Below are 57671 nucleotides of genomic sequence, written 5' to 3'. Positions count from 1 at the left end.
GGCCGGCGGCACTCATCAACGCATTGCCGTGATGGCTGCCCTCCAGTTCGCCAGGTTCGGCACAGCAGGCTGTGCCGCGAGCGAGCAGGGCCGCCAGCGGCACACCACCGCCCAGCCCCTTGCCGAGGGTGATGATGTCGGCGCGCACACCGTAGGTCTGTTCTGCCAGCAATGCCCCACAGCGGCCGATACCCGTCTGCACTTCGTCGAGAATCAGCAGGATGCCCAGTTCGCGGCAGAGCTTTTCCACACCCTGCAGGTACTCGCGCGTAGCCGGAATCACGCCTGCCTGGCCCTGGATTGGCTCGAGCATGATCGCCACGGTGCGCGAATCGACCTCGGCATGCAGCGCCGCCAGGTCGTTGAACGGCACCTTGCTGAACCCCGGCAGGCCCGGTTCGCAGCGGTTGCACGGCAGCGGGTCGGAGGCCGACAGCGCGCCCAGGCTACGGCCATGGCAAGCCTGGCTGGCGGTGATGATGTGGTACGCGCCATTACGGTTCAGCTGGCCCCACTTGCGCGCCAGCTTGATCGCCCCTTCACAGGCCTCGGCACCGCTGTTGAGCAGGTAGGCCTGGTCGCTGCCAGTGCTCTGGCACAGGCGGTTGACCAGCGCCAGCAGGCCACGGCTGTGATAGCCCGCACCCGGGTTGATCAGCGCCTGGGTCTGGTTGCCCAGCGCCTTGACCAGCGCCGTCGGGCTGTGCCCGAGGCTGTTGACCGCGCCGCCCTGGGTGAAATCCAGGTAGGCATGCCCTTCGTTGTCCCACAACCAGGAGCCTTGGCCACGCACAAACACTTGCGCCGCACGCTCGGCGCTCGGCATCAGACGTTCACGCGACAACTGCGGCGCATCCGCCACGATCACCGGTGCACGCTTGGGCTCGGCAACCGCGGCAGGGGCCGAACGGCGCAGGTTGAACAGGTTCATCGGGGCTCCAACCAATCACGGTAAAGGGCGGCCAGGGGTCCGGTCTTGCTGCCGGCGCTGGATGATTTTGCCTTGCCTATCAAAAGTGTTTTTCAAACGCGGTAACAATGAGCTGATTGATCGCTGTAACCCGTTGGAATACGGCGATAGACTAGGCTTCGGCAGCGTTCGCGGCCATTTCGTTTTCCCAGCTTTTTCGATAAGTATTACTTATGGATTTTCGCCAACTGCGTTATTTCGTCGCGGTGTATGAAGAAGGCCATGTTGGCCGCGCCGCCGAACGCCTGTCGCTGTCGCAACCGGCACTGTCACAGCAGATTCGCCAACTTGAACACAGCCTCGACCTCAGCCTGTTCGAGCGCAGCAACAAGCGCCTGCTGCCGACCCTGGCTGCACACACCCTGTACAACCATGCCCTGCCGCTGCTGGATGGCCTGCAGCGAGCCCATGAGGCCATGCGCAACTTCAAGGGCCAGTCATTGCGCACCCTGGCCATCGGCGTGCTGCAGACCGTGCGGCCAAGCCTGGTGCCACAGTTGCTGGAGCGTGTGCGCAAGGCCCAGCCGCATCTGGTGGTGCAAATCTATGAACTGTCGGGGCTGGAAATCGAACGGCGCCTGCTCAATGGCAACCTGGACATCGGCATCAGCTACCTGCCACCACGCCAGCCAGGGCTGCATGGCTCGCTGCTGTACGAAGACGAGTTGCAGGTTGTCATCCCGGCTACCCACCCCCTGAAGGACTTCAAGAAAGTCTCCATCAAGCAGGCCGCCGAATTACCCATGCTGATGCTGGGTGAGGAATTCCAGATCCGCCAGATCTGGAAGGAGCAACTGGCCGCACAGGGCCGCCGCCCGCAGGTGCAAGCCGAAATGAACAACATGGCGGGGATTCTCGACAGCCTGGCACACACCTCGTTGGCGACCATCCTGCCAGGGCGGGCCAAGGATGCCGCCGAAGATGACCAGGGTTTGCTGTGGAAACCACTGAGTGAGCCGCGTGTGCCGCTCAAGGTCGGCCTGGTGTTCCGTGATGCCCAGCGCCAGCAGGCGTCGGTGGAGCTGCTGCGCACGCTGCTGGAAGAAGAGACTGACGCCCGGCAGTTGGGCACCACGCCGCTGGATGTGCTTGGCTGAAAAACACGCAGACGAAGAAAACCCCGCCGAAGCGGGGTTCTCTAGACTGTTTCCCTATGACATCCCTATCGCCCCGCCATCCTGGCAGGAAATCCTTCGTGTCCCTGTTCTGTCCTTTGCGCTTCCTGCGCAACGTCCATGTAGAAAGATTAACCGTGGATCCAATCTGACACCAGTGGCGAAAAGTCACCACGTCATGTAGGAAAAGGCTTACAAGACGTAGTCATTGGCAAACATTTCACACAATCAGAATTGCTCGGCATCAAGCAAGTACAACGACTCGCTGCCCGCCTTCACCGAAGCCACCAGCGAGCTCACCCGCGGCAACAGCCGTGCGAAGTAGAACCGTGCCGTGCCCAGCTTGGCCGAATAGAACGCCTCGTCGCCCTCGCCCGACTTCGCCGCACGCGCCATCAATGCCCACATGTAGGCATAGGCGACGTAGCCAAAGGCATGCAGGTACTCGACCGACGCGGCACCGATTTCATTCTGGTTGCCCTTCGCCTGCTCCAGCACCCATTCGGTGAGCCCGTCGAGCTGATCCAGGTAGGCGCCCAGCGGCTTGGTGAACTCGTCCAGCTGGCCATCAGTACTGGCAATGAACTGGCGAATCTCGTCAGAGAACAGCTTGTAGTACGCCCCGCCGCTGGCCACCACCTTGCGCCCCATGAGGTCCAGCGCCTGGATACCGTTGGTGCCTTCGTAGATCTGGGTAATACGCACATCGCGCACCAGCTGCTCCTGGCCCCACTCGCGAATGTAGCCGTGGCCACCGAATACCTGCTGGCCGTGCACCGTGCACTCCAGGCCAAGGTCGGTGAGGAACGCCTTGGCCACCGGGGTCAGCAGCGCCACCAGCTCTTCGCTGCGCTTGCGCGTGGCCGGGTCTTCGCTGTACTTGGCGCTGTCGAGCTGCATCGCCACATAGGTGGAGAAGGCACGACCACCCTCGATCAGCGCCTTCATGGTCAGCAGCATGCGCCGCACATCAGGGTGGACGATGATCGGGTCGGCGGCCTTGTCCTTGGCTTGCGGCCCTGTCGGGGCGCGGCTTTGCAGGCGATCACGGGCGTATTCCACAGCGTTCTGGTAGGAGCGCTCGGCCGACGCCAGGCCCTGGATGCCCACGCCCAGGCGTTCGTAGTTCATCATGGTGAACATGGCCGCCAGGCCCTTGTTCGGCTCGCCGACGATGTAGCCGACTGCCTCGTCGAAGTTCATCACGCAGGTAGCCGAAGCCTGGATGCCCATCTTGTGCTCGATCGAGCCACAGGTGGCCGGGTTGCGCGCACCGAGGCTACCGTCTTCGTTGACCAGGAACTTCGGCACCAGGAACAGCGAGATGCCTTTGGGCCCCGCCGGTGCATCCGGCAGCTTGGCCAGCACCAGGTGAATGATGTTCTCGGTCAGGTCATGCTCGCCGCCGGTGATGAAAATCTTGGTGCCGCTGACCTTGTAGCTGCCATCGGCCTGGGGCTCGGCCTTGGTGCGGATGATGCCCAGGTCGGTACCGGCGTGCGGTTCGGTCAGGCACATGGAGCCGGCCCAGACGCCGGCATACATGTTCGGCAGGTACTTTTCCTTCAACGCGTCACTGGCATGGGCGTTGATCGACAGGCAGGCGCCAGCGGTCAGCATCGGATACAAGCCGAAGGACAGGCTTGAGGCGTTGACCATTTCCTCGACCTGGGCCGAGATCGCCTTGGGCATGCCCATACCACCGAATTGCGGGTCACCGCCCACGCCCACCCAACCGCCTTCGGCGTAGGTGTTGTAGGCCTCGATGAAGCCGGCGGGGGTGCGCACGGCACCGTTGTCCCAGTGGCAGCCTTCTTCGTCGGCGGCGCGGCTGAGCGGGGCGATGCGCTTGCTGGTGACCTTGCCGGCTTCTTCCAGCACCGCCATGGCGGTGTCCGCGTCGACCGCCTCGGCCAGTTCGGGCAGCTGCGCCCACAACTCGGCCACATTGAAGACTTCATTCAGTACGAAGCGCATGTCGCGCAGGGGCGCTTTATAGTCAGCCATGACAACCTCTCGCTGGTCGGGTCGGGGCGGCCACACGGACCGCGGCACGGGGTTCGTAAAAAAAACAACCCGGGGTTGAATCCAGTGTAACCGAACAACTTTTGCGAGACATAGGGTCATCACGCGACCATACAGTCTACTTTGGTCACGCCATACGCACGGCCCCGCGCTGGGATTGTTGACCATAGACCATGACACAGTTGCGCCCCGCCCCCTTGGCACTGTAAAGCGCCTGGTCGGCGGACTTGAGCACTTCTTCCGGGTTGCGATGGTCGACCTGGCGCTCGGCCACGCCGATGCTGATGGTCACCGATACCGTACCGCTGGCGCCGCCACTGCGGCGCTGACGCCCGGCTGAATCGTCCTGCGGGCGGCTGTTCTGGTCACGCAGGTGCATGGTGTAGTTGGCGATCATCTCGCGCACTGCTTCCACATGCGGCACGCACTCTTCGGCGGTCTTGCCGGCGAACACCAGGGCGAATTCCTCACCACCGTAGCGATAGGCGCGGCCACCACCGGTAACCTTGGACAACCGGCTGGCGACCAGCCGCAGCACCTGGTCACCGACATCGTGGCCATGGGTGTCGTTGAATTTCTTGAAGTGATCGACGTCAGTCATGGCAATCACGTAGTTGCGGCCCAGGCGCTGCATGCGCTCGTTCAACGCACGGCGCCCCGGCAATCCGGTGAGTTCGTCACGGAAGGCCATCTGGTAGGCCTCGTGCGATACCGCAGCAGCAATCATCAGCATCACCTGGCTGCACATGATGTTCAAGGTGAAGGGCAGGATGAAGGTCTTGGGCAGCATCCAGAAGATGCCGACCAGGCCGATCAGCTGCGCCGCATGCAAAGGCCGGGGCTCACGCAGGTATTGCACGACCAGCAGAACAAACACCACGAAGAACACCGGGTAGACCATCTGGATCAGGCTCATCCACTGGCCATGCAGCGACGGCCAGCGGATCTCCGCCAACCAGGTCAGCAGCGCCTGCGGGAAGCTCTGCTCCAGGGCCACGGCCACGCTGCCGACAGCGAACAGTACGGCGAAGCGGGCCAGCAGATCCTGGGCCAGGTGGGTACGCTCCTGCCAGGCGCCGAACAGCCCGTACAACGCGGGCAGCAGCAGGCACACCAGATGGAAGATCACCGCCGCATCCTCGCGCACGCGGCCGTTGTCACGATAGAAATCGGTCTGCGTGTCGAGCAGGAAATAGGCGATGTACACCGTGACCATCAGGAACAGCTCACGCTGGCGGCGATACACGGCGCAGTAGGCGCCGCCCAGCAGCAGGACCAGGGTGGGGAGGACGTTGAACAGTGATGTGAAGAAGACGCTGAGGTCTCTTACATAAGCCGCCGCAAGCCCGGCCAGCAGCAAAAAAAGCGAAGGCAGGAAATGGCTCGCGCGAACAGCGTTTAGACGAAACAAGGGTAATCTCCGACCCGGCAGATCAATAATAGCATTGTGCCTCTACTTCATCGGCAGCACACGTGAATAGATGAGTACACCGGTGTGTGTTAACGGCAGTGGGAGTGGAGGGCTTGAGCTTTTCTTGTAACGGCATCTTTGCGGGTTACTGAAAAAGAGCGTCACTGGCATCCATCAGACGCCAGTGACGCAAAGGGCAAGAGCGCTACAAGTCGTTGTTGTAGGGCAGCAGTGGCCCCTGCGCAGTGGAGCGACCTGAGGCACCCACGGCATTGAGCTGGAACTCGGCGTCCAGCGCTTGCCGAGAGGTGATCTGTGCGCTGGCCGGTTTTTGCCCGACCGAGTTTTCATCGCCCTTCTCACCCTGTGGCAGCACCAGCGACGGGTGATCGAACGGTGCCCGTTCCCAGGCGACGCGTGGATCGGTCAGGCCGACTTCCATGAACTTGACCAGTGCATCCACTTCATCCGGCGTCAGGTTCAGCGGGGTCATGTCCGGATCGAGGTTGGAGCCGTTGTGCTGGTTGACTGCCGGGTGCTCGAAGCCACTGGTGTTGCTGGCGTCCTCGCCACGCCGGTCACCGCCGCGGTTGTAGAACTCCATCACCTGCTGCAGCGTTGCCCGGCTGCCGTTGTGGAAGTACGGCCCGGTCAAGGCGATGTTGCGCAGGGTCGGGGTCTTGAAGGCGCCATCGACCGAGTCGCGGAAGCCGACACTGGGCTTGAGTGTCGGGTCGCAGGGGATCGCTGCGCTCAGCGGCACTTCGAAGGTGCACACATCGACATCCAATGGGTCAGGGATATTCCCGCCTTGCAGCTGGGTGTTGTATTCGCGGGTGAAGGACAGTGGGTTGCCCCAGGCGTCCGAGCCTCCCAGCGCCAGGTCCTCGAAGGTCGGGCGCACACCGGTGTTGTAGAACCCGTTGTCGTAGAGCGTGGTCAGGCCGTCGGCCATGACCATGCGCTCGATGCGCTCACGAGGCTGGAACAGCAGCCTGCTGCCGGCGTTGGTCAACTCCGCGCCACCATGGCAGCTGACACATTTGCCCTTGCCCAGGAACAGCTCCATGCCTTGCACCTGCTGGGCGCTCATGGCGGTGTGATCGCCCTGCAGATAGGCATCCAGCGGTGCCTGGTCGGAGATCAGCGTCGACTCGTACATCTGGATCGCCAGCCCGAAGAACAACGGGAAGTTTGCCTCCATCTGGCTGTAGGGCTCGCTGCCCAGCAAGACCTGTTGGGTGGCATTCCACAGGCGGGGCTGGAAGGCGTTCTTGATCAGTTCGCGATAGGTCGGCCGGCGGGCACTGGAGACTGGCCCAAGCACCGAGTCGGTAGGCGAAATCTTCTGCCCCTTGAGCATCATGGTGTCGAGCATGCGCCGGCCAATGTCGGCGAAGGTGCGCCCGCCACAGGACATTTCCACCGCGCTGCCGGGAGGCCCGACGGCTTGCGAGGCAGCCGAGGCATCCTTGAGGGCCAGGCGCACCTTGACCGCCACGCCACTGGCATCCTTGGTCACGAAGATCCCTGCATCCGGGTCGCGGTTACCGAACGGCGAGAGGCCGTTGAATATGTTGTTGGCCCGACCATCCCAGAAGTTGCGCACGTTGAATGCCGCGTTGATCACCGACGGCGCATTGCGCCCGGTGGCGCGGCGCACGTTGATGCCGCCCACCTGGAAAATACCATCCGGTTGCTGGGTACATTTGTCGAAGCGCGACTGACGGGGTTTGACGAAGTTGGCGTCGAACACACCTTGCGAGCCGATGACGTCATCGCTCGAATAGACGATCGCCGAGTTGCGATCCAGAGGGTTGGCCAGCACGTGAGTCGGGAAGTCGCCTTTTTTCAACGTGTAGTTCGGGCCGCCCTTGCCACCGGAGCGTGTGGCGTAGCTCGGCACGTCGCCGGGGATGTCGGCGGCCGTGAACGGCTTGTTGAAGATCGACGCTACGTTGGCATTGGTATTGGCCTGGCCTGGGTTGATCTGGTTGGTGACCCGGTGATCGACACCCGCGTGATAATGGCACGACGCGCAGGCGGTGGCGCCGTCACTGCCGATCGCCATGTCCCAGAACAGGGCCTTGCCCAGGAGCACCACCGCCCCGCGATTGATCACGTAATCGGACATCAGGTCGACCTTGCGGCCACCTTCGGTACCTGAAGGGTCCGGCGGCGTCATGCCTCGCAGTGAGTGCAGGCTGGGGACATCCGGCACGACCGGTACGGTCCCGGCCGGGTCCGCGGCCCGAACGCTGGTCAAAGGAAGGCCGGCGGCGAGTGTCATCGCTATCGCACAGGCCAGGCGGGGGATTCGCAAGTTACTCAGATAGTCGACCATGATGGACTTCCCGACGGCTCAGGTTTTTCAGGCTGATCGTTCACGCAAGCAAGTGCGCTTAATGCCACCATAGCTGTAACAAAGTATTTCAGCATGAAACATCTAATTATTTTTTATACCGGTTTATTTAGGCACTCATATCAATAACTGCTGACACCCAAACTGCCTCAGTTCCGGTGTAATTTCGCCCCCACAAGTGGGGAGCATCCCCCAAAACTTCCCACACGAAGCGTTCACAAACCCAACGAAAGGCCCGGCCTAGAAGCATCCAGCACGACAACTGCGAGCAGGCAAAACCTGGCAATGTATTTGCAATATCAGACTGAACGGGAGAGCAATAGTTAGCGAAACCTGAAATCCCGACAAAGCCAACGCCCACAAATAATGGCACCTGCGCGCACCCGAAAGTTGCGCTGCGCCAGCTATGCTTAATTGAAGATACGGAAGCAGAAAGATTAATTAAAACAGGTGAAGTTAAAAATCAAAGCAAAATAAACGCCGCTCACTAGGAGCGGCGTTTTCTTCGGTACCTCACCAGGGCTTAGTAACCCAGAGAGAAGTCTTCTTCCTTCATGTCCATCAGGTTGTTGGCGCCCGACAGCATGGTGGCCACGTGAGTGCGGGTACGCGGCAGGATGCGCTGGAAGTAGAAGCGCGCGGTTTGCAGCTTGGCAGTGTAGAAAGCCTCTTCGCTGGTGCCGGCTGCCAGTTTTTCAGCCGCCAGGCGGGCGATGTCAGCCCAGAAGTAGGCCAGGCACGCATAACCGGAATACATCAGGTAATCCACCGAGGCGGCGCCGACTTCCTCGCGGTCCTTCATCGCGGCCATGCCCACTTTCATGGTCAGCTCGCCCCACTCCTTGTTCAGCGCAGCCAATGGCTCGACGAACTCCTTGACCGCGTCATTGCCTTCCTGCGCCTGGCAGAACTTGTGCACGATCTTGGTGAAGCCCTTGAGCGCTTCGCCCTGGGTCATCAGCACCTTGCGGCCCAGCAGGTCGAGGGCCTGGATGCCGGTGGTGCCTTCGTACAGCATGGAGATGCGGCTGTCGCGCACGTTCTGCTCCATGCCCCACTCGGCGATGAAGCCGTGGCCGCCGTAGATCTGCACGCCATGGTTGGCGGCCTCGAAGCCGACCTCGGTCATGAACGCCTTGGCGATCGGGGTCAGGAAGGCCAGCAGGGCGTCGGCCTTCTTGCGCTCTTCCTCGTCCTGGCTGTACTTGACGATGTCCACCTGCTTGGCGGTGAAGTACACCATCGCACGGTTGCCTTCAGCGAAGGCCTTCATGGTCAGCAGCATGCGACGCACGTCCGGGTGGACGATGATCGGGTCAGCGGCCTTGTCGGGTGCTTTCGGGCCGGTCAGCGAGCGCATCTGCAGGCGCTCACGGGCGTATTTCAGGCCGCCCTGGAACGCCACTTCGGCGTGGGCCAGGCCTTGCAGCGCGGTACCCAGACGTGCGGTGTTCATGAAGGTGAACATGCAGTTCAGGCCTTTGTTGGCCGGGCCGATCAGGTAGCCGGTGGCACCGTCGAAGTTCATCACGCAGGTGGCGTTGCCGTGGATGCCCATCTTGTGCTCGATCGAGCCACAGCTCACGCCGTTGCGCTCACCCACGCCGCCGTCGGCGTTGGGCAGGAACTTCGGCACGATGAACAGGGAAATACCCTTGGTGCCCGCTGGGGCATCCGGCAGACGCGCCAGCACGATGTGGACGATGTTGTCGGCCATGTCGTGTTCGCCGGCCGAGATGAAGATCTTGGTGCCGGACACTTTGTAGCTGCCGTCGGCCTGGGGCTCGGCCTTGGTGCGCAGCATGCCCAGGTCGGTACCGCAGTGGGGCTCGGTCAGGCACATGGTGCCGGTCCATTCGCCAGACACCAGCTTGGTCAGGTAGGTGTGCTGTTGCTCGGCAGTGCCGTGGGCGGAGATGGTGTTCATCGCGCCGTGGGACAGGCCTGGGTACATGCCCCACGACCAGTTCGAACCACCGACCATTTCGCTCAGGGCCAGGCCCAGCGACTCCGGCAGGCCCTGGCCGCCGTGCTCGACGTCATGCGCCAGGCTAGGCCAGCCACCTTCGACGAACTGCTGGTAGGCCTCCTTGAAACCGGTCGGGGTCTTCACGCCCGACTCGCTCCAGGTGCAGCCTTCCTGGTCACCGACGCGGTTCAGCGGCGACAGCACCTGCTCACAGAACTTCGCGCCTTCTTCCAGGATCGCGTCGACCATGTCGGGTGTGGCGTCCTGGCAACCCGGCAGGCTCTGATAGTGCGCCTCGTAGCCGAGCAGCTCGTCGCGGACGAAACGAATATCACGCAAGGGGGCTTTGTAATCAGGCATTGCGATGAACCTCTGTGATGAGTTCGGTAGGGGACCGCTGATACCGACCAGCTCTTGTCGGCTTTCGGTCAAACAGTTGTTTGAAACTTACGTTTAGGACCGCCCGATGTCAAGGAGGGACTATGGTGCCATTTACGCCGCGAAAGATGGCGTTTGTGCCATTGCATGAAATCGCAGGCAGAAACGACTGTGGGAGCGGGTTTACCCGCGAAAGGGCCAGCCCAGACACCAGAGATGTCTGAGCTGACGCATTCGCGGGTAAACCCGCTCCCACAGGGCTCGCCAGGGAGGCTGGAATCAGGCGTAGGTGTCGATGAACCGCCCGAGCATTTCGTCGGAAGCCTTGGCCACCTTTGCAACCAGTTCGACCTCGGTCTTGCCCAGGGCCAATTGCACGGTGCTGGTTGCCAGGTCCATCTGCTGGCTGCGGTCGACCCCGCGCAGGCGCTCGGCCTGGAAGTCGCTGGACTGGCTGGTGGCGGCGCGCTCGACCGAAGCATTGGCGATCTGGCCGGCGGCCTGATCGACGCGGTTCTGGCCGTTGTAGATGGCGTTGAGGCCCGCGTAGTACGCGGTGCTGCCGGTGATTTCCATGTCAGAACTCCAATGACGCTGGATGTGAACAAGGGCAATTAAAGCAGGCCGAAGGCGAAAAGGCCCGTTTAAATCCCTAATGGCTCAGTGCCACTTGATAGGCCACGGGCATATCTGCCCACGCTCAATCCAGCAAGTCGAGTTGCAAATGCTCCGCCACCGCATCCGCCGTTGCCTGCTTGAGCTTCGGCACCCGCCCCAGGCACGGCGCAGGTAAACGCTCCGCCAGGCTGGCCAGGTTTTCCTCCAGCCGCGAAGTCCGCGGTTCGATGATATTCGCCACCCAGCCCGCCAGTTGCAGGCCGTCGCGGGCAATCGCCTCGGCACTGAGCAGCGCATGGTTGATGCAACCCAGGCGTACCCCGACCACCAGAATCACCGGCAGCTTGAGGGCAATCGCCAGGTCCGACAGGTTGGCATGGTTGGACAATGGCACGCGCCAACCCCCCGCGCCTTCGACCAGGGTGAAGTCTGCCCGCTGGTCCAGCACATGGCGCATGGCCTTTGACAACACAGCGACTTCCAGGGCAACACCCGCTTCCCGGGCAGCCACATGCGGCGCTATAGCCGGCTCGAAGGCAAACGGGTTGACCTCCTCGTAGGCGAGCTTGATCGAACTTTCGTCGATCAACGCCTGGGCGTCGCTGTTGCGCAGGCCCTTGGAGGTCATCGTGCAACCCGAAGCCACCGGCTTCGCACCCAAGGTGCTCAGCCCCTGCAACCGTGCCGCATGCAGCAGCCCGGCAGCGATGGTGGTCTTGCCGACATCGGTGTCGGTCCCGGCAATGAAATAGGCCTGGCTCATGTCGCTCCTCTCATGCCTGTGGCTTGCGCAGCACACCATAGACCACCTGATAGGTGGCGGGCAGCCCCTGGGGCTGGCGAAACGCTTCGTAGGCCTGCAACAGGCCTTGCATACGCGCGCGACCGGTCAGGCCGGCAGGCCGCCCGGGGTTGAGATTGTGAGCACCGAGCGCCTTGAGTTCATGGGTCAGGCTACGCACATCGGGGTAGTGCAGCACATGGGCCTGGCGCTGCACGCTGACCTGGGCGAGGCCACTGGCAGCACACAGGCGCTGGTAGTCTTCGAACCTGCGGAAGCGATTGACATGCACCATGCCATCAACCGCCTGCCAGCTGGCGCGCAACTCATCGAGCGTACCGACGCACAGGCTGCTGAAGGCCAGCACCCCGCCCGGGCGCAATACTCGCCGAGCCTCCTCCAGCACGCTGGCGAACTGACCACACCACTGCACCGCGAGGCTGGTGAACACCAGGTCGACACAGCCATCACGCAGCGGCAGGCGCTCGGCATCGCCGGCCACGTGATACTGCGCCCCACCCTGTTCGCCACGCGCGTGGCACAGCATGCCTTCGGCAATATCCACGGCAACGCCGGTGGCCTGGGCAAAGCGCTCGCCCAGCACTCGGCTGAAATGCCCTGTGCCACTGCCAAGGTCCAGCCAGCGCGTCGGTGCCACATCATCCGGCAACTGCTCCAGCAGGCTCACGCCCACCGCACGCTGCAAGGCCGCAACACTGTCGTAGCTGGCTGCCGCACGGGAGAACGAGGCGGCCACCTGGCGCTTGTCCGGTAGCGCGCCGGGCAGGGTTGGACGGGAAAGGTCAGTCATCGCCACTCTCATGCAGAAAACTCTTGATGCCCGCCGCCAGCTCCTGTGGATACTCCAGCAGGAAGGCGTGGGAACTGTCTTCGACCAGGCCGACTTCCACGTCAGGCAGCAGCTCGCTCAGCGCTTTGGCCGCCTCTGCCGGCACCAGCGCATCGCTGCCGGCGAACAGGTGCAACTGCGGGCCGCCATAGGCCTGCAGGGCCTCACGGGTGTCGAGCCTGGCCAGCACTTCAAGGCCGGTGGCCAGGTACAGCGGGTCGGTATTTGGCACGCCGACACCCAGTTGCCGCAGCAGCGTGCGAGGTTGCAGGGCACCGTCGCTGCACAGGGTACGGAAGCGCTTGAGGGTCACCGAGGTGTGGCTGCGGCAACCATCGAGAAACGTGCCGAAGGTATCCTCGGCCATGCCATGGGGCCAATCGGCGCGAGCCACAAAGCTGGGGTTGCTGCCCAACGTCAGCAGGCCGCAACAGTGGTCGCCACGCTTGCGCGCCAGTTCGCTGGCGAGCATGCCGCCGAGCGACCAGCCGCCCAGCCAGGCATCACTGGGCAATTTGCGATCAAGGTAGTCCACCCAGGCTTGCACGTCGGCATCGGCCAGTTCCGGCAGGGGCATCAGTTCGACCTGCAGGCGTGCGTCCTGCGCCCGCAGGCTGGCGGCGAGCGGTTCGAGGGCGGCGGTGCCCAACCCCCAACCGGGAAGAAGGATCAAACGGTTACGCATCGGCGGCCTCCAGCTGTGGATAACACTCGGCCAATGCATTCAACAATAGCTGCACCTGCGCCTCGCTGTGCGCCGCGCTCAGGGTGACCCGCAGGCGGGCGCTGCCGGCAGGTACGGTTGGTGGGCGGATTGCGGTCACCAGCAGGCCACGGTCACGCAGCATGCGCGACAGCTTGAGGGCCTGGGCACTGTCGCCGATCAGGATCGGCTGAATTGGCGTCGGGCTGTCCATCAACTGCAGGCCGATTTGCGAGGCGCCCTGGCGGAACTGGCGGATCAGCGCAGCCAGGTGCTCGCGGCGCCAGGTTTCACGGCGCAGCAGTTCCAGGCTCTTGAGCGTGGCGCAGGCCAGCGCTGGCGGCTGACTGGTGGTGTAGATGTAGGGCCGGGCGAACTGCACCAACGCTTCGATCAGCTCTTCGCTGCCGGCGACGAAAGCGCCAGCAGTGCCACAGGCTTTGCCCAGGGTGCCGATCAGCACCGGCACGTCGTCGATACCCAGGCCGAAATGCTCGACGATGCCGCCGCCTTGCGTACCCAAGGTGCCCAGGCCATGGGCGTCGTCAACCATCAACCAGGCACCGCGGGCGCGGGCCACAGCGGCCAGAGCCGGCAGATCGGCGAGGTCGCCGTCCATGCTGAAAACACCGTCAGTGACCACCAAGGTGTTGCCAGTTGCCTTGTCCAAACGGCTGGCCAGGCTGGCAGCGTCGTTGTGCAGGTAGCGGTTGAAACGGGCACCACTGAGCAATCCACCGTCGAGCAGCGAGGCGTGGTTGAGGCGGTCCTGCAGCACGGTGTCGCCCTGCCCCACCAGCGCGGTGATGGCGCCAAGGTTGGCCATGTAGCCAGTGGAAAACAGCAGCGCGCGCGGGCGACCGGTCAGGTCGGCCAGCGCCTCTTCGACGGCATGGTGCGGCGAGCTGTGGCCGATCACCAGGTGCGAGGCGCCGCCACCGACACCCCAGCGCTCGGCACCGGCCTGCCAGGCGGCAATCACTTCAGGGTGGTTGGCCAGCCCCAGGTAGTCATTGCTGCAGAAGGCCAGCAGGCGCTGGCCGTCGACCACGACTTCAGGCCCTTGCGGGCTTTCCAGCAATGGCCGCTGCCGATACAGGTCTGCGGCGCGCCGTTCGGCCAGGCGCGCCGCCAGGTCGAAGGCCATCTCAGGCAGACGCGGCGTCGTAGAACAGCTCGCTGCTGCGTTGCTCGACCAAGGCCTGCTCGATGGCCGCCTGGTGCACTTCGTCGGCATGCTCTTCACGCGCTTCGGGCTTGATGCCCAGGCGGGCGAACAGCTGCATGTCCTTGTCGGCCTGCGGGTTGGCGGTGGTCAGCAGTTTCTCGCCGTAGAAGATCGAGTTGGCGCCAGCCATGAAGGCCAGGGCCTGCATCTGCTCGTTCATCTGCTCACGGCCGGCGGACAGGCGCACGTGCGACTTGGGCATGAGGATACGGGCGACTGCCAGCATGCGGATGAAGTCGAACGGGTCGACGTCCTCTTCCTCGGCCAGCGGGGTACCGGCGACCTTGACCAGCATGTTGATCGGCACCGATTCCGGGTGCTCGGGCAGGTTGGCCAGCTGGATCAAGAGGCCTGCGCGGTCGTCCAGCGACTCGCCCATGCCAAGGATGCCGCCAGAGCAGATCTTCATCCCGGCGTCGCGCACGTAGGCCAGGGTCTGCAGGCGCTCGCCGTAGGTACGGGTGGTGATGATGCTGCCGTAGAACTCAGGCGAGGTGTCAAGGTTGTGGTTGTAGTAGTCCAGGCCGGCCTGGGCCAGCGCCACGGTCTGATCCTGGTCGAGCTTGCCGAGGGTCATGCAGGTTTCCAGGCCCATGGCCTTCACGCCTTTGACCATTTCCAGCACATAGGGCATGTCCTTGGCCGACGGGTGTTTCCAGGCTGCGCCCATGCAGAAGCGGGTGGAGCCGATGGCTTTGGCGCGCGCGGCCTCCTCAAGCACCTTCTGCACTTCCATCAGTTTCTGTTTTTCCAGCCCGGTGTTGTAGTGGCCGGACTGCGGACAATATTTGCAATCTTCCGGGCAGGCGCCGGTCTTGATCGACAGCAGTGTCGAAACCTGTACGCGGTTCGGGTCGAAATGCGCGCGATGCACGGTCTGCGCCTGGAACAGCAGGTCATTGAAGGGCTGCTGGAACAGTGCCTTGACTTCAGGCAGGGACCAGTCGTGACGTGTTGTTGCAGTTGTGCTGGCGCTCATCGGCGTTTCCTTGTTTAGGCTGTAACTGGCGCCGAGGCACAAGTGCCCGCCAGCGCATCACGGATAGCTCGCATAGTCATGGAAGGCCTATGAACTGTCAACCTTGGTTAAAAGCACTGGTTTACAACTGTACAAATATTAATCATTCATGCTTGTTATGCAGTGAACTCGCTGAACAGCGCTACCCGCTGTGTGTCGCCTGCGAGCAAGAACTGCCCTGGCTCGATGAGTATTGCCTGCGCTGCGCCCTGCCCTTGCCAATGGCCGGCCTGATCTGCGCCCAGTGCAGCCGCCGCCCGCCCTCCTACGATCAGGTCATAGCGCCCTGGCACTATGGGTATCCACTGGACACCCTGATCAGCCGCTTCAAGCACAACAGCCAATGGCCGCTGGGTCGCTTGATGGCCGAATTGCTGTGCCTCAACGTGCACCATCGCTATCAGGAGGGCCTGCCCAGGCCAGACCTGCTGTTGCCGGTGCCGCTGGCCCGGCGTCGGCTGCGCGAGCGAGGCTTCAACCAGGCCGGCATGCTCGGGCGCTGGCTGTCGAAGGCACTGGTTATCGAATGCGATGAACGGTTGTTGCTGCGCACGCGTGAAACACCGGCACAACAGAGCCTGGATGCCCGGACACGCCGGCGCAATCTGCGCCAGGCGTTCGCGCTGGCCAGCGAGGCATCGCTCAAGGGCAGCCACATTGCCGTGGTCGATGATGTGCTGACCACCGGGGCCACCGCGCAGGCCATCGCGCAGCTGCTGCGTCAGGCCGGCGCACGCAGGATCGATGTGTATTGCCTGGCACGCACGGCAAAACCGGGGCAAGCTTGACGGGTCAGTTCCAGATAGGCACCACCATGTCCCTGCCCGCCCTCCTCACCCAGCACATCGCCCGCCGCCCGCAGCGCATCGCCCTGCTCCAGCACATCGCCGAGCAAGGCTCGATCACCCGCGCCGCCAAAGCAGCCGGCATTAGCTACAAGGCGGCCTGGGATGCGATCGACGAACTCAACAACCTCGCCAGCAAGGCCTTGGTCGAGCGCAACACGGGTGGGCGTGGCGGTGGCGGCGCAAAGCTTTCGGTTGAGGGTGAGCGGGTGCTGCGCCTGTACCAGAAAGTGCAGGCACTGCAGGCACAGATTCTCGAAGCGGCGGAAGAGTCCAGCGACCTCGACCTGCTCGGTCGGCTGATGTTGCGCACCAGTGCGCGCAACCAGCTACAGGGGCAGGTCAGCGGTTTGCGACGGGAGGGCCGGCATGATCGGGTCAGCCTGGCGCTGGGCGGCGGGCTGGAGATCGATGCATTGATTACCCACGACAGTACGGCGCGGCTGGAGCTGACATTGGGGACCACGGTGATGGCGCTGCTCAAGGCCGGGTGGGTACAGTTGCGCACGGCGGAGGATGAGGCCGAGGCTGGCTGCAATGAGCTTAACGCTACCGTCGAAGAGGTGCAGGCGGATGCACAGGGCGACTGCGAGGTGCGCTTGGCGCTGGGCAATGGGCAGACGCTGTGTGCGTTTGCCGAGGCATCTTGGTTGGCCGAGCAGTCGGTGAAGGAAGGAAGCAAGGTGAAGGTGCAGTTCCATCCTTCCTATGTTTTGCTCGGGGTTCCTGTGTAGCGATCGCCGGCAAGCCAGCTCCGGCCCGTGCCGACCTTGAGGCATTGGAATGCGCTACCATGCCGACCTGTTGCCCACCCCCGGAGCCCTCATGTCCCACCCCTTCGACACCCTCACCCCCGACCTGGTCCTGGACGCCGTGGAAAGCCTGGGCTTTCTCAGCGATGCCCGGGTCCTGGCGCTGAACAGCTATGAGAACCGCGTCTATCAGGTGGGCATCGAAGATTCGCAACCGTTGATCGCCAAGTTTTACCGTCCGGGCCGCTGGAGCGATGCGGCGATTCTCGAAGAGCACCAGTTCACCGCTGAACTCGCCGACTGCGAAGTGCCCGTGGTCGCGCCGTTGCAACACGACGGCCAGACCCTGTTCGAGCACAAGGGCTTTCGTTTCACCCTGTTTCCGCGCCGAGGCGGCCATGCACCAGAACCCGGCAACCTCGACCAGCTCTACCGCCTCGGCCAGCTGCTCGGCCGCCTGCACGCCGTCGGCGCTGCGCGCCCATTCGAACACCGCGAAGCGCTGGCTGTGGACAACTTCGGCCACGCCTCGCTGAACACCCTGCTCGACGGCGGTTTCGTTCCCAACGACCTGCTGCCGGCTTTCGAGTCCGTGGCCCGCGACCTGCTCAAGCGGGTCGAGGATGCCTACGCCCGTACCCCGCATCAGCTCATCCGCCTGCATGGCGACCTGCACCCCGGCAACCTGATGCACCGCGACGACGTGTATCACGTGGTCGACCTTGATGACTGCCGCATGGGCCCTGCCGTGCAGGACCTGTGGATGATGCTCGCCGGCAGCCGCGAGGAGCGCATGGGGCAACTGGCCGAGCTGGTGGACGGCTACAACGAATTCCACGATTTCGACCCGCGCGAACTGGCCCTGATCGAACCATTGCGCGCCCTGCGCCAGCTGCATTACAGCGCCTGGCTGGCGCGGCGCTGGGACGACCCGGCGTTCCCGCCGAGCTTCCCGTGGTTCGGCCAGCCGCGTTACTGGGGTGACCAGATCCTCGCCTTGCGCGAGCAAATGGCAGCGCTGGATGAACAACCGCTGAAATTGTTCTAGAAGCAAGCGCGCCGCTGTCTACAATAAGCGTCGCTTTACTGAGCAAGGACACTCCATGCACGCTGCAAACCCGCGCCGCGGGTACCTCCTGGGCCTTGGTGCCTACATCATCTGGGGCCTGTTTCCGCTGTACTTCAAAGCTATCCAGAGCGTTCCGGCGGTGGAGATCATCGTCCACCGGGTGCTCTGGTCGGCCCTGTTCGGTTCACTGTTGCTGCTGGTGTGGAAGCACCCCGGCTGGTGGCGCGAGCTGCGCGAAAACCCGCGCCGGCTGGCAATCCTGGCACTGAGCGGTGCGTTGATCGCTGGCAACTGGCTGACCTATGTCTGGTCGGTGAACAACGGCCGCATGCTCGAAGCCAGCCTGGGCTACTACATCAACCCCTTGATCAATGTGCTGCTGGGCATGCTGCTGCTCGGCGAGCGCCTGCGTCGCCTGCAATGGCTGGCGGTGGCCATGGCGGCGGTGGGCGTTGCGCAGCAGGTGTGGCAAGTGGGCAGCCTGCCCTGGGTGTCGCTGGCGCTGGCGCTGAGCTTTGGCTTCTACGGCCTGATTCGCAAACAGGCACCGGTGGCGGCGCTGCCCGGGCTGGTAGTGGAAACCTGGATGCTGGTACCGCTGGCCCTGGGCTGGTTGCTGCTGCATCCGACGGCGATGAGCGCACAAGCTGGCTTCTACGGCAGCAGCGAGGCGCTGTGGCTGATCGCTGCCGGGCCGGTGACGCTGGTGCCGCTGGTATGCTTCAACGCCGCGGCGCGGCACCTGCCCTACACCACCCTGGGCTTCCTGCAGTACCTGGCGCCGACCCTGGTGCTGCTGCAGGCAGTGCTGCTGTTCGATGAGCAGCTGTCGTCGAGTAGCTTGGTAGCGTTCATCTTCATCTGGGCGGGGTTGGCGGTTTACAGCGTCGATGCCTGGCTGAATCTGCGCAAGCGCGCCTGATCAAAAAACGATCAAAATCGTGCAGGCCACGTCGTTCGTGGCCTGCAGCAACATCTCCAAAGGTTATCCACACCCTCATCCCCGCGCTTTGTGCACAAGCGACTGATTCCTGTACGTTTTTTGCTCAAACCTCGGGAAGGCTTGCCGTGCCTGGGCTGGCGAGGTGCGCCCCCAGCTTATCCACAGGGCCGTCCCCGTGAAATCGGGATAACCCGATTCAGTCCTCAGGCCGCAACTTCAACTCCACCATCAAGTCGTCCGCCAGGCTTTCCAGCTTCTGCTGCAGATCATCCAGCGACAAGGTCAACGGCAGCGCCAGCAGCGCATCAGCATGGAACAGCGGCTCACTGCTCATCGGCGCCGGCCGCACTTCGGTGGTAAAGCGCTCCAGGTTCACCCCCTGATCCGCCAGCAGTCGGGTGATGTCGCGCACGATGCCCGGGCGGTCATTGCCCACCAGCTCCATGGCAATCGGCTTCCACGTGCAGGACGGTTCGATGCCGCTCTCGGCAATGAGCACGCGAATATCGTATTGCCCCAGCGCCTGCAGCGACTTCACCAGCTCGTCGTAGTTTTCCGCTGGCACCGCCACCCGCAGAATCCCGGCAAACTGCCCGGCCATCCGCGACATGCGGCTCTCCAGCCAGTTGCCGTTATGATCGGCAATGCACTGGGCAATGCGCTCGACCTGGCCGGCCTTGTCCGGGGCAATCACGGTGAGTACAAGATGATCCACAGGCCCTTCCTCTGCGTCGGGCCGCCCAAGGCGGCGAAAAATCGGGGGATCGACTCAGTATAGGCAAGGCGCGGCAACCTGCCGCAGGGCAATCCGCACAAACAATCGTGTACTGTTTCAAGATTTATCTGGAACAATCCACCCGTTTTTTGCGAACATACGTTCTCCCAGCGTGACCCTACGCGACCAACCGGTCGCATAACGGCGCTTTTAGTCTGATTTTGCCTCGCCTACTGCTTCATGTAGTATCCCGTGGCGCGGACTACAAAACGTCGTTTGGATGTCTGCCAAGGCGCCTGTGAAAATACGCACACTGTCTGCCAGACCGTCTGGCAGGCCGCACCCAGCCGCGCTCGTGCCATCCGACGAGGGCAAGCACTGGAACGTGTTTAGAGAAGCGCTACAGGCTTAATACAGAAGAGCGAAATAGCTGAGCAGAGTGAGGCAAGCAATGACTGGATACGTTCAAGTCGGTGGCCTTCAGGTCGCCAAGGTCCTGTATGACTTCGTCAACAACGAAGCCATTCCGGGGACCGGCATCGTCGCCGAGCAGTTCTGGGCCGGTGCAGAGAAGATCATCAATGACCTCGCTCCAAAGAACAAAGCCCTGCTCGCCAAGCGCGACGAGCTGCAAGCCAAGATCGACGCCTGGCACCAGGCACGCAAAGGCCAGGCACACGACGCCGTAGCCTACAAAGCATTCCTCCAGGAAATCGGCTACCTGCTGCCACAAGCCGACGATTTCCAGGCCACCACCCAGAACGTGGACGAAGAAATCGCCCACATGGCCGGCCCGCAGCTGGTCGTTCCGGTGATGAACGCCCGCTTCGCCCTGAACGCCGCCAACGCCCGTTGGGGTTCGCTGTACGACGCACTGTACGGCACTGACGCCATCAGCGATGAAGGCGGCGCCGAGAAAGGCCAGGGTTACAACAAGCTGCGCGGCGACAAGGTCATCGCCTTCGCCCGTGCCTTCCTCGACGAAGCCGCGCCACTGGCCGCAGGCTCCCACGTCGACTCCACCGGCTACCGCATCGAAGGCGGCAAGCTGGTCGTCACCCTGAAAGGCGGCAGCAACAGCGGCCTGCGTGATGACGCCCAGCTGATCGGCTTCCATGGCGACGCCAAGGCACCGACCGCCGTACTGCTCAAGCACAACGGCCTGCACTTCGAAATCCAGGTCGACGCCAGCACCCCGGTCGGCAGCACCGATGCCGCCGGCGTCAAAGACATCCTGATGGAATCGGCACTGACCACCATCATGGACTGCGAAGACTCGGTTGCCGCCGTCGATGCCGATGACAAGGTCATCGTCTACCGCAACTGGCTGGGCCTGATGAAAGGCGACCTGGCCGAGAGCGTAAACAAAGGTGGCAAGACCTTCACCCGCACCATGAACCCGGACCGCGAATACGCCGCGCCCAACGGCGGCAGCGTAACCCTGCACGGCCGTTCGCTGCTGTTCGTGCGCAACGTCGGTCACCTGATGACCAACCCGGCGATCCTCGATGGCCAGGGTAACGAAATCCCCGAAGGTATCCAGGACGGCCTGTTCACCAACCTGATCGCCCTGCACAACCTCAACGGCAACACCAGCCGCAAGAACACCCGCAGCGGCAGCGTGTACATCGTCAAGCCGAAGATGCACGGCCCGGAAGAAGTCGCCTTCGCCGCCGAAATCTTCAGCCGCGTCGAAGACCTGCTGGGCATGAAGCGCAACACCGTCAAGGTCGGCATCATGGACGAGGAGCGCCGTACCACGGTCAACCTGAAGTCCTGCATCAAGGCGGCCGCCGAGCGCGTGGTGTTCATCAACACCGGCTTCCTCGACCGCACCGGTGACGAAATCCACACCTCGATGGAAGCCGGCGCCGTGGTGCGCAAGGGTGCCATGAAGAACGAGAAGTGGATCGGCGCCTACGAGAACAACAACGTCGACGTCGGCCTGGCCACCGGCCTGCAAGGCCGTGCGCAAATCGGCAAGGGCATGTGGGCCATGCCTGACCTGATGGCTGCCATGCTCGAGCAGAAGATCGCTCACCCGCTGGCCGGCGCCAACACCGCCTGGGTACCGTCGCCAACCGCCGCCACCCTGCACGCCCTGCACTACCACAAGGTCGACGTGCAGGCGCGTCAGCGCGAGCTGGCTGCGCGCACCCCGGCTTCGGTCGACGACATCCTGACCATCCCGCTGGCGGCCGACACCAACTGGTCGGCTGAAGAAATCCGCAACGAGCTGGACAACAACGCCCAGGGCATCCTCGGCTATGTCGTGCGCTGGATCGACCAGGGCGTGGGGTGCTCGAAGGTACCGGACATCAATAACGTCGGCCTGATGGAAGACCGTGCCACCCTGCGCATCTCGGCCCAGCTGCTGGCCAACTGGCTGCGCCATGGCGTGGTCACCCAGGAGCAGGTACTGGAGAGCCTCAAGCGCATGGCCGCGGTGGTCGACCAGCAGAACGCCGGTGACGCCCAGTACCGCCCGATGGCGCCGAACTTCGACGACAACGTCGCGTTCCAGGCGGCGATCGAGCTGGTGATCGAAGGTGCCAAGCAGCCGAACGGCTACACCGAGCCAGTGCTGCACCGCCGTCGTCGCGAGTTCAAGGCGCGTAACGGGCTGTAAGCAACATCAGTGAAAGGGGCCGCTTTGCGGCCCCGATCCTGTGTCACTCGATCTTCAGTTCCTTCTTCACCAACGCCAGCAGTTTCCCCAGGTCCACCGGCTTCAGCAGAAAATCCACCACCCCCAGGTGCATCACGTCCACCGCCTCCTTCACATCGGTGTCGCCCGACACCACGATGATCGACAACGCCGCCCGCTCCGACTCACGAATCCGCCGGATCAACTCCAGGCCATCGTTGGGCTGCATGCGCAGGTCGGTGATCATCAAGGCAATGCGCGGTTCGTAATGCAGCTTGAGCATCGCCTCCTGGGCGCCGTCAGCGGTCATGCTCTCGATGCCCCTGCTCTTCAGGTACAGCTTGAGCGCTTCACTGTTCACCGGGTTGTCATCGACAACCAGTACTACCGGGCTGGGCGCAACAGGCGCACTCACCACGGCCAGGGCTTCGCGTTCGGCGTCACTCAGAATCTCGTCATGCTCAGCCATGGTCATCTCGTCAAAAAAATCCCGCTCAACGGTTAGGACCGCAAAACCCGCGCACCCCGGTTCGCCTTTCGTCGGGTCTTTGACAGTGCGTCCCATAGACTTACGTCCAATGGGCACCACCCCGCTGCCAGCCGACCATGGGGACCGAGAACAACAAGGCCGCTCCTATATATAGATATATATAGTTCGGCGTAGCGATACGGTCAGTGTCATGAGCAAAAAGGACGCCTACAGTCAGGCGGGCAGAACGGCAGTACTGCAAAACATTCAGGGCACCTTGCAGTTCCTGCAGCGCTTCCCGCCGTTCAACCAGATGGAGCAGAGCCACCTGGCCTTCCTGGTGGAACAATGCCAGCTGCGCTTCTATGCCAGCGGCGAAAGCATCATCAAACCCACGGATGGGCCGGTCGAGCACTTCTACATCGTCAAGCAGGGCCGTGTGGTCGGCGAGCGCCAGCACCTGGTCAAGCCCGGGGTGGAAACCACCTTCGAGATCACCGGCGGCGAGTGTTTCCCGCTGGCGGCGCTGCTCGGCGAGCGGGCGACGCGCACCGAACACCTGGCTGGTGAAGACACCTTCTGCCTGCAGCTGAACAAAGCCGCGTTCATCCGCGTATTCTCGATGTCGGAAGTGTTTCGAGATTTTGCACTGCGCGGGGTCAGCAGCCTGCTCGACCAGGTCAACCAGCAGGTACGCCAACGTGCGGTGGAAACCCTCGGCACCCAGTACTCGCTGAATACCCCGCTGGGCGAACTGGCCATGCGTCACCCGGTGGTCTGCGCGCCGGCTACACCGCTACGCGAGGCGGTGCGGCTGATGCATGAACAGCAGGTCGGCAGCATCGTCGTGGTCGACCCGCAGCGCTACCCGGTGGGCATCTTCACCCTGCGCGACCTGCGCCAGGTGGTGGCCGCCACCGATGCCGACCTCGGTGCGCCGATCGAACAGCACATGACCGCCAGCCCGTTCTACCTCAACCCCCAGGCCAGCGCCTTCGATGCGGCCATGGCGATGACCGAACGGCATATCGCCCACGTTTGCCTGGTGGACAACCAGCGCCTGTGTGGCGTGGTGTCCGAGCGCGACCTGTTTTCCCTGCAGCGGGTCGACCTGGTGCACCTGGCGCGTACCATCCGCCATGCGCCACGCCTCGATTCGCTGGTGCAGCTGCGCGGCGAGATCGGCCAGCTGGTCGAGCGCATGCTCGCCCACGGCGCCTCTTCGACACAGATCACCCAGATCATCACCCTGCTCAACGACCACACGGTGTGCCGGGTGATCGAGCTGGCCATTGCCGAACGTGGCGACCCCGGCGTGCCGTTCAGCTGGCTGTGCTTCGGCAGCGAAGGGCGCCGCGAGCAGACCCTGCACACCGACCAGGATAACGGCATCCTCTTCGAAGCCGCCGACGACGCCGAAGCCGAGGCCATTCGCGCTCGCCTGCTGCCCCTGGCGCAGTACATCAACCAGTGCCTGGCCCAGTGCGGTTTCACCCTGTGCAAGGGCAACGTCATGGCCGGCAACCCCGAGCTGTGCCTGTCCCGTGCGCAGTGGGCACGGCGCTTTGCCGGTTTCGTGCGCGAGGCCAGCCCGGAGAACCTGCTGGGTTCGAGCATCTACTTCGACCTGCGCGTGGTCTGGGGCGATGAACAGGGCTGTGAGCAACTGCGCCGGCAACTGCTGGAGCAGGTGGCGGACAATCGCATCTTCCAGCGCATGCTGGCCGATAACGCCCTGCGCCAGCGCCCGCCGGTGGGCCGCCTGCGCGAGTTCGTGCTGACCCGCCAAGGCAACGACAAGGCCGCCACCCTCGACCTCAAGGTCCAGGGCCTGACCCCCTTCGTCGATGGCGCCCGCCTGCTGGCCCTGGCCAATGGCATCGCTGCCTGCAACACCTTGGAGCGCCTGCGCCAGCTGGTCGACAAAGGGGTCATCGAAGCGCTCGATGGCGCTGCTTACGAAGAGGCCTACCACTTCATCCAGCAAACCCGCATGCAGCAGCACCAGCGCCAGACCCGCGACAACCTGCCGTACTCCAACCGCCTCGATCCGGACAGCCTCAACCATCTGGACCGGCGCATCCTGCGCGAATCCCTGCGCCAGGCCCAGCGCCTGCAGAGCAGCCTGGCCCTGCGGTATCAGTTATGAGCCTGTTCGCCTGGCTGCGCCCCACTGCCCCACTGCTCGACGCGGCCTTGCGCCAACGCCTGGCGCGGCTGCCCAAGGCCAGGCCGCTGGGGGTGTGCTCGTTGCGCGAGCAGCGCTGGGTCGTGCTCGACCTGGAAACCAGCGGCCTGAACCCCAATCGCGACCAGGTATTGTCGATTGGCGCGGTGGCCATCGCGGATGGCGCCATCGATTTCGCCCAGCAGTTCGAACGCACCCTGCACCGCCCTGAGCAAAAAACCAACGCCAGCGTGCTCATCCACGGCCTCGGGCCGAGTGCCCTGGCGGCTGGCTGCGACCCGGCCGAGGCCTTGCTCGACTTGCTCGAATTCATCGGCGACAGCCCGGTGCTGGCGTTCCATGCGCCGTTCGACCAGCGCATGCTTGCCCGCGCCTTGAAAGAGAGCCTGGGCCATCGCTTGCAATTGCCCTTCCTCGATGTGGCGGAACTGGCGCCGATGCTCAACCCCGACACCGTGTTGCGCGAAGCCGGGCTGGACGATTGGGTGGCACGCTTCGGCCTGCAGGTGGACGAGCGTCACCATGCCAGCGCCGATGCGCAGGTCACGGCGGAACTGGCGCTGATCCTGTTCAGCCAGGCCCGGCGCCAGCAGCTCGACAGCCCGTTGCAGCTCGAGCAGCGGCTGAGGGGATGGCGGCGGCGCAAGGTACAGAGTCAAGGATTCTAGAAATTCAGGACTTGAGTGGTCTCACAGCCCCCATACCCCCAATGATGGCCATCCGATAAGCGCCCATTGCACCCACCCTTCCCCTCTGTAACAATCGCGAATAATTATCGTTAGTTAATGCATTCGTTCCGGGGGGACGCTGCGTGTCTTCTGCCCACAGCCCACACGCCGAACTGGTCGGCTCGCTGTACCGCGACCATCGCGGCTGGCTGCTCGCCTGGCTGCAACGCAGCATGGCCTGCCGCCAGCGTGCCGAAGACCTGAGCCAGGACACCTTCGTGCGCCTGCTGGGCCGCAGCCAGCTGGATACCCCGCGCGAACCGCGCGCCTTCCTCGCCGCCGTGGCCAAGGGCCTGATGTTCGACCACTTCCGCCGCGCGGCGCTGGAGCAGGCCTACCTGGCCGAGCTGGCGCTGGTCCCCGAAGCCGAACACCCTTCCCCGGAAACCCAGCACCTGATCCTCGAAGACCTCAAAGCCATCGACCGCCTGCTCGGCAAGCTGTCGAGCAAAGCCCGTGCAGCCTTCCTGCACAACCGCCTGGATGGCATGGGCCACGCCGAAATCGCCGAACGCCTGGGCGTTTCGGTGTCGCGCGTACGCCAGTACATCGCCCAAGGCATGCGCCAGTGCTACGTGGCCCTGTACGGGGAACCGACGTGAACAACACACCGGTTTCGTCGCGGGTGCTGGAAGCTGCCATTGCCTGGAAAATGAGCCTGGACGATGGCAGCGGCACACCTGACGAGCGCAACGAATTCATCCGCTGGCATGCCGCCAGCGAGGAACATGCCCGCGCCTGGCGCCAGCTCGGCGCCCTCGATCAACGCGTCAGCGCCGCTGCCGGCCCGGCTCGCCAGGCCCTGCTGCAATCGCGCGTCAGCCTGCGACGGCGGATAGGCAAGGCCGGCAGCGGGCTTGCCGGCCTGTTCCTGCTTGGCGCTCTGCTGACCGGCGTCGGCACACCGTCACTGGCCCCCAGCTACTGGCTCGCTGATCAGCGCACCGCCACCGGTGAACTGCGTACCCTGCGGCTGACCGACGGCACGCTGCTGAGCCTCAATACCCACACCGCCGTGGATATCGACTACGACGGCGAGCAGCGCGTGCTGGTACTGCATCAAGGCGAAATTTCCGTGGAAACCGGCCACGACGACCCACGGCCATTACTGGTGCGTACCGACGATGGCCGCCTGCGCCCGCTGGGCACGCGCTTCCTGGTGCGCCGCGAAGACAACGGCACGCGCCTTGAGGTCTTGCAGTCGTCAGTAGGCGCCATGCCAAACAACAGCGGTGACGAACAGGTCGTGCACGAAGGCCAGCAAGTGCTGATGAACAGTAACGGCCTCGGCCAGATAAGCCCGGTGCAAGCCGGGGCCGATGCCTGGACCCGCGGCATGCTGGTGGTTGACAACGTGCGCCTGGCAGACCTGCTGAAACAGCTGGGCCACTACCGCAGCGGTCACCTGGGCGTGGCCGATGATGTGGCCGACCTGCGCGTGACCGGCAGCTTCCCGCTGACCGATACCGACCTGGCCCTGGCTTCGCTGGTGCCGGCGCTGCCGGTGAAGATCGAGCGGCATACGCCGTGGTGGGTGACCGTAGTTCCCAAATAGATTGATTTCGCTCCCATCGTAGCCTTGCCCGCAAAGGGGACGGCGCAGGCGAAAACCAGATTCAAATAATTCTCACTTTTTTTCCGATTTCCCCTGTCACTTTTGAATTCTCGCTCGGCAAGGAAGCAGTTAGCACTTATCCGTCGAGGAACCGCTGCATGTCCCGTGCCGTTGATCGTATCCTGCGTCCCAGCCTGATGGCCCTGGCTATCGCCGTGGCCGCGCCATTGTCCAGCACCGCCCTGTTCGCCGCCGAGCAGGCTGCGCCACGCGCCTACAACCTGCCCGCCGCACCGCTGGCCTCTACGCTGAACCAGATCGCCAGCCAGTCGGGCATCGCCCTGGCCATCGACCCAGCGCTGGTCAGCGGCCGTACCTCGGCCCCGGTCACCGGCCAGTACAATGGCCTCGGTGCCCTGCAGGCAGCCCTGCTTGGCACCGGCCTGCAACTGCAGCAGAGCAGCGTGGGCAGCTACAGCCTGGTCGCCGTGCCGGAGGGTGCCCTGGCCCTGCCGGAAACCACCGTGAATGCCGCCAGCGCGTCGGAAAGCGCCTGGGGCCCGGTCGACGGTTACCTGGCCAAGCGCACTGCCGCGGGCACCAAGACCGACACCGCGCTGGTCGAAGTACCGCGTTCGATCTCCGTGGCAACCCGCCAGCAGATGAGCGACCGCGGTGTGCACAGCCTCGACGACGCCGTGAAATATATGCCGGGCATCGTCTCCGCCAGCTTCGGCAGCGACACCCGTTACGACTGGATGCGCGTGCGCGGCTTCAAGCCGACCCAGTTCCTCGACGGCCTGCCGCTGCCACGCGGCGTGTACGCCAACCCGAAAGCCGAAACCTGGAACCTCGACCGCCTGGCCCTGCTGCGCGGCCCGGCCTCCTCTGTCTACGGCCAGACACCGCCTGGCGGCTTGCTGGACATGGTCAGCCGCCGCCCGCAGGCAGAAAGCGCTCACGAAATCGAACTGCAATACGGCAGCGACAACCACCGCCAGATCAACTTTGCCAGCACCGGCAAGATTGATGACGAAGGCCGTTTTCTATACGGCGTCAGTGGTGTGATTCGCGATGGCGGCACGCAGATCGACCATATCGATGACAAGCGCTACAACATCGCGCCAAGCCTGACCTGGAACATCGACGAGGATACCTCGCTGACCCTGCTGACCCAGTTCACCCGCGACGATACCGGCGTCACCAGCCAGTTCCGGCCAATACAGGGCACCAAAATCGACATGCCGTTCGGCAAGATCTCCCACCACAAAAACCTGGGCGACCCGGACTACGAGTTCTACGACCGGACCTACTACGCACTGGGCTACGCCTTCGAGCACCGCATCAACGATGTCTGGCAGTTCCGCCAAAACCTTCGCTACACCAAGTCGGACCTGTCGTTCCAGACCATCACCGTAAACAGCTACTTCCCCGAGTACGGGATGGTAGTGGATAACGACGGCAATGTTGGCCGGAGTACTACAAACGTTGATGAGGACATCAGCCAATTTGCCGTCGACAACAATTTCGAGGGCAACTTCAACACCGGCGACATCAGCCACACCTTGCTGATTGGCCTGGACCACCAGCGCACCAACAACAACTTCCTGACGATCTACGGCACTGCACCCAGCATCAACGTGAACAATCCCGTTTACGGTTTGCCGATCACTCGCCCGAATCGCTCCACTGCCTACTACGACTACGACCAGAAAACCCGCCAGACAGGCGTCTATATTCAAGACCAGATGGCGCTCGGGAACTGGCGTTTGACATTGGGTGGCCGTGAGGATTGGGTACATACCAGCACCAAATTCTTCAATAAGGGTGACGCCACCAACACACAACGCGACAGCAACTTCAGCGGTAACGCAGCAATCAGTTACGTCTTCGATTCTGGATTCGTTCCCTATCTGTCTTATGCCGAATCTTTCCAACCGGCCAGCAAGGCGGACGTAGACCCAACCAGCTCGTTCAAGCCAACCGAAGGCAAGCAATGGGAACTGGGTATCAAGTACCAGCCTCCAGGCTCCAACACGTTGCTGTCGGCTGCGGTGTATGACCTTACCCAGAAGAACGTACTGGTCACCAATAACGACGGCAACACTACTGTCACCAGCCAGACCGGCGAAGTGAAAGTCCATGGCCTGGAGCTGGAAGCCGTTTCCGACGTCACCGAAAACCTCAAGCTGACGGCCGCCTACACCCTGGCCAAATCGGAAGTGCAGGACGGCCTGTACAAGGGCAACCGCCTGCAGCTGATGCCCAACCAGCAAGCCTCGCTGTGGGCCGACTACACCTGGCATAGCGGCGTGCTCGACGGCTTCGGCATCGGTGGCGGTGCGCGCTACACCGGCAACACCTACGGCGACCAGGCCAATACCTACCTGGGCAAGGCGAACGCCTACACCGTGTTCGACGCCTCGGTGCACTACGACCTCGGTCGCCTGAGCAGCAGCCTCAAGGGCGCGTCGGTGGCGGTCAACGCGACCAACCTGTTCAACAAGGACTACATCTCCACCTGCGACAGCTTCTACTGCTACTACGGCGACGAGCGCAGTGTCGTGGCCAGTGCTTCCTACAAGTTCTGAGTGACCGGGGGGCTGTTGCGCAGCCCCCACGCTCCAACAGACAAACGTCGGTACCGTGATGAAAAGTCCAACCCTGCGCCGCTGGTCGGTGATCCACACCTGGAGCAGCCTGGTCTGCACCCTGTTCCTGCTGTTGCTGGCACTCACCGGCCTGCCGCTGATCTTCCACCACGAACTCGAACACCTGCTCGGTGACGCACCAGAGCTGCGCGAGATGCCCGCTGGCACCCCGCATCTGGACCTGCAACAGCTTGTGCTGAAAGCTGAGCAGCACCGCCCCGGCGAAGTGGTGCAGTATTTCGGCTTCGACCAAGACGAGCCCGACGGCGTACTCACGATCACCGCGGCCACCGCCGGCACCGAACCCAATTCGTCGCACACCTTCATGCTCGACGCCCGCAGCGGCGAAGCCGTGGCCATGCCCGCCGCCAACGGTGGTTTCATGATGCTCATGCTGCGCTTGCATGTGGACATGTTCGCCGGCCTGCCCGGCAAGTTGTTGCTGGCGTTCATGGGCGTACTGTTCGTCGTTGCGATCATCTCCGGCACCGTGCTGTATGCGCCGTTCATGCGCCGCCTGGAGTTCGCCACCGTACGCCAAGACAAATCCTCCCGACTGCGCTGGCTCGACCTGCACAACCTGATCGGCATCGTCACCCTGGCCTGGGCGCTGACCGTCGGCGTCACCGGGGTGATCAGCGCCCTCTCCGACCTCGTCATTGCCGCCTGGCGCAACGACAGCCTGGCCGCCATGGTCGCCCCTTATCGGGATGCCCCGGCACTCACCGAGCGCGCCCCGGCCACGCACCTGCTGGAGATCGCCGAGCGCGCCGCGCCCGGCATGCGCCCGGACTTCATCGCCTTCCCCGGCACTCGCTTCTCCAGCGAACACCATTACGCCGTGTTCATGAAAGGCGCTACGCACCTGACCTCGCACCTGCTGACGCCCGTACTGATCGACGCGCAGACACTCGACGTGACAGCCGTTGGCGAGCGCCCCTGGTACATGGACGCCATGGGCCTGTCGCAGCCGCTGCATTTTGGTGACTACGGCGGGCGACCGATGCAGGTCCTGTGGGCAATCCTCGATGTGCTGACGATCATCGTGCTGGCTAGCGGCCTGTACCTGTGGTGGGGCAAGCGCAGCAAGCGCCGGGAGGCTCGCCCATGAGCCACACGTCGCAGACCAGCTCGCGCATCTTTGCCTGGCCAGCGCTGATTGCCGCCCTCGGTGCGCTCGGCCTGTTCGCCGCCTTGCTTGGCGACGGCTGGTGGGACGGGCTGTCCTGGCTCGGTCTTGGCCTGCCCGCCTGGCTATCCATGCGTGGCCTGTGGCGCGCCAGTGGTAACTGACTAACACCGCCAGCTCGCCACGCCCGCGCAACATGGTCTGCCTCGCTCAAGGAGACGAAGCATGACCACACAGCCCTTGTTCCAGGTGCTGGACGCCCAGCTGGACACCTTGCTGCCACCGCTGCAAGGCATCGAACATGCCCTCGATCAGCACCTCGCCGGGCTCTTTCCAGGGCTCGCCATCAGCGCCCGTACATTAATGTTCGAAGGCCATTCACTGTTTCAGCTGGTGGGCTTTCATCTGTTCGATGGCGGCGCGTTCCGCGTACCCGCAGGCAGTCGGCCACGACATACCGATTATCCGGTCATCAGCCTGCCACTCGATTTCAACCAGCGCATCCACAGCTTCTGCAATGGCCTACGCCAGGGCTTGCACGCGCGCCTGGCCACCTACTGGATGGCGCGTGGTGGCAATGGTTTGAGCCGCGTGGTTCGGCTGGCTTCGTACTTGCGCGACCGGTTCGAGGCAGAAATCCGCGTGCGCATGACCGACCAGACCCTTTCCCCCCAGCACGCACAGTTGCTCAGGACCTGCATACAGATGCCTTACCCCTGGCAACGACGGCAATTGCCTACGGACATGCGCCCGCAAATCTATCGAATCCTGCTGAGCAGCACCGCCCCCAACTGGCGTAGTTATCTGCCAGGTTTTCTGGTGCTCACCGAGCGCGGCCTGGAGGGGGGCTTGCTGGAGCCTCACGAGGGTGTTGGCCGAGCGCTGCTGTGCAGCGTGGCCCACGGCATCGAGACCTTCGACAGCCTGACGGCCCTTCATCAGGAAGTCTGCGAGCGCCTGGAAGACCCCCAGCAAAGCGAGCACCTGGTCAGGCTGATGATCGACCCTGCTGAACAACATAATGCCCGCCAAGCCGAACGCTTGCGCTACGACTGGTACACCGACGATCTGGCCGACTACTTCGCTCACGCTATCCGCGACGCGCAGATCAAGCAGCTCAGCCACGCCTGGCAGGCCGCCTGGAATCGCGGGCAGCAGCGTGACATCGAGCAGTTCGACCAGGCATTGGCCAAGGCCCTGGACTGGCGCGGCGCCGTCAGCAGCAAAGGGCCGATGGCCAACCGCTACGGCCTGCTGCTGGAAAAACACTTGCCCAACTGGCTGAGCAAGACCTCGGCGCAAGGTGTCGCGCACATCATGCAGGCCATGCAAGAACAGATAGCCGCCATCGAAGGCGCCAGCGGCCCTGGCATCCTGACACTGGATCAATTCACGCAACGGCACAGCTTGCTGCATTGGGTCAACGAGCGCCTGCGCGAGTACCTGCAACGTGACCCAGGCCTGGATATCGACCCCAAGGATATTTCCGTCAGCGTCACCCTGGCGCGCCAGAAAGGCCCGTTCATCCACCCACAACCCACTGGCAGTACCAGCAGCTACATCCCGATTGCGAGCCGCCCGCAGGTCGGCGACACCATCGAACTGGTGCATCACACCTACCGCCTCGAAGAACTGGCATTGCTGAACATTGCCTGGTTCGACGTGGATTACTGGCTGACGGCGCGCGTATACGTGCATGGCGACCAACCTCTGCCCGCGCTCACGCCTCAGCGGGTAAAGGACATCGTACGGCGACTCAACGCGGGCAACGGCTACCAAGCCTACCTGCGCAGCGAGCTACTCGATTCAGCGCAAGGCCGCTGGCGACAAAAGGCCCATGGACAGCTGATGCGCACGCGCATGCATGCCGAAGCGGTCAAGGCACGCTACGCCGGCCATTTCCTCGATGACGCCAGCGAGCAGGGCTATGGCTGGGCCAGCACGGTCATCCACTCAGCCGACAGCCAAAGCCGGCCACCGTTCGCAGGGCACGCGGTGCACGCACAGCAGTTGCTCATCAATGAAGACACCCTGCAAGGCGTGGTGCTGCTGGTCTCACCACAGGCATCCCGACGCATCGTGGTGTACTGCCCGGACGTCCCGGACCGCCGCTACTGGCGCGAATACAGCGGAACGCGCGCGCTGATCAAGGCGGTGCGCGGCGACCTTCACCTGCAGGCCTATCTGCTCCAGCGCTTGCCGACGACTACCGGACGCTTGCTGGAAAGGCGCCTGCGCAAGGGTGGGCTCGGAAGTACCGTGAAGGCCCAGACGATAACCGGCAACCTGTTGCAAGCGCTCTACCGTGCGGAGGTCAACGGCCTGATGAGCGAAACGGATACGTCAACGCGCAGCAACCAGGAGTTGCTCGGTGAATTTTCAGTCAATGTCGTCCGGCTTCTGCTGGATATCGTCAGCCTGGTATTGCCGCAGCGCGCAATGATTGCCCTGGCATTTGCCCGCATGTCGATATCGATATGGGATGGTTTCGAAGCCTTCGAACAGGATGATCATGCTGGCGCCCTTCACCATGCCATCGCCGCCCTCGGCCATGGCACCGCAGGGCTCAACGAAATGGCAGGGTCGGGCCTGATGCGCCGAGCCCTGCGCGGGCTGCCCAAACCGCCTCCGGTGCCGCTGCCCAGGCATTACGAGGCCTTGCCTGAGCGGGCCCGGCTGCGCTACCGAATCGATACCCTGCATGGCGAGGCGGTCTATGAGCTACCGTCGGCCAATCCGGGGCTGAGCCAGTACTATGTGCAAGACAACCTGGGGCGGTTTTTCAATGTCAGCTATGACGGCCGGCGCTGGCGAGCCACCGACCCGGACCAGCCCTTTGCCTTTCTGAAGCTGCCGATCAAACGCAAGCAAGACGGCAGCTGGACAGTGGACTCGCCCGTGCTCTGGTATGACGGGTTGCCCGACATTGCCACACTGCTGGAGCAATGCAGCCTGAGCCCGGCACAGCAAGGCAGCGCGATCGAAAATCAACCAGGCCTCTTCGCAGCGGGCAGCCTGCTGTACCTGCAGCTGGGTAGGCACCAGCTTCCCGTTCGCCAGCACCTGCTCGCCGGCCACTACCATCTGCTGCTGCCTGACACCCTCAGCGGCGCCGTGCCAGCTTCGGCAGTCTTGCAGCAGCAAGGTGGCGCATGGCGCATTCGTGTGCGCCAGTCCGGCCGCAGCAGCGACTGGCTGGCACTGCCTGCGGCCTACTCGGACAGCCGAGGCAGCAGTCGATCCAGGCGCTGATACAAAGCGCTGCCTTTTGGCCAGTTACGCAGCAGACGCGCCCGGTCACGGGCATAGGCCGGAGCGAAACTGAGCTGGGTGGCGTGCTGGCACATCGCGTCGAGGTCGATCAGTGACCACTGGCCGTTGTCCCAGAACAGGTTGTGGCCCTTGAAATCACCGTGGCTGATGCGCTCGCGGATCAACTGCTGCATGAGGTGCACCAGGGCATCGACCTGTTCTTCCGGCACTTCGCCGCTTTCCACGAAGGGAGCGAAGCAGGCGGTCAGGTCCGGGCCGTCGACATACTCGGTGACCAGGTAGGCGCGGCTGCGCAGGCCCATGATGCGCTGTTCCAGCACGGCCAACGGGCGCGGGGTAGCAATGTCGAGGAATTCCAGGCGATGCCCTTCGATCCACGAATGCCAGGCCCGGCTCGGGCGCCAGAAGCGCTTGAACCAGTGCGCGGTGTTCTTGATGTTGTAGCGTTTGAGCACCAGCTGGCGGCCATTCGCCTCGATACGCGCCACGCTGGCGGCACCACCGGTCTTGTACAGGTGGCCCTGGTCGATCAGCGCGTCAGCTTGCTCCAGCACGGGCAGCATGGCGTCTACCTCACTGCGGCGGATCGCACGCAGGCCAGAGAGGCTGCGCTCGACGCTGAACAGGCTGCACTCGCGGCCAGCCTTCTCCAGGTAGTCCTTCTGCCGCCAGCTGCGCACCTTGTCCACCTGCTTCTGCAGCGCTTCCAGTGGCAGCGCGTGCTCGGCGTTAGCCAGCAGGTAGTGCACCAACAGCTCTTCGATGAACGGCTCCAGGCGCTTGGGCAACTGGGCGAAGAACACCCCGAGGTTTTCCAGTACACGCGGGCGCGACAGCTGCTGGCCAGGCGTCTCGGCCTTGATGCCGGCGCCGTCGATCAGGTACAGCTTGCCGCCGTGGCGCAACAGGTTGTCCAGGTGCAGGTCTTCCTGCCACAGGCCTTGCGCATGCATCCGTGCCACGGCGGTGAGGGCTTCGCCCAGGACCAGGTGCTGCTCGTCAGCCAGCACCGGCAGTTTTTCCACCGCAGCCCAGGCATCGGCCAGGCTTTCGGCACCCTCGAGGAATTCGAACAGCAGCCAGCCGCCCTCGCCTTCCTTGAGGCCGTCGGCAAGCAGTTGCGGCGTGGTCAGGCCCTCTTTGGCCAGCAGCTTCACGCCATCCAGCTCACGCTGGAAATGCCGTGCGGCATTGCCGCCGACCAGCAGCTTGGCCAGCACCGGGGTGCCGCGCCAGATGCCGGCGCCGACATAGCGCTGGCCAGGCAACACCCGCAGCAGGCTGAGCAATTGCAGGTCAGCCGTGCCAGCGGCATCGGCCAGGGTGATGCTCAAGGGCAGCGTCGGGCTGCGCCCGGCGTCTTTGAGTTCGGACAAACGCATCAGCGGGCCTCTTTTTCACGACGGCGTTGCGTCAGGCGTTGCAACCAGGTGCCGACCAGCGCGCCGTCGGCAGGCTGCTGCAGGTAGGCGGCCAGCAACTGGCGCACGTCCGCCTCGCTCCAGGCGCCGGCACGGCGCAGCAGCGGCTCCAGGTCGCGCAAGCGGTCGCGCGCGCCGAACAGCAGCGGCCGGGTCTTTTCCAGGTCGATCAGCTGCGCTTCCCAGCCTTCGCGGCGTTGGCGCAGGAAGATGTGCTTGGGATAGAAACAGCCGTGCACCAGGCCTGCACTGTGCAGGGTGCGCGCCAGCTGGCCGCAGGCCTTGAGTATGCCCGCCCGGGCATCATCGGCAAGCTGTGGCCACTGAGCCAGCAGGCCTTCGAGGTCGCTCCAATCGTCCAGCGCACGGGTCATCAGGATCGCCCGGTGCTGGCCGTTCTGCTTGCGCTCGCCATAGAACACGGCCTGCAAGGCCGGGATGTGCAGCTTCTGGTAGCGGCTGATGTTGCGGAACTCGCGGGCGAAGGTCGGTTCGCCAAACGGCCGGTGCAAGCTGCGGGTCAGGTAATCGCTCTGGCGCTTGAGGTAATAGCCTTTACCTTCGAGCTCCAGGCGGTAGACGCTGCTCCAGCCGCCACGGCCGGTGTTGGGTTCGTCCACGGCGTCGAGTTGCAGCGCCCACAGCGCCTCGAAATCGTTCAAGCCATGGCGTTTGAGCAGCGCGAGGTCCGCGCTGGCCAGGTAATCGGTCATTCCCTTCCCTCGAAGAAGCTCAGCACCTGGCGAATGCGCCGCTTGTCGCGCACATTCAGGCGCTGACGCCCACGGTACTGCAGGTAGAAACGCAGGCGCTGGGTCGCCGACAGGTGATATTTGGCCACCTTGTCCAGGCATGCCAGGTCTTTGATCATGCGGTGGCGCCACATGAAGCCGCGCCAGAAGTCGCCGGTCGGGCAGTCGATGAAGAACAGCGTGCCCAGGTCGTCGACCAGCAGGTTGCGCCATTTCAGGTCGTTGTGGGCAAAACGGTGCTCATGCATCACCCGGGTATGGCGCGCCAGCTGACGGCTCAGCTTGTCGACCCAGACCCGGTCAGCCAGGCGTGGGTCGTTGCGCTCGGCCAAGGCCGAGAGGTCTTCGGTACGCGGCAGTTCGCGGGTGATCATCGCGCCACGGCCAAAGGCCAGGCCCTTTCGTTCCAGGCCCCAGGCCACCACCTCGGCAGTGGGAATCTCCCACTTGGCGAACTGCTTGAGGTTCTGCCATTCGGCCTTGATGCGTGGCCGGCCCAGGTAACGGCGCATGTGCTTGCCGGCGCCGGTGTAACGCTTGACGTAGTAGTTGACCCCGTCACGCTCGATGCGGATGACTTCGCTGAGCGGGTCACGCGTGAGGTGTTCGCCCTTGAGGGCAAAGACCGCATCGAGGCTACCGAAGTCCGACGCCAGATGTTCGTAGCCTGGCGCCAGTGTCCAACCCGCCATCAGAGTGCATCCCCATAGCGTTGCTTGCGATCGTAGAGCTTCTGCGCCTTGCGTTCGAGCCAGGCGAGCAGCGCGGCCTCTTCGGCCAGAACCTGGCGCAACGGGCGCTGGAAATAACCACGCAGGAAGCGCAGCTTGTCGCGCCGGGTCAGGCCGATGTCCAGCGCCGAGAAGTACAGCGCGGCCAGGTCCTTGTCGCGCCAGCGGCGGCTGATTTTCGCCCGGGTCTGGGCGCGGTGCAGGTCGATGACCGACAGTTTGAAGTCTTCCGGCGTCACTGGCCGGTCAGTGTGCAGCAGGAAGTGGCAGATGTAGCAGTCGCGGTGGTTGACCCCGGCACGGTGCATGCCGCCGGTCATCTTCGCCACTTCAGCGATCAGCGCACGCTTCAGGCGCGGCTCGGGCGGGTTCTTGACCCAGTCGATGCTGAAGTCTTCCAGGCTGATGGTCGGCGCCAGCTCTTCGGTGACGATGAACGAATGCTGGCTGGCCGGGTTGCTGCCACGCTCGCCATAGGCGACCGCGGTCATGGTCGGCACACCCACTTCATGCAGGCGCTGGATGGCCTGCCATTCCTGGCCGGCACCGAGCACCGGCAGCTTGGCGGTGAACAGGTTCTTGAAGATCTCGCCCCAGCCGATGCCGCGGTGAATCTTCACGAAGAAACCTTCGCCCTCGACCTCGGTACGCAGCGTGCGACGGCCTTCCAGCTCGCGATAGACCTCGCCTTGCAGCGCTTCCACGGCATCGAAGGCATCACGCCCGGCCCACAGGCGCTTGAAGGGTTCGGCCAATATCAGCTTCATGCGTTCTCCTGCCCCAGGATCACATCGGCAGCATGCTGCGGCATGCTGTACAGGTCGGCGCTGTCGGCAAAGGCCAGGCCGTTGCGCGACCAGTCGGCGCGGGCCTGCCCGTCTTCGAGCATGCGCTGCAGGTAAGCATTGAGCTGCTCCTGCTCGAACGGCTCGTCCAGCACCAGGCCGCTGTCGGCCTCGGCGATGTAGTGGGCGTAGCCGCAGACCTTGGACACCAGCACCGGCAGGCCGGCCACCAGTGCTTCGAGCAGCACCGTGCCGGTGTTCTCGTTGTACGCCGGGTGAATCAGCAGGTCGGCACCCAGCAGGAAGCGCGGGATGTCGCTGCGGCCCTTGAGGAACTGCACCTGCTCGCCCAGGCCCAGGGTGGCGCTCTGCAGCTGGAACACCTTGGGGTCGTCCTGGCCGATCACCATCAGCCTGGTGCGCTTGCGCAGCGCCGAAGGCAGCGCGGCCAAGGCCTTGAGGCTGCGGTCGACGCCCTTGGTCTTGAAGCCCGAACCGATCTGCACCAGCAGCAGGTCGTCATCGCCCAGGTTGAATTCCTTGCGGAACTCGGCGCGGATCTCGGCGGCATTGGCCGGCGCGCGGCGGTCCTGGGAAATGCCGGGCGGCAGCAGGTGGAAGCGTTCCACCGGAGTGCCGTAGTGCTTGATGAACAGCGGCTGCTGCACTTCGGAAATCATCAGGACTTCGGTGCGCGCGTCCTTGGCGAACACGGCGCGCTCATACTCGGCAAAATGCCGGTAGCGGCCCCAGCGGCGGTACAGGCCGCCGCGCAGGGTCTGCGCCTTGTCCTCGAAGCAACCGTCGGCGGCGTAGTACACGTCCAGCCCCGGCATCTTGTTGAAGCCGATCAGGCGGTCGACCGGGCGCTTGGCCAGGTCCGCTTCCATCCAGGCGCTGAGCTTCTCGTTGCGCCGGTGGTTGAAGATCGCCTTGACCGGCGCCACCAGCACCTCGAAGCCCGGCGGAATGTCACCCTCCCAGATCAGCGTGTACACGCGGATCTGGTGGCCCCGCTTCTGGCATTCCAGGGCAATGCGCATGAAGTCGCGCTGCAGCCCGCCGAAGGGGAAATATTTGTAAAGCACGAAAGCCAGTTGCATCAACGAACATCCTCAGCCAGCAGCAGCGCGCTCAGGCGGCTCGCTACATGCTCGGGATTCAGGCGAGTGAAGCACAGTGGCCACTCGCGTTTCAGATCGAACCGGCGCCGGTCGTCAGCGCTCGGTTTATAGGTGCATTTCTTCTGCAGGCACGGCGCGCAAGGGAAATCGCTGGCCTGGTGAACCTGCACGCGGCCATAGGCGCCGGTCAGGCCCGGGTTGGTCGGGCCGAACAGCGAAATGGTCGGCACATCCAGCGCTGCGGCCAGGTGGCCGAGGCCGGTATCCACGGCCACACAGGCCTTGGCCGCCGCCAACACGCGGGCGACGCCGACAAGGTTCAATTTGGGGAGCACCTGGCAGTTGTTCAAGCCCAGGGCAATGCGCTCGGCGCGGGCCTTCTCGGCCGGGTTGCCCCACGGCAGGCGCACCTGCAGCTTGCGCCGGCCCAGGCGCTCGGCCAGTTCGCGCCAGTAGGCTTCGGGCCAGTGCTTGGTCGCCCAGGTCGTGCCGTGCAGGAACACCACATAGGGCGCAGCCGGCGGCAGTTGCAGGCGGTCGAGGTCGAGGCCGTAGTGGCCGATGCCTTCCGGCAGGTCATAGGCCAGGGCCATGGCGAACAGTTGTCGCACTCGCTCCACGGCATGCTGGCCAACGGCGACCGACAGCGGCCGGTCATAGAAACGGCTGGCCCAGCCTTCACGGGCCGAGTAGCGGTCCAGCCCAGCGACCGGGGCCTTGACGTAGCGGGTCAGCCAAGCCGACTTGACCAGGCCCTGGGCATCGATCACCAGGTCATACTTGCGCTCGCGAACGCGCTGCTTGAACGCCTTCCACTCGCCACTCTTGATCGTCTGCCAGATGTTCTTGCGCCAGCGGCGGATCGCCACCGGGATGACCTGGTCGACCGCCGGGTGCCAGCTGGGGATCTCGGCGAAGCCTTCTTCCACCACCCAGTCAAAACGGATGCCCGGGATGGCATGGGCGGCGTCGGTCAGCGCCGGCAGGGTGTGGATCACATCACCCAGCGACGAGGTCTTGATGATCAGTACCCGCACTTAGTCGACCTCGGCCACGGTATCGATCAGGTTCGGACCACCCAGGCTGTGCAGGGCGGCGATGACTTTGCCAGGTTCCAGCAGGCGCAGGCAGTTGTAGTGGCCGAAGCGGCAGGTGCGGTCGAAGCACGGGCTGCACTCGATGCCGGTGCGCACCACTTCCACCTGTTCGGCCAACGGCGGCGTGAAGCCTGGTGAGGTGGAACCGTACACCGCGACCAGCGGGCGGTTCAGTGCGGCGGCCACGTGCATCAGACCGGAGTCGTTGGACACCACGGCATCGGCGCAGGACATCAGGTCGATGGCCTCGGCCAGGGAGGTTTCGCCCGCCAGGTTGTACGACTCTTCACGAAGGCCCGGGATCAGGCGGTCGCGGATCTGCTCACCGACCGGGTGATCGTTCTTCGAGCCGAACAGCCACACCTGCCAGCCCTGGCGGATCATGGCGTCAGCCACTTCTGCGTAATGCTCGGCCGGCCAGCGCTTGGCCTCGCCGAACTCGGCGCCAGGGCACAGCGCCAGCACCGGGCGGTCCAGCGCCAGGCCGAACTTGGCCATTGCGGCTTCACGGCTCTGCGCTTCGATCTGCAGGTTCGGCCGTGGATACGGCTGCGGCAGCTCGGCACCGGGCGCGTAGGCCAGGGCCATGAAGCGCTCGATCATCAACGGGTAGCGGGCCTTGTCCAGCTTGCGCATGTCGTTGAGCAGGCCGAAACGCATTTCGCCGCGCCAACCGGTGCGCTTGGGGATGCCGGCAAAGAACGGCACCAACGCCGACTTCAGCGAGTTGGGCAGCAGGATGGCCTGGTCGTACTGGCCGGCCAGGGACTTGCCGATGCGCCGACGCGTGGCCAGTTCCAGCGCGCCGTGGCCGAGCGGGAAGCTCAAGGCCTGGCGCACTTCGGGCATGCGTTCGAGGATCGGCCGGCTCCACTCGGGCGCCAGCACGTCGATCACGCAGTCGGGGTGCTGCTGTTTCAGGCACTGGAACAGGGTCTGCGCCATCACCATGTCGCCGACCCAGCTGGGGCCAATGATCAGTATTCTCATGCTTAGTCCAGAAACGCTCGGGGAGGCTACAGGCTGCATACAGCCAGGCCTCCCCTCTTTATATTCAGGCTATGTGGCGGACAGTGTACCACTCAGACCCTTTCCGGGCCTTCAGGTCAGCCCCAGCTCACCCCAGATCCGCCGCACCTGGCGGCGCTCATCGGCAAACTGCGCCGCGTCGATCACCCCGGCCTGCTTCTGCAGGGCCTGGCGGTGCGACGCCGAACGGAACGCCTTGTACACCTCACGCAACAGCACCGCGTCACTGGCCGGCATCAAACCTGCCTGCTCCAGCTCTTCCAGAATGCGGATGTTATCGGTCCATCGGAGTATGGCCGGGTGCTCGTGAGACCAGGCCAAAGCGGCGTATTGCACCATAAATTCGATATCGACGATACCGCCGGCATCCTGCTTGATATCGAACGGCACCCCGGCATCGAAGGCATTGGCCGCGGTACCGGCAAGCGTGGCCTTGGTGCCGAGGTTGTCGCGCATCTTGGCACGCATCTCGCTCACTTCGCTGCGCAACTTGCCCAGATCACGGGCCTGGCCCAGCACCTTGGCGCGCACGCCCTCGAACGCCGTCGCCACCTGCTTGCAGCCCACCAGCACACGGGCACGGACCAGGGCCTGATGCTCCCAGGTCCAGGCCTCACTTTGCTGGTAACGCTCGAACGCCCCCAGCGAGCTGACCAGCAGCCCCGCCGCGCCGGACGGTCGCAGGCGCATGTCGACGTCGTACAGCTGGCCGGAGTTGGTCTGGGCAGTCAGCAGGTGGATGATGCGCTGGCCCAGGCGGGTGAAGAACTGCGCACTGTCGATCGGCTTGGCGCCGTCGGTTTCCGCTTGCGGGTCGCCATCGTGAATGAACACCAGGTCCAGGTCCGAACCATGGCCCAACTCCAGGCCACCGACCTTGCCATAGCCGATGATGATGAAGCCCGGCTCGCACAAGCTGCCGTCGCTGCGTTTGGGCTGGCCATGGCGGGCCACGGTCTGGCGCCAGGCCAGGGCCAGCACCTGGTCGAGAATGGCTTCGGCCAGCCAGGTCAGGTAGTCGCTGACTTTCATCAACGGCAGGTTGCCGCTGATTTCCGAGGCGGCCACACGCAGGCTGTGGGCCAGCTTGAAGTGGCGCAGCGCTTCCATCTGCTGCTCCAGGTCGTCCTCGGGGATGCGCGTCAGCCGCTCGCGCAGCTCGGCAGCCAGCTCTGGCGCCAGTGGCGGGCTGAACAGGCGGCCTTCGTTGAGCAGCTCATCGAGCAGCAACGGGTAGCGAGCGATCTGCTCGGCGATCCATGGGCTGGCCGCGCACAGGGTCAGCAAGCGCCGCAGTGCACCCGGGTTTTCGGTGAGCAGCACCAGGTAGGCCGAACGCCGTGCAACGGCCTCTACCAGCGGCAGCACGCGTTCCAGTACCAGGTCCGGGTTGTCATGCTCCACGGCCTGGGCCAGCAGGCGTGGAATGAAGGCATCCAGGCGCTCGCGGCCGATGCGCTGCATCGAGCGCAGCTGCGGGCTGGCGCGCAGTGCGGCGAGGCGGCGCAACGCTTCGGTCGGCTGCTTGAAACCGGCCTCTTCCAGCTGACGACCCGCGGCTTCTTCATCCTGCGCCTGCTCCCACAGCGGCGACCACTCGCCACCCACCACCAGCTCGCCTTCGCCTTCGTCTTCATCGGGATCGGCGATGACCTGGCGGAAGTGCCAGTCGACCCGGCCGCGCCAGTACATCAACTGCTCGTGGAAGCTCTGCCAGTCGGCAAAACCGAGGATATAGGCAACACGTTCACGGTCGAGCTCGCTGTCCGGCAGCATCTGCGTCTGGCGGTCGGCGATGGCCTGGATGGCGTGCTCGGTGTAACGCAGGAATTCATAGCCTTCGCGCAGCTCTGCCACCACGGCGGGGGGCAGGTAACCTTGGCCTTCCAGGGTTGCCAGCACCTTGAGCAATGGCCGCAGTTGCAGGCTCAGGTCGCGGCCGCCGTGGATCAGCTGGAAGGCCTGGGCGATGAACTCGACCTCGCGGATGCCACCGGCGCCGAGCTTGATGTTGTCGGCCATGCCCTTGCGCCGCACTTCCTGCTGGATCAGCTGCTTCATGGTGCGCAGCGCTTCGATCGCCGAAAAGTCCAGGTAACGCCGGTACACGAAGGGCTTGAGCATGTCTTGCAGCTGCGCGCCAGCGGCCTGATCACCGGCCACCACCCGCGCCTTGATCATCGCGTAGCGTTCCCAGTCGCGGCCCTGGTCCTGGTAGTACTGCTCCAGTGCATTGAAGCTGAGCACCAGTGCGCCGGCCGAGCCATAGGGGCGCAGGCGCATGTCGACACGGAACACGAAGCCGTCGACGGTCACCGGGTCGAGCGCCTTGATCAGGCGCTGCCCCAGGCGGGTGAAGAATTCCTGGTTTTCCAGCGAACGCTTGACGCCTTCGGTTTCACCGTTCTCGGGGAAGGCAAAGATCAGGTCGATATCCGACGACAGGTTCAATTCCACCGCGCCCAGCTTGCCCATGCCCAGCACCACCATGTGCTGCGGCTGGCCGCTGCGGTTGCCGATCGGCGTGCCGAACTGCTGGCAGTGGCGCAGGTACAGCCATTGGTAGGCTTCGTCGATGGCCGCGTCGGCGAGGTCGGACAGGTCGCGGCAAGTCTCGCCCAGTTCGGCCTGGCGGGTGATGTCACGCCAGATGATGCGCACCTGCTGGCGGTTGCGCTCGCGGCGCAGGTTGCGCGCCAGCTCGTCCTCGCTTTGCGCGGCCTGGGCCGCCGCGGCGATCTGCCCGCGCAGCTCGCCCGCAGCGTAACGGCGGTCCAGTTCACCGCTGGCAATCAGGGCAAACAGCATGGCCGGCTCGCGCTGGGCCACGCCAAGGACGAAGTCACTGGCAGCGGCAACCTGATCGAACTGTTGCCGGTGCAATGGGCTCCAGGTGTGCAGGTCGAGGTCGGCGTGGCCTGCCACGGCATCGCTCAGGAACTGCTGGTTGCGAACGACCAGCGGTTGCAGGGAAGCAGGCAGTTCGAGCGGCAAAGGTAGGCGCATGGTCTATCCTTGATCGGCGTGAAATGGAGGGGAAAAAGCGGCCAAGAGGAAGCCGGACCACGGTTGGACTGTCATACAAAAGTTGGAAATAGCTGAAAAAAACGAATCATTGGCAAGAAACATCAAGATTCACCTGTTCGCGACACACCGCCAACCAACATGAACGTTTTTCCTCACAAGCCAAGGTGCGACCAAACGTCGCATTTGTGTAGTTTTACTACTACCCATGACGTGCAAAAGCATGAAATGCCGGAGCAAATGTAGTAAAACTACACGGCGCCGGGAGACACCCCGGTAATCCAAGAATTCACGACGTCTGCCCATAAGGCCAGTCGCAAACTCAGGCCCCCGATTCTGGTGGCCTTTCCGCCCTGGAGCAAGCCATGCAAGACCTCGATCCAATCGAAACCCAGGAATGGCTGGATGCCCTGGAGTCGGTCCTCGACAAAGAAGGCGAAGACCGCGCTCATTACCTGATGACCCGCATGGGCGAGCTGGCCACCCGCAGTGGCTCCCAGCTGCCATACGCGATCACCACGCCATACCGCAACACCATCCCTGTCACCCACGAAGCACGCATGCCTGGCGACCTGTTCATGGAACGCCGCATTCGCTCGATGGTGCGTTGGAACGCGCTGGCCATGGTGATGCGCACCAACCTGAAGGATTCGGACCTGGGCGGCCACATCTCCAGCTTCGCTTCCAGTGCCACCCTGTACGACATCGGCTTCAACTACTTCTTCCAGGCGCCAACTGAAGAACATGGCGGCGACCTGATCTTCTTCCAGGGCCACGCATCGCCAGGCGTCTACGCCCGTGCCTTCATGGAAGGCCGCATCAACGAAGACCAGATGAACAACTTCCGTCAGGAAGTGGACGGCAACGGCCTGTCTTCGTACCCGCACCCATGGCTGATGCCTGACTTCTGGCAGTTCCCGACCGTATCCATGGGTCTGGGCCCGATCCAGGCTATCTACCAGGCGCGCTTCATGAAGTACCTGGAAGCCCGTGGCTTCATCCCGGCCGGCAAGCAGAAGGTCTGGTGCTTCATGGGCGACGGCGAGTGCGACGAGCCGGAATCCCTGGGCGCAATCGCCCTGGCCGGCCGCGAGAAGCTGGACAACCTGATTTTCGTCATCAACTGCAACCTGCAGCGCCTCGACGGCCCGGTTCGCGGCAACGGCAAGATCATCCAGGAACTCGAAGGCGTGTTCCGTGGCGGTGGCTGGAACGTCAACAAAGTCGTCTGGGGCCGCTTCTGGGACCCACTGCTGGCCAAGGACACCAACGGTGCCCTGCAGCGCCGCATGGACGAAGTCATCGACGGCGAGTACCAGAACTACAAAGCCAAAGACGGCGCGTACGTGCGTGAGAACTTCTTCAACACGCCAGAGCTCAAGGCCATGGTCGAAGACCTGTCCGACGACGAGATCTGGAAGCTCAACCGTGGCGGCCACGACCCGTACAAGGTCTACGCGGCGTACCACCAGGCTGTGAACCACAAAGAGCAGCCGACCGTCATCCTGGCCAAGACCATCAAGGGTTACGGTACCGGTGCTGGCGAAGCCAAGAACACCGCGCACAACACCAAGAAGGTCGACGTCGACAGCCTGCGTCACTTCCGTGACCGCTTCGACATCCCGGTCAAGGATGCCGACCTTGAGAACCTGCCGTTCTTCAAGCCGGAAGAAGGTTCTGCCGAAGCCAAGTACCTGGCCGAGCGCCGTGCTGCCCTGGGCGGTTTCGTGCCACAGCGCCGCGCCAAGAGCTTCAGCGTGCCGACCCCGCCACTGGAAACGCTGAAAGCGATCCTGGACGGTTCGGGCGACCGCGAAATCTCCACCACCATGGCCTTCGTGCGCATCCTCGCGCAGCTGGTCAAGGACAAGGACATCGGCCAGCGCATCGTCCCGATCATCCCGGACGAAGCCCGTACCTTCGGTATGGAAGGCATGTTCCGCCAGCTGGGCATCTACTCGTCGGTCGGCCAGCTCTACGAGCCAGTCGATAAAGACCAGGTGATGTTCTACCGCGAAGACAAGAAGGGCCAGATCCTCGAGGAAGGCATCAACGAAGCCGGCGCCATGTCGTCGTTCATCGCTGCCGGTACCTCGTACAGCTGCCACAACCAGCCGATGCTGCCGTTCTACATCTTCTACTCGATGTTCGGCTTCCAGCGCATTGGCGACCTGGCCTGGGCCGCTGGCGACAGCCGCACCCGTGGCTTCCTGATCGGCGGTACTGCCGGCCGTACCACCCTCAACGGTGAAGGCCTGCAGCACGAAGACGGTCACAGCCACATGATGGCGGGCACCATCCCGAACTGCCGCACCTACGATCCGACCTACGGCTACGAGCTGGCGGTGATCATCCAGGACGGCATGAAGAAGATGACCGAAGAGCAACAGGACATCTTCTACTACATCACCGTGATGAACGAATCCTACCAGCAGCCAGCCATGCCGGCCGGTGTCGAGGAAGGCATCATCAAGGGCATGTACCTGCTCGAAGAAGACACCCGCGAAGCCGCGCACCATGTACAGCTGATGGGCTCCGGCACCATCCTGCGCGAAGTCCGCGAAGCCGCGAAGATCCTGCGTGAAGAGTTCAACGTCGGCGCCGACGTGTGGAGCGTCACCAGCTTCAACGAACTGCGTCGCGACGGCCTGGCCGTGGAACGCGCCAACCGCCTGAAGCCTGGCCAGAAGCCACAGCAGACTTACGTCGAGCAGTGCCTGAACGGCCGCAAAGGTCCGGTCATCGCGTCCACCGACTACATGAAGCTGTTCGCCGAGCAGATTCGCCAGTGGGTGCCGAGCAAAGAGTTCAAGGTCCTGGGTACCGACGGTTACGGTCGCAGCGACAGCCGCAAGAAGCTGCGTCACTTCTTCGAAGTCGACCGCCACTTCGTGGTGCTGGCTGCCCTGGAAGCCCTGGCTGACCGCGGCGAGATCGAACCCAAGGTTGTGGCTGACGCCATCGTCAAGTTCGGCATCGACCCGGACAAGCGCAACCCACTGGACTGCTGAGGAGTATTTTTAAGTGAGCGAACTCATTCGCGTACCTGACATCGGCAGCGGTGAAGGTGAAATCATCGAGCTGTTCGTCAAGGTCGGTGATCGTATCGAGGCTGACCAGAGCCTGCTGACCCTGGAGTCCGACAAGGCCTCCATGGAGATCCCGGCGCCCAAGGCCGGCGTGGTCAAGGAACTGAAGGTCAAGCTGGGCGACCGCCTGAAAGAAGGCGACGAGCTGCTGGTTCTGGAAGCCGAGGGCGCCGCTGCTGCGGCCCCTGAGGCTCCGGCTGCCGCTCCTGCCCAGGCTGCTGCTCCAGCGCCAGCCGCTGAAGCAGCACCGGCCCCTGCTCCGGCCGCAGCCCCGGCTGCCGCCAGCGTGCAAGACATCCACGTGCCGGACATCGGCTCGTCGGGCAAGGCCAAGATCATCGAAGTGCTGGTCAAGGTCGGCGACACCGTCGAAGCCGACCAGTCGCTGATTACCCTGGAGTCCGACAAGGCCTCCATGGAAATCCCGTCGCCGGCTGCCGGCGTGGTCGAAGAAGTGCTGTGCAAGCTGGAAGACGAAGTCGGCACTGGCGACCTGATCTTCAAGCTCAAGGTTGCTGGCGCAGCGCCTGCTGCTGCCCCGGCCCCAGCCGCCGCTGCACCTGCCCCGGCTGCCGCGCCTGCCGCTGCCGCCGCACCTGCTGCGGCTCCAGCCGCTGCTCCAGCGCCGGTCGCTACCGCGCCGGCTGCCGGCAGCAACGCCAAGGTTCACGCAGGCCCGGCAGTTCGCCAGCTGGCCCGTGAATTCGGCGTCGAGCTGGGCGCAGTTGCCGCCACCGGTCCGCACGGTCGCATCCTGAAAGAAGACGTGCAGGTCTACGTCAAGGCGATGATGCAGAAGGCCAAGGAAGCACCAGCAGCCGCTGGCGCAACCGGTGGTGCTGGCATCCCGCCAATCCCGGCCGTGGACTTCAGCAAGTTCGGTGAAGTGGAAGAAGTCGCCCTGACCCGCCTGATGCAGGTCGGTGCCGCCAACCTGCACCGCAGCTGGCTGAACGTGCCGCACGTGACCCAGTTCGACTCCGCCGACATCACCGAGCTGGAAGCCTTCCGCGTTGCGCAGAAGGCCGTGGCCGAGAAGGCGGGCGTCAAGCTGACCGTGCTGCCACTGCTGCTCAAGGCCTGCGCCTTCCTGCTCAAGGAACTGCCGGACTTCAACAGCTCGCTGGCGCCAAGCGGCAAGGCCATCATCCGCAAGAAGTACGTGCACATCGGCTTCGCCGTGGACACCCCGGACGGCCTGCTGGTCCCTGTGATCAAGAACGTCGACCAGAAGAGCCTGCTGCAACTGGCTGCCGAAGCCGCTGCACTGGCCGAGAAGGCGCGCACCAAGAAGCTGTCGGCTGACGACATGCAGGGTGCCTGCTTCACCATCTCCAGCCTCGGCCACATTGGCGGCACCGGCTTCACGCCGATCGTCAACGCGCCGGAAGTGGCGATCCTGGGCGTCTCCAAGGCGACCATGCAGCCGGTCTGGGATGGCAAGGCCTTCCAGCCGAAGCTGATGCTGCCTCTGTCGCTGTCCTACGATCACCGCGTGATCAATGGCGCTGCCGCCGCGCGCTTCACCAAGCGCCTGGGCGACGTGCTGGGCGATATCCGCACCATGCTGCTGTAAGGCGGCACACTGCCCCTCCTTGCGAGGGGCAGTAATCTTTTCGAGCTGCCACGCTCGTACCTCAACCCCGCCAGTTGGCGGGGCTTTTTTTTGTCCGCCTGTAGTGTTTTAGCGCCTGGGAGATCGAGCGCCGCCCGCCCCCAATAATCCAACTGCCGCCTAAGGATTTCAGCCCAGCGGCCGAAAACATATACATGACAGCCCTCATGGCCGCTTGCCAGCCTCAGGGACATGATGCAACCTTGCCAGATGCGCCGCCGCCCAGGCCGCGTCCCCCTTCAAGCGAGTCTTCGATGAAAAGCCAACCCGATGCCGCCAGCCGTGTGGCGGCCGAGGTCGTCACGCAGCTTCCCGTGCCCTCGCGGCTCGGCATGCTGCGTTTCGAAAGGCTGAACGAAGCCAACTGGGCGATGCTCTACCTCGACCCGGCCTGCGATCGCCAGTTTGGCCTGCCCGCTTCCGAGCTGTGCGCACTGATCGATTCGCCCTACGCCAGCCTGATGGAGCCCGAGGCTCGCTACCGGCTGCACGATGAAATCCAGCTGCAACTGAGCAACCGTGGCTACTACCGCGTGCGCTACACCCTGCATACCCAGGCCCGCGCGCTGCGCCTGCTGGAAGCCGGCGAGGCGTTCAAGCAGCACAACCGCCAGCTGCTGCGCGGCTTCCTGACGGTGCTCGACGACGAAGACGACAGCGACCTCGACACCAACGACCTGGAATCGCGCAACAATCGCCTGCAGCTGGCCCTGCAGATCAACCAGCGTGCCCAGCAAGAACAGCTTGAGCACCTGGAACGCGTGCGTGCCCAGCAGGACCTCATCCTGCGCCTGGCCCGCCAGCGCTACAGCGCCGGGAACTCGCTGCTCGAAGCGGCCCAGCTGATCACCCGCAGCGCCTGCGAAATCTACAAGGTCGACAGCGCCAGCATCTGGCATCTGGACGACCAGCGCCTGGAGCCGATCAGCGCCTGGCTGCGCGACGAGCAGGCGCACCGCCTGCCCGAACCGATCGATGCCAGCCGCTTCCCGGACTACCTGGAAGCCCTGCATGCCAGCCGTGCCATCGACGCGCACAACGCCAATCACGACCCTCGGACCCGTGACTTGGCCGAGAGCCTGTATGCCGACAACAACGCCATGCTCGACGCCAGTATCCGCGTCGATGGCCAGGTGGTCGGCGTGTTGTGCCTGGAGCAGACCGGCCAGCCGCGCGCCTGGCAGTCCGATGAAATCGCCTTTGCCGGTGAGCTGGCCGACCAGTTCGCCCAGGTCATCACCAACCACAACCGGCGCACTGCCGCCAGCGCCCTGCACCTGTTCCAGCGGGCCGTGGAACAGAGCGCCAGCGCCTTTCTGCTGGTCAACCGCGACGGTGTGGTGGAGTACGTCAACCCAAGCTTCACGGCCATTACCCAGTACAGCACCGAGGAAGTCCAGGGCCACCACCTGGCCGAGCTGCCAGCCTTGGAAAACCTCAGCGAACTGCTGTTCGACTCGCCGTCGAGCCTGGCCATGGGCAACAGCTGGCAGGGCGAGTTCAAGAGCCGGCGCAAAAGCCTCGAGCCCTACTGGGGGCAGCTGTCGATCTCCAAGGTGTATGGCGACAACCGTGAGCTGACTCACTACATCGGTATCTACGAAGACGTCACCCAGACCAAGCTGGCCCAGCAGCGCATCGAGCGCCTGGCCTATACCGACAACCTGACCAACCTCGGCAACCGCCCGGCGTTCATCCGCAAGCTCGACGAGCGCTTCGCCCGCGACAGCGAGAACCCGATCTGCCTGCTGCTGGTGGACATCGACAACTTCAAGCGGATCAACGACAGCCTCGGCCACCAGACCGGCGACAAGCTGCTGATCAGCCTGGCCCGGCGCCTGCGCAACAGTTTGAGCGTAAACGGCGTGCTTGCCCGTTTCGCCAGCAACGAGTTTGCCGTGCTGCTCGACGACACCAGCCTGGAAGACGGCCAGGGCGTTGCCCTGCAATTACTGCGTACCCTCGACAAGCCGATGTTCGTCGACAACCAGCTGATCAACGTTACCGCCTCGGTGGGCCTGGCCTGCGCGCCGCTGCACGGCAGCGACCCGACCACCCTGATGAAAAACGCCGGCCTTGCCCTGCACAAGGCCAAGGCCAACGGCAAGCACCAGGTGCAGGTGTTCACCGAAGTGCTCAACGCCGAAGCCAGCTACAAGCTGTTCGTCGAGAACAACCTGCGCCGCGCCCTGACCCAGAACGAGCTGGAGGTGTTCTACCAGCCCAAGCTGTGCCTGCGCAGCGGCCGCCTGCTAGGCCTGGAGGCGCTGCTGCGCTGGAACCACCCCGAACGCGGCATGATCCGCCCGGACCAGTTCATCAGCGTGGCCGAAGAAACCGGCCTGATCATTCCCATCGGCAAGTGGGTGGTGCGCCAGTCGTGCCGCATGAGCCAGCAGCTGCAGGAAGCTGGCATGGGCTGCCTGCACGTGGCCATCAACCTGTCGCCCAAGCAGTTCTCCGACCCTGACCTGGTGGCCTCGATCGGCTCGATCCTCAAGGAAGAAGGCCTGCCGCCGCACCTGCTGGAGCTGGAGCTGACCGAAGGCCTGCTGCTGGAAGCCACCGAAGACACCCACCGCCAGCTCGATGAGCTCAAGGCCCTGGGCCTGACCCTGGCCATGGACGACTTCGGCACCGGCTATTCGTCGTTGAGCTACCTGAAGAAATTCCCGATCGACATCATCAAGATCGACCGCAGCTTCATCAACGAGATCCCCGACAACCAGGACGACATGGAAATCACCTCGGCGGTGGTGGCCATGGCCCACAACCTCAAGCTCAAGGTAGTGGCCGAAGGGATCGAAACGCCGGAGCAGCTGGCGTTCCTGCGCAGGCACCGCTGCGACGTCGGCCAGGGCTACCTGTTCGACCGGCCGATACCGGGCCGGGAGCTTGAAGAAAAACTCAAGCGCTACCCGCGCGGTCCAATGGCCTGACAGCTGCTTCAAGGTCGGGCACACTAGATCCCATTCGAGCCTCATCGCGGATAAATCCGCTCCTACGCAATCCCTGTAGGCGCGGATTTATCCGCGATGGGGCCAACCCGAATTCAACTGACATACAGAGGAACAGCCATGGTCCTGCGCTCGGAAATCCTGGTGAACAAAAACGTCATGCCAACTGCAGAGCAGGCCCTGCCTGGCCGCGAAACGCCCATGCAGCTGCCCGAATTCCACTACGTCTTCAAAGGCACCCCACTGCTCGGCCCGTTCTTCGAAGGTGCCATCGATTTCGCCATCTTCGGCCTGGGCTGCTTCTGGGGCGCCGAGCGGCGCTTCTGGCAGCGTGAAGGCGTAGTCAGCACCGTGGTCGGCTACGCTGGCGGCTTCACCCCGAACCCGACCTACGAAGAAGTCTGCTCGGGCCTTACCGGCCATACCGAGGTGGTGCTGGTGGTGTTCGACAAGGACAAGGTCAGCTACCAGGAGCTGCTGGCGATGTTCTGGGAACTGCACAACCCGACCCAAGGCATGCGCCAGGGCAACGACATCGGCACCCAGTACCGCTCGGCCATCTACTGCACCAGCCCGGAACAGCTGGAGCAGGCCAAGGCCAGCCGCGACGCCTTCCAGGCCGAGCTGAGCAAGGCCGGTTTCGGCGAGATCACCACCGAGATCGACCAGGCACCGACCGTGTACTTCGCCGAGGCCTACCACCAGCAGTACCTGGCCAAGAACCCGGACGGCTACTGCGGCATCGGCGGCACCGGCGTGTGCCTGCCACCGAGCCTGCAGGGCAACTGAACCATGAGCACGATGACCCTGTTCCACTCGCCGCTGTCGCCCTTCGTGCGCAAGGTCATGGTGGTGCTGCACGAGACTGGCCAGCTTGACCGTGTCGCGCTACAGCCGGTGAACATCAGCCCGGTGAACGGCGACGAGCAGCTCAACCACGACAACCCGATCGGCAAGATCCCGGCCCTGCGCCTGGAAGACGGCACCGTGCTGCACGACAGCCGGGTGATCTGCGAGTACCTCGACCTGCAGCATGTCGGCTTGCCGCTGCTGCCGCGCGAGGGTTCGGCGCGCTGGCGGCGCATGACCCTGGCCTCGCAGGCCGATGCGATCATGGATGCGGCGGTGTCGAGCCGCTATGAGAGCTTCCTGCGGCCTGAAGCCAAGCGCTGGGATGGCTGGCTCGAAGCGCAGGCCGAGAAGATTCGCCGCAGCCTGGCCAACCTTGAGCAGGAGCACCTGGCCGAGCTGGCGTCCGGGTTCGATCTTGCGGCAATCGGCTTGGCCTGTGCGCTAGGGTATCTGGACCTGCGTCAGCCAGAGTTCGGCTGGCGTGAGCGCCAGCCTGGCTTGGCGGCGTGGTATGCCGAGGCGGCCAAGCGGCCGTCGATGGTAGCTACCGCTCCGGTGGCCTGAAGGGCCTCTTCGCGGGTAAACCCGCTGCCACAGGAACGGCACAGGCTTCAAGGGCTGTGCAGTACCTGTGGCAGCGGGTTTACCCGCGAAAGGGCCGGTAAGGCCCACATCAAATTCAGCAGTCAGGACTGCCCGCAGTAAACTTCTTGGCCGGGTTGACTGCCGCCTTGAACTGGCGCAGCGCCTTGGAGCCAATCAGCAACGGGTAGTTGAAGTGGCTGCGGTCCACCAGGTTGACCTCCATGGTGCGCTTCACGCCACCCAGGCACATCTCCAGGTCGACCACCGGCCGCTTGGAACTCTCCGGCGCATCACCCTCTTCTTCATCATCGACACGGCCCTTGATCTTGCTGATGCGCGAGACCTGGTGCTCATAGACCTTGCCGTCGGAGTCCTTGGTGGCCAGGCGGAACCGTACCCACTCCTCGCCATCGCGGGTGAACAGCTCGATATCCTTGGCCGACAGCGAGGCAGTCCAGGCACCGGTGTCCATCTTGGCCTCCAGGGTCTGGCCAAGCTCGGGCAACTTGATCTTCTCGTAACGGCCATACAGCGTGGGTTCGGCAGCCATCACCGGCAACGCCAACAGCGATAACAGGGCAAGCAGAGATTTCACAGGCAGGCTTCCTTGAAAAGGGTCAGTGCTTAGACTGCACTGGCTGAATAGGTTCGCTGTCACAAGCCTAACCAACATGTTGTGAAACATTTGTCCCCACCATCGGGCATTGGACATTTGGCGTAGACCCCGGCGCTGCTTATCATTGCGCCCTGCTAATTTCCCACAACAAGAGTTTCCTTATGCGTCGCCTGTTTACCGGCATTCTCACGACCACCCTGCTGCTGCTCAACACCGTGGTGTTGATCTGCCCGCTGCTGGTCTTCGCCCTGCTCAAGCTGGTGCTGCCAGGCCGTGGGCGCGACTATGCCTCGTGGGCGGTGATGTGGGTGGCCGAGACCTGGTCGGAAATCGACAAGGCCATCTTCGCCCTGTGCATTCCTACGCAGTGGGACATCCGCGGGGTCGAGAACCTGCGCAGGGACACCTCTTACCTGGCTGTCAGCAACCACCAGACCTGGGTCGACATCCCGGCGCTGATCGAAAGCCTCAACCGCCGCACGCCGTTCTTCAAGTTCTTCCTCAAGAAGGAGCTGATCTGGGTACCGCTGCTGGGCTTGGCCTGGTGGGGCCTCGATTACCCGTTCATGAAGCGCTACAGCAAGGCGTTTCTTGAAAAGCACCCGGAGCTCAAGGGCAAGGACCTGGAGATCACCAAGGCCGCCTGCGAGCTGTTCAAGCGCCAGCCGGTAACCGTGGTCAACTACCTCGAAGGCACCCGCTTCACCGAGGCCAAGCACCGCGAGCAGCAATCGCCCTATCGCTACCTGCTCAAGCCCAAGGCTGGTGGCGTGGCGTTCGTGCTGGCGGCGCTGGGCGAGCAGCTGGATGCGCTGCTGGACGTGACCATCGTCTATCCCGGCAACCAGGCGCCGGGGTTCTGGGCCTTGCTCAATGGCAGCATCAGCCGGGTGATTATCGATATTCAGGTGCGTGAGCTGGACCCGGCCTTGTGGGATGGGGATTACGAGAATGACCCTGCGTTCCGCCAGACCGTGCAGGCCTGGGTGAACCAGTTGTGGCTGGAGAAGGACCAGCGGATTGAGCAACTGCGTGCGCAAATGCGCTGAGATCTTCAATGCCTGCACTGGCCTCTCGCGGATAAATCCGCTCCTACGGGTAGCGATTCCTGTAGGAGCGGATTTATCCGCGAGAGGCCGCTACAGGCACTGCAAAGCTCCAATTAAAATCCAGGCTAATAATCAGAATAAGTAATACTTTTTTGTCATCACCCACCCAAGTGGATAAAAATCGACCAAAGCACAACTACAAAAATGCCTGGATCGATCGATGGCCAACCCACCCAGCTCCAACTCCGCCCAACTTCGCCGTGTCCTCGGCCTCCCCGCCCTGGTGTTCTTCGGCCTGGTGTACATGGTCCCGCTGACCATCTTCACCACCTACGGCATCGTCACCGAACTCACCGGTGGCCGCACCGCCAGCGCCTACATGGTCACCCTGGTAGCCATGCTGTTCACCGCCGCGTCCTACAGCTTCATGGTCAAGCGCTTCCCGGTTGCGGGTTCGGCGTACTCCTACACCAACATGGCCTTCGGCCCCAACGTCGGCTTTCTCGCCGGCTGGTCGCTGCTGCTCGACTACCTGTTCCTGCCGATGATCAATTACCTGTTGATCGGCCTGTTCCTCAACATCGCTTTCCCGGCCATCCCGGCGTGGTCCATTGCCCTGGCCTCGATCGTGCTGGTAACGGTGCTCAACGTGGTCGGCATCCATTCGGTGGCCAAGACCAGTAACTTGATCGTCGGGGCGCAGATCGTCTTCATCGTGGTGTTCGTCGCGCTGTCGTGCCAATCGCTGGCCGGCCAGCCGCTGGACCTGCTGTCGCCACTGCTGGGCGATGGCTCCAAGCCGGGCTTCGGCGCGATCATGGCGGGTGCTGCGGTGCTGTGCCTGTCGTTCCTCGGCTTCGACGCCGTCTCGACCCTGGCCGAAGAATGCCGCGACGCCCGCCGCGACGTGCCACGGGCAATCATCCTCACCACCCTGTTTGCCGGCGTGCTGTTCACCGTACTGGCCTACGTCAGCCAACTGGTGATGCCGGGCACCACCTTCGCCAATGCCGATGCGGCGGCCAACGAAGTGATGTTCAAGGCGGGCGGGCAGTTCCTGGCCAACTTCTTCACGGCAGCTTACGTTGCCGGCAGCCTGGGCTCGGCGCTGGCCTCGCAGGCGGCGGTGTCGCGCATCCTGTTCACCATGGGGCGTGACAACGTGCTGCCACGGCGTAGCTTTGGCTACCTGTCGCCACGCTTTGGCACGCCAGTATTTGCCATTGCGCTGGTGTCAGCGTTCTCGCTGCTGGCGTTGGTGATCGACCTCGCTACCCTCGCCTCGCTGATCAGCTTCGGTGCGCTGGTGGCATTTTCGGCGGTGAACCTGGCGGTGGTGAAGACGCACCTGATGGATGATGGCGCCCAGCGTAACCTCAAGGGGTTGCTGTGCTATGGCCTGGTGCCGCTGGTGGGGCTGGGGTTGACCCTGTGGCTATGGACCAGCCTGTCGGCGCTGACGTTGGTGATTGGGCTGTGCTGGTTTGCGTTTGGCCTGGCATACCTGGCGGTACTGACCGCCGGTTTCCGCCGTCGGGTGCGCCTGGTGGACTTCAGCGAAGCTGCCTGACCGGACGCAGGGCCGCTCCCGCAGGTACACCCCCTGTGGGAGCCGGCTTGCCGGCGACAGGGCCGGCACTGGCGCTAAAGAATCATCAGACCGAAGGTTGGGTCAACGGCGCCGGTGTAGTCCACAAACCTCCCAGATTCTGCAACAACGACCCGGCAATCCCCTGCTGCCCCAGATACTGCAGAATCAACGGCGCAAACTGCCCGATCATCCCGGTATCCATCCCCAGCGCCTTGAACGCACTGTCCAGGTCGCTGCGATTCTGCACATCGTTGCCCAGCGCCTTGTCCAGGGCCGACTGGCTGCCCTTGTCGTTGCCCAGCAATTCACCCAACCCGCTCAGCCCGCCCAGGGCATTGGCGCCCGACAGCAGGTCCAGGCCCGGCACGGCCTTGGTCAGTTGGCCATAGTCGTCGCTGCTGAGGTTATTGCGCGCCAGCCCCAGCATGGCCCCTGCCCCGCCCACGGCCTGTTCGGGGGTGATGTTCAGCTGGCTGCCCAGGGTGTTGAGCAGGTTGGCCTGCCCTTCGGGTGCCTGTACCTGGCCTTGCTGCTGGTTCTGCATGGAGGAGACGGCGTTGGCGGCGTCGCTGAGGTTGAAGGCGAACACCGGGCTTGCGGCCAGGGTCATCAGGGTTGCCAGGGTGAATGCTTTCATCGGGAGGGACCTCGTCGGCCGGGATGGCCTGGGAAACGAGGACTTCGACTGATTGGAACAAGGTTTGTTCCTGGCCATGCATCGGGTGTACGCGGCTCACCTACCTGCCTGACAGCGAACGTACCGTATCGACCTAGCATTTCTGCCAGTTGTAGCGTTGATCCAAACCAACAGACACTGGAAACCAACACCTACCCGTCGAGTGGCAGGTCAAACGCATACACGAGGATAGACGAGTGACCATTCACCAGAACTTCTATCAGGGCAGCCACCTGCGTACCATCAAGTCGAGAGACCAGGCGACTTCACTGTTTCGTCACCAAGA

The 57671-nt window shown here is 63.6% G+C and carries 44 protein-coding genes (1 of these 44 running past the window's edge); 21 read left to right on the top strand and 23 right to left on the bottom strand.

Annotation, left to right across the window (positions count from 1 at the left end; genetic code table 11):
• A protein-coding gene (locus tag F6X59_RS21220; RefSeq protein WP_152957975.1) for an aspartate aminotransferase family protein crosses the window boundary here: on the bottom strand, positions 1-931 show its 5' portion. It extends 350 nt beyond the left edge of the window; the window shows 931 of its 1281 coding nt (coding positions 1-931); it begins with the start codon at positions 929-931; the stop codon falls past the left edge of the window.
• Positions 932-1143: 212 nt separating this feature from the next.
• On the opposite strand from F6X59_RS21220, the gene F6X59_RS21215 reads away from it, so the two are divergent.
• Positions 1144-2067, top strand: a complete 924-nt coding sequence (locus F6X59_RS21215) for a LysR family transcriptional regulator (protein WP_152957974.1) — start codon at positions 1144-1146, stop codon at positions 2065-2067.
• A gap of 246 nt (positions 2068-2313) precedes the next feature.
• Here F6X59_RS21215 and F6X59_RS21210 read toward each other — a convergent pair whose 3' ends face one another.
• From F6X59_RS21210 to bioB, 10 genes are all read right to left on the bottom strand, one after another.
• Positions 2314-4092 carry an acyl-CoA dehydrogenase C-terminal domain-containing protein gene (locus tag F6X59_RS21210; RefSeq protein ID WP_152957973.1) on the bottom strand — a complete coding sequence of 593 codons (1779 nt, stop codon included), beginning with the start codon at positions 4090-4092 and terminating at the stop codon, positions 2314-2316.
• 145 nt (positions 4093-4237) lie between these two features.
• Positions 4238-5521, bottom strand: coding sequence for a diguanylate cyclase (locus F6X59_RS21205; protein ID WP_152957972.1), 1284 nt, complete (start codon positions 5519-5521; stop codon positions 4238-4240).
• A 205-nt stretch (positions 5522-5726) separates the two neighbouring features.
• Positions 5727-7865 (bottom strand): cytochrome-c peroxidase, encoded by a 2139-nt coding sequence (locus tag F6X59_RS21200; protein WP_152957971.1) that lies wholly within the window; start codon positions 7863-7865, stop codon positions 5727-5729.
• Between the two features lie 541 nt (positions 7866-8406).
• Complete coding sequence (locus F6X59_RS21195; RefSeq protein WP_152957970.1) at positions 8407-10212, bottom strand: phenylacyl-CoA dehydrogenase; 1806 nt, start codon at positions 10210-10212, stop codon at positions 8407-8409.
• Positions 10213-10509: 297 nt separating this feature from the next.
• A complete protein-coding gene (locus tag F6X59_RS21190; protein WP_152957969.1) occupies positions 10510-10806 on the bottom strand; it encodes a pyrroloquinoline quinone biosynthesis protein PqqE in 297 nt (98 codons plus the stop codon).
• 124 nt (positions 10807-10930) lie between these two features.
• Complete coding sequence (bioD, locus tag F6X59_RS21185) at positions 10931-11611, bottom strand: dethiobiotin synthase (RefSeq protein ID WP_152957968.1); 681 nt, start codon at positions 11609-11611, stop codon at positions 10931-10933.
• A gap of 10 nt (positions 11612-11621) precedes the next feature.
• On the bottom strand, positions 11622-12440 hold the full coding sequence (gene bioC / locus F6X59_RS21180; RefSeq protein WP_152957967.1) for a malonyl-ACP O-methyltransferase BioC: 819 nt from the start codon (positions 12438-12440) through the stop codon (positions 11622-11624).
• Positions 12433-13164, bottom strand: a complete 732-nt coding sequence (locus tag F6X59_RS21175; protein WP_152957966.1) for an alpha/beta fold hydrolase — start codon at positions 13162-13164, stop codon at positions 12433-12435. The genes bioC and F6X59_RS21175 overlap by 8 nt, the downstream gene beginning before the upstream one ends.
• Positions 13157-14329, bottom strand: a complete 1173-nt coding sequence (bioF, locus tag F6X59_RS21170) for an 8-amino-7-oxononanoate synthase (RefSeq protein WP_152957965.1) — start codon at positions 14327-14329, stop codon at positions 13157-13159. The genes F6X59_RS21175 and bioF overlap by 8 nt, the downstream gene beginning before the upstream one ends.
• A gap of 1 nt (position 14330) precedes the next feature.
• Positions 14331-15389: a biotin synthase BioB gene (bioB, locus tag F6X59_RS21165; protein WP_152957964.1), complete on the bottom strand. Its 1059-nt coding sequence runs from the start codon at positions 15387-15389 to the stop codon at positions 14331-14333.
• Between the two features lie 89 nt (positions 15390-15478).
• Here bioB and F6X59_RS21160 point away from each other — a divergent pair, with 89 nt between their 5' ends.
• From F6X59_RS21160 to rarD, 4 genes are all read left to right on the top strand, one after another.
• Complete coding sequence (locus F6X59_RS21160) at positions 15479-16216, top strand: ComF family protein (protein ID WP_152957963.1); 738 nt, start codon at positions 15479-15481, stop codon at positions 16214-16216.
• A gap of 26 nt (positions 16217-16242) precedes the next feature.
• Complete coding sequence (locus tag F6X59_RS21155; protein WP_152957962.1) at positions 16243-17007, top strand: TOBE domain-containing protein; 765 nt, start codon at positions 16243-16245, stop codon at positions 17005-17007.
• A 91-nt stretch (positions 17008-17098) separates the two neighbouring features.
• On the top strand, positions 17099-18073 hold the full coding sequence (locus F6X59_RS21150) for a serine/threonine protein kinase (protein ID WP_152957961.1): 975 nt from the start codon (positions 17099-17101) through the stop codon (positions 18071-18073).
• A 55-nt stretch (positions 18074-18128) separates the two neighbouring features.
• Positions 18129-19016: an EamA family transporter RarD gene (gene rarD / locus F6X59_RS21145; RefSeq protein WP_152957960.1), complete on the top strand. Its 888-nt coding sequence runs from the start codon at positions 18129-18131 to the stop codon at positions 19014-19016.
• Between the two features lie 217 nt (positions 19017-19233).
• On the opposite strand, the gene F6X59_RS21140 is transcribed toward rarD, so the two are convergent.
• Positions 19234-19752, bottom strand: coding sequence for a glycine cleavage system protein R (locus F6X59_RS21140; protein WP_054885257.1), 519 nt, complete (start codon positions 19750-19752; stop codon positions 19234-19236).
• 451 nt (positions 19753-20203) lie between these two features.
• Between F6X59_RS21140 and F6X59_RS21135 the strand changes: the two genes are divergently transcribed.
• Positions 20204-22381 carry a malate synthase G gene (locus tag F6X59_RS21135; RefSeq protein ID WP_152957959.1) on the top strand — a complete coding sequence of 726 codons (2178 nt, stop codon included), beginning with the start codon at positions 20204-20206 and terminating at the stop codon, positions 22379-22381.
• Between the two features lie 43 nt (positions 22382-22424).
• Here the strand turns inward: F6X59_RS21135 and F6X59_RS21130 are convergent, their stop codons facing one another.
• Positions 22425-22964, bottom strand: coding sequence for a response regulator (locus tag F6X59_RS21130; protein ID WP_152957958.1), 540 nt, complete (start codon positions 22962-22964; stop codon positions 22425-22427).
• A 115-nt stretch (positions 22965-23079) separates the two neighbouring features.
• On the opposite strand from F6X59_RS21130, the gene F6X59_RS21125 reads away from it, so the two are divergent.
• The 8 genes from F6X59_RS21125 to F6X59_RS21090 all read left to right on the top strand — a co-directional run bounded on the left by F6X59_RS21125 (position 23080) and on the right by F6X59_RS21090 (position 34371).
• Positions 23080-25017: a DUF294 nucleotidyltransferase-like domain-containing protein gene (locus F6X59_RS21125; RefSeq protein WP_152957957.1), complete on the top strand. Its 1938-nt coding sequence runs from the start codon at positions 23080-23082 to the stop codon at positions 25015-25017.
• A complete protein-coding gene (locus F6X59_RS21120; RefSeq protein ID WP_152957956.1) occupies positions 25014-25724 on the top strand; it encodes a PolC-type DNA polymerase III in 711 nt (236 codons plus the stop codon). The genes F6X59_RS21125 and F6X59_RS21120 overlap by 4 nt, the downstream gene beginning before the upstream one ends.
• Positions 25725-25867: 143 nt before the next feature.
• A complete protein-coding gene (locus tag F6X59_RS21115; RefSeq protein WP_372240477.1) occupies positions 25868-26386 on the top strand; it encodes an RNA polymerase sigma factor in 519 nt (172 codons plus the stop codon).
• Positions 26383-27339, top strand: coding sequence for a FecR domain-containing protein (locus F6X59_RS21110; RefSeq protein ID WP_372240476.1), 957 nt, complete (start codon positions 26383-26385; stop codon positions 27337-27339). The genes F6X59_RS21115 and F6X59_RS21110 overlap by 4 nt, the downstream gene beginning before the upstream one ends.
• Positions 27340-27497: 158 nt before the next feature.
• Complete coding sequence (locus F6X59_RS21105; protein ID WP_152957955.1) at positions 27498-29930, top strand: TonB-dependent siderophore receptor; 2433 nt, start codon at positions 27498-27500, stop codon at positions 29928-29930.
• A gap of 58 nt (positions 29931-29988) precedes the next feature.
• Positions 29989-31101, top strand: a complete 1113-nt coding sequence (locus F6X59_RS21100; RefSeq protein ID WP_152957954.1) for a PepSY domain-containing protein — start codon at positions 29989-29991, stop codon at positions 31099-31101.
• Positions 31098-31283, top strand: coding sequence for a hypothetical protein (locus F6X59_RS21095; RefSeq protein WP_152957953.1), 186 nt, complete (start codon positions 31098-31100; stop codon positions 31281-31283). The genes F6X59_RS21100 and F6X59_RS21095 overlap by 4 nt, the downstream gene beginning before the upstream one ends.
• A gap of 61 nt (positions 31284-31344) precedes the next feature.
• Positions 31345-34371: a dermonecrotic toxin domain-containing protein gene (locus F6X59_RS21090; protein ID WP_152957952.1), complete on the top strand. Its 3027-nt coding sequence runs from the start codon at positions 31345-31347 to the stop codon at positions 34369-34371.
• Here the strand turns inward: F6X59_RS21090 and F6X59_RS21085 are convergent.
• From F6X59_RS21085 to glnE, 8 genes are all read right to left on the bottom strand, one after another.
• On the bottom strand, positions 34332-35774 hold the full coding sequence (locus F6X59_RS21085; RefSeq protein WP_152957951.1) for a lipopolysaccharide kinase InaA family protein: 1443 nt from the start codon (positions 35772-35774) through the stop codon (positions 34332-34334). The two genes, F6X59_RS21090 and F6X59_RS21085, sit on opposite strands and share 40 nt — an antisense overlap.
• On the bottom strand, positions 35774-36526 hold the full coding sequence (locus F6X59_RS21080; protein WP_152957950.1) for a lipopolysaccharide kinase InaA family protein: 753 nt from the start codon (positions 36524-36526) through the stop codon (positions 35774-35776). Before F6X59_RS21080 ends, F6X59_RS21085 begins: the two co-directional genes overlap by 1 nt.
• Entirely contained in the window at positions 36523-37257 is a 735-nt protein-coding gene (locus tag F6X59_RS21075; protein WP_152957949.1) for a lipopolysaccharide kinase InaA family protein, read from the bottom strand. Before F6X59_RS21075 ends, F6X59_RS21080 begins: the two co-directional genes overlap by 4 nt.
• Positions 37257-38063, bottom strand: a complete 807-nt coding sequence (gene rfaP / locus F6X59_RS21070) for a lipopolysaccharide core heptose(I) kinase RfaP (RefSeq protein ID WP_152957948.1) — start codon at positions 38061-38063, stop codon at positions 37257-37259. Before rfaP ends, F6X59_RS21075 begins: the two co-directional genes overlap by 1 nt.
• The gene (locus F6X59_RS21065; RefSeq protein ID WP_152957947.1) at positions 38060-39184 is read right to left on the bottom strand and encodes a glycosyltransferase family 4 protein; all 1125 of its coding nucleotides are present in this window, start codon (positions 39182-39184) and stop codon (positions 38060-38062) included. Before F6X59_RS21065 ends, rfaP begins: the two co-directional genes overlap by 4 nt.
• Positions 39184-40242 (bottom strand): lipopolysaccharide heptosyltransferase I, encoded by a 1059-nt coding sequence (gene waaC / locus F6X59_RS21060; protein WP_346654398.1) that lies wholly within the window; start codon positions 40240-40242, stop codon positions 39184-39186. Before waaC ends, F6X59_RS21065 begins: the two co-directional genes overlap by 1 nt.
• Positions 40243-41292, bottom strand: a complete 1050-nt coding sequence (gene waaF / locus F6X59_RS21055) for a lipopolysaccharide heptosyltransferase II (RefSeq protein WP_152957946.1) — start codon at positions 41290-41292, stop codon at positions 40243-40245.
• 111 nt (positions 41293-41403) lie between these two features.
• Positions 41404-44337 (bottom strand): bifunctional [glutamate--ammonia ligase]-adenylyl-L-tyrosine phosphorylase/[glutamate--ammonia-ligase] adenylyltransferase, encoded by a 2934-nt coding sequence (gene glnE / locus F6X59_RS21050; RefSeq protein WP_152957945.1) that lies wholly within the window; start codon positions 44335-44337, stop codon positions 41404-41406.
• Between the two features lie 383 nt (positions 44338-44720).
• On the opposite strand from glnE, the gene aceE reads away from it, so the two are divergent.
• From aceE to F6X59_RS21025, 5 genes are all read left to right on the top strand, one after another.
• Positions 44721-47366: a pyruvate dehydrogenase (acetyl-transferring), homodimeric type gene (gene aceE, locus F6X59_RS21045; RefSeq protein WP_152957944.1), complete on the top strand. Its 2646-nt coding sequence runs from the start codon at positions 44721-44723 to the stop codon at positions 47364-47366.
• A gap of 13 nt (positions 47367-47379) precedes the next feature.
• Positions 47380-49020, top strand: a complete 1641-nt coding sequence (gene aceF / locus F6X59_RS21040) for a dihydrolipoyllysine-residue acetyltransferase (RefSeq protein ID WP_372240475.1) — start codon at positions 47380-47382, stop codon at positions 49018-49020.
• A gap of 293 nt (positions 49021-49313) precedes the next feature.
• Positions 49314-51998, top strand: a complete 2685-nt coding sequence (locus F6X59_RS21035; RefSeq protein WP_152957943.1) for a bifunctional diguanylate cyclase/phosphodiesterase — start codon at positions 49314-49316, stop codon at positions 51996-51998.
• A 138-nt stretch (positions 51999-52136) separates the two neighbouring features.
• Positions 52137-52805 carry a peptide-methionine (S)-S-oxide reductase MsrA gene (gene msrA / locus F6X59_RS21030; RefSeq protein ID WP_152957942.1) on the top strand — a complete coding sequence of 223 codons (669 nt, stop codon included), beginning with the start codon at positions 52137-52139 and terminating at the stop codon, positions 52803-52805.
• A 3-nt stretch (positions 52806-52808) separates the two neighbouring features.
• The gene (locus tag F6X59_RS21025; protein WP_152957941.1) at positions 52809-53432 is read left to right on the top strand and encodes a glutathione S-transferase; all 624 of its coding nucleotides are present in this window, start codon (positions 52809-52811) and stop codon (positions 53430-53432) included.
• 115 nt (positions 53433-53547) lie between these two features.
• On the opposite strand, the gene F6X59_RS21020 is transcribed toward F6X59_RS21025, so the two are convergent.
• Entirely contained in the window at positions 53548-54048 is a 501-nt protein-coding gene (locus F6X59_RS21020) for an ATP-dependent zinc protease (RefSeq protein ID WP_346654394.1), read from the bottom strand.
• 182 nt (positions 54049-54230) lie between these two features.
• Here F6X59_RS21020 and F6X59_RS21015 point away from each other — a divergent pair, with 182 nt between their 5' ends.
• Complete coding sequence (locus F6X59_RS21015) at positions 54231-55118, top strand: acyltransferase (protein WP_152957939.1); 888 nt, start codon at positions 54231-54233, stop codon at positions 55116-55118.
• A 220-nt stretch (positions 55119-55338) separates the two neighbouring features.
• On the top strand, positions 55339-56688 hold the full coding sequence (locus F6X59_RS21010) for an APC family permease (RefSeq protein ID WP_152957938.1): 1350 nt from the start codon (positions 55339-55341) through the stop codon (positions 56686-56688).
• An 85-nt stretch (positions 56689-56773) separates the two neighbouring features.
• Here the strand turns inward: F6X59_RS21010 and F6X59_RS21005 are convergent, their stop codons facing one another.
• The gene (locus tag F6X59_RS21005) at positions 56774-57346 is read right to left on the bottom strand and encodes a DUF2780 domain-containing protein (RefSeq protein ID WP_152957937.1); all 573 of its coding nucleotides are present in this window, start codon (positions 57344-57346) and stop codon (positions 56774-56776) included.
• Positions 57347-57671: the final 325 nt, after the last annotated feature.

The organism is Pseudomonas sp. MN1F (assembly GCF_009391885.1).
Lineage (GTDB): Bacteria > Pseudomonadota > Gammaproteobacteria > Pseudomonadales > Pseudomonadaceae > Aquipseudomonas.
The sequence above is the reverse complement of the archived record's forward strand: the minus strand, read 5'-3'. Positions and strand labels throughout refer to the sequence as shown.

Coding starts and splice junctions, on each gene's coding strand:
- bioC (WP_152957967.1), bottom strand. CDS start 12,440: ATGACTGACCTTTCCCGTCCAACCCTGCCCGGCGCGCTACCGGACAAG.
- F6X59_RS21150 (WP_152957961.1), top strand. CDS start 17,099: ATGTCCCACCCCTTCGACACCCTCACCCCCGACCTGGTCCTGGACGCC.
- F6X59_RS21035 (WP_152957943.1), top strand. CDS start 49,314: ATGAAAAGCCAACCCGATGCCGCCAGCCGTGTGGCGGCCGAGGTCGTC.
- F6X59_RS21075 (WP_152957949.1), bottom strand. CDS start 37,257: ATGGCGGGTTGGACACTGGCGCCAGGCTACGAACATCTGGCGTCGGAC.
- F6X59_RS21120 (WP_152957956.1), top strand. CDS start 25,014: ATGAGCCTGTTCGCCTGGCTGCGCCCCACTGCCCCACTGCTCGACGCG.
- F6X59_RS21210 (WP_152957973.1), bottom strand. CDS start 4,092: ATGGCTGACTATAAAGCGCCCCTGCGCGACATGCGCTTCGTACTGAAT.
- F6X59_RS21065 (WP_152957947.1), bottom strand. CDS start 39,184: ATGCAACTGGCTTTCGTGCTTTACAAATATTTCCCCTTCGGCGGGCTG.
- F6X59_RS21155 (WP_152957962.1), top strand. CDS start 16,243: ATGTCCCTGCCCGCCCTCCTCACCCAGCACATCGCCCGCCGCCCGCAG.
- glnE (WP_152957945.1), bottom strand. CDS start 44,337: ATGCGCCTACCTTTGCCGCTCGAACTGCCTGCTTCCCTGCAACCGCTG.
- F6X59_RS21090 (WP_152957952.1), top strand. CDS start 31,345: ATGACCACACAGCCCTTGTTCCAGGTGCTGGACGCCCAGCTGGACACC.
- aceE (WP_152957944.1), top strand. CDS start 44,721: ATGCAAGACCTCGATCCAATCGAAACCCAGGAATGGCTGGATGCCCTG.
- bioB (WP_152957964.1), bottom strand. CDS start 15,389: ATGAGCGCCAGCACAACTGCAACAACACGTCACGACTGGTCCCTGCCT.
- F6X59_RS21190 (WP_152957969.1), bottom strand. CDS start 10,806: ATGGAAATCACCGGCAGCACCGCGTACTACGCGGGCCTCAACGCCATC.
- F6X59_RS21200 (WP_152957971.1), bottom strand. CDS start 7,865: ATGGTCGACTATCTGAGTAACTTGCGAATCCCCCGCCTGGCCTGTGCG.
- F6X59_RS21160 (WP_152957963.1), top strand. CDS start 15,479: ATGAACTGTCAACCTTGGTTAAAAGCACTGGTTTACAACTGTACAAAT.
- F6X59_RS21105 (WP_152957955.1), top strand. CDS start 27,498: ATGTCCCGTGCCGTTGATCGTATCCTGCGTCCCAGCCTGATGGCCCTG.
- F6X59_RS21100 (WP_152957954.1), top strand. CDS start 29,989: ATGAAAAGTCCAACCCTGCGCCGCTGGTCGGTGATCCACACCTGGAGC.
- F6X59_RS21010 (WP_152957938.1), top strand. CDS start 55,339: ATGGCCAACCCACCCAGCTCCAACTCCGCCCAACTTCGCCGTGTCCTC.
- F6X59_RS21130 (WP_152957958.1), bottom strand. CDS start 22,964: ATGGGACGCACTGTCAAAGACCCGACGAAAGGCGAACCGGGGTGCGCG.
- msrA (WP_152957942.1), top strand. CDS start 52,137: ATGGTCCTGCGCTCGGAAATCCTGGTGAACAAAAACGTCATGCCAACT.
- bioD (WP_152957968.1), bottom strand. CDS start 11,611: ATGAGCCAGGCCTATTTCATTGCCGGGACCGACACCGATGTCGGCAAG.
- F6X59_RS21125 (WP_152957957.1), top strand. CDS start 23,080: ATGAGCAAAAAGGACGCCTACAGTCAGGCGGGCAGAACGGCAGTACTG.
- F6X59_RS21215 (WP_152957974.1), top strand. CDS start 1,144: ATGGATTTTCGCCAACTGCGTTATTTCGTCGCGGTGTATGAAGAAGGC.
- rarD (WP_152957960.1), top strand. CDS start 18,129: ATGCACGCTGCAAACCCGCGCCGCGGGTACCTCCTGGGCCTTGGTGCC.
- F6X59_RS21095 (WP_152957953.1), top strand. CDS start 31,098: ATGAGCCACACGTCGCAGACCAGCTCGCGCATCTTTGCCTGGCCAGCG.
- F6X59_RS21015 (WP_152957939.1), top strand. CDS start 54,231: ATGCGTCGCCTGTTTACCGGCATTCTCACGACCACCCTGCTGCTGCTC.
- F6X59_RS21025 (WP_152957941.1), top strand. CDS start 52,809: ATGAGCACGATGACCCTGTTCCACTCGCCGCTGTCGCCCTTCGTGCGC.
- F6X59_RS21135 (WP_152957959.1), top strand. CDS start 20,204: ATGACTGGATACGTTCAAGTCGGTGGCCTTCAGGTCGCCAAGGTCCTG.
- F6X59_RS21195 (WP_152957970.1), bottom strand. CDS start 10,212: ATGCCTGATTACAAAGCCCCCTTGCGTGATATTCGTTTCGTCCGCGAC.
- F6X59_RS21085 (WP_152957951.1), bottom strand. CDS start 35,774: ATGCGTTTGTCCGAACTCAAAGACGCCGGGCGCAGCCCGACGCTGCCC.
- waaF (WP_152957946.1), bottom strand. CDS start 41,292: ATGAGAATACTGATCATTGGCCCCAGCTGGGTCGGCGACATGGTGATG.
- F6X59_RS21005 (WP_152957937.1), bottom strand. CDS start 57,346: ATGAAAGCATTCACCCTGGCAACCCTGATGACCCTGGCCGCAAGCCCG.
- F6X59_RS21080 (WP_152957950.1), bottom strand. CDS start 36,526: ATGACCGATTACCTGGCCAGCGCGGACCTCGCGCTGCTCAAACGCCAT.
- F6X59_RS21175 (WP_152957966.1), bottom strand. CDS start 13,164: ATGCGTAACCGTTTGATCCTTCTTCCCGGTTGGGGGTTGGGCACCGCC.
- rfaP (WP_152957948.1), bottom strand. CDS start 38,063: ATGAAGCTGATATTGGCCGAACCCTTCAAGCGCCTGTGGGCCGGGCGT.
- bioF (WP_152957965.1), bottom strand. CDS start 14,329: ATGGCCTTCGACCTGGCGGCGCGCCTGGCCGAACGGCGCGCCGCAGAC.